44 protein-coding genes and 7 tRNA genes are annotated in these 43,913 nt (G+C 50.7%); 39 read left to right on the top strand and 12 right to left on the bottom strand.

Translation table 11 applies throughout. From position 1 onward, the window contains the following. Positions 1 to 37: 37 nt before the first annotated feature. From GQS10_RS07830 to GQS10_RS07800, 7 genes are all read left to right on the top strand, one after another. A tRNA-Trp gene (locus GQS10_RS07830) sits at positions 38 to 111 on the top strand. Between the two features lie 13 nt (positions 112 to 124). Then, positions 125 to 200: transfer RNA gene (locus GQS10_RS07825), tRNA-His, on the top strand. 32 nt (positions 201 to 232) lie between these two features. Further along, a tRNA-Gln gene (locus GQS10_RS07820) sits at positions 233 to 307 on the top strand. 6 nt (positions 308 to 313) lie between these two features. Beyond that, positions 314 to 388 (top strand) — tRNA-Gly (locus tag GQS10_RS07815). A 6-nt stretch (positions 389 to 394) separates the two neighbouring features. Further along, positions 395 to 468: transfer RNA gene (locus tag GQS10_RS07810), tRNA-Cys, on the top strand. An 18-nt stretch (positions 469 to 486) separates the two neighbouring features. Next, positions 487 to 575: transfer RNA gene (locus GQS10_RS07805), tRNA-Leu, on the top strand. Positions 576 to 597: 22 nt separating this feature from the next. Next, positions 598 to 680, top strand: a tRNA-Leu gene (locus tag GQS10_RS07800). 129 nt (positions 681 to 809) lie between these two features. Here GQS10_RS07800 and mobA read toward each other — a convergent pair. Genes mobA through GQS10_RS07785 form a run of 3 tightly spaced genes read right to left on the bottom strand, consistent with a single transcriptional unit; the run spans position 810 to position 3,120 of the window. Next, positions 810 to 1,424 (bottom strand): molybdenum cofactor guanylyltransferase, encoded by a 615-nt coding sequence (mobA, locus tag GQS10_RS07795; RefSeq protein ID WP_166240735.1) that lies wholly within the window; start codon positions 1,422 to 1,424, stop codon positions 810 to 812. Continuing rightward, positions 1,421 to 2,437, bottom strand: coding sequence for an anthranilate phosphoribosyltransferase (locus GQS10_RS07790; RefSeq protein WP_207952180.1), 1,017 nt, complete (start codon positions 2,435 to 2,437; stop codon positions 1,421 to 1,423). Before GQS10_RS07790 ends, mobA begins: the two co-directional genes overlap by 4 nt. Then, positions 2,434 to 3,120: an ANTAR domain-containing response regulator gene (locus GQS10_RS07785; protein ID WP_166240733.1), complete on the bottom strand. Its 687-nt coding sequence runs from the start codon at positions 3,118 to 3,120 to the stop codon at positions 2,434 to 2,436. The genes GQS10_RS07790 and GQS10_RS07785 overlap by 4 nt, the downstream gene beginning before the upstream one ends. Positions 3,121 to 3,416: 296 nt before the next feature. Between GQS10_RS07785 and GQS10_RS07780 the strand changes: the two genes are divergently transcribed. Beyond that, the gene (locus GQS10_RS07780) at positions 3,417 to 4,646 is read left to right on the top strand and encodes a nitrate/nitrite transporter (protein WP_166240731.1); all 1,230 of its coding nucleotides are present in this window, start codon (positions 3,417 to 3,419) and stop codon (positions 4,644 to 4,646) included. A gap of 277 nt (positions 4,647 to 4,923) precedes the next feature. Continuing rightward, entirely contained in the window at positions 4,924 to 5,826 is a 903-nt protein-coding gene (locus tag GQS10_RS07775) for a YitT family protein (protein WP_166240729.1), read from the top strand. A gap of 93 nt (positions 5,827 to 5,919) precedes the next feature. Here the strand turns inward: GQS10_RS07775 and GQS10_RS07770 are convergent, their stop codons facing one another. Then, positions 5,920 to 6,903, bottom strand: a complete 984-nt coding sequence (locus GQS10_RS07770; protein ID WP_243735023.1) for a C40 family peptidase — start codon at positions 6,901 to 6,903, stop codon at positions 5,920 to 5,922. 166 nt (positions 6,904 to 7,069) lie between these two features. On the opposite strand from GQS10_RS07770, the gene GQS10_RS07765 reads away from it, so the two are divergent. From GQS10_RS07765 to GQS10_RS07720, 10 genes are all read left to right on the top strand, one after another. Next, complete coding sequence (locus tag GQS10_RS07765) at positions 7,070 to 8,278, top strand: GNAT family N-acetyltransferase (RefSeq protein WP_166240727.1); 1,209 nt, start codon at positions 7,070 to 7,072, stop codon at positions 8,276 to 8,278. 225 nt (positions 8,279 to 8,503) lie between these two features. Next, the gene (locus tag GQS10_RS07760) at positions 8,504 to 8,806 is read left to right on the top strand and encodes a LiaF transmembrane domain-containing protein (RefSeq protein ID WP_166240725.1); all 303 of its coding nucleotides are present in this window, start codon (positions 8,504 to 8,506) and stop codon (positions 8,804 to 8,806) included. Between the two features lie 12 nt (positions 8,807 to 8,818). Next, the gene (locus GQS10_RS07755; RefSeq protein WP_166240723.1) at positions 8,819 to 9,490 is read left to right on the top strand and encodes a PspA/IM30 family protein; all 672 of its coding nucleotides are present in this window, start codon (positions 8,819 to 8,821) and stop codon (positions 9,488 to 9,490) included. Next, entirely contained in the window at positions 9,487 to 9,981 is a 495-nt protein-coding gene (locus tag GQS10_RS07750; protein ID WP_166240721.1) for a PspC domain-containing protein, read from the top strand. The genes GQS10_RS07755 and GQS10_RS07750 overlap by 4 nt, the downstream gene beginning before the upstream one ends. A 109-nt stretch (positions 9,982 to 10,090) precedes the next feature. Continuing rightward, positions 10,091 to 10,771, top strand: coding sequence for a PspA/IM30 family protein (locus GQS10_RS07745; protein ID WP_166240719.1), 681 nt, complete (start codon positions 10,091 to 10,093; stop codon positions 10,769 to 10,771). Positions 10,772 to 10,925: 154 nt separating this feature from the next. Further along, on the top strand, positions 10,926 to 11,225 hold the full coding sequence (locus tag GQS10_RS07740; RefSeq protein WP_166240717.1) for a LiaF transmembrane domain-containing protein: 300 nt from the start codon (positions 10,926 to 10,928) through the stop codon (positions 11,223 to 11,225). Between the two features lie 3 nt (positions 11,226 to 11,228). Further along, positions 11,229 to 11,786, top strand: a complete 558-nt coding sequence (locus GQS10_RS07735) for a PspC domain-containing protein (protein ID WP_166240715.1) — start codon at positions 11,229 to 11,231, stop codon at positions 11,784 to 11,786. An 89-nt stretch (positions 11,787 to 11,875) separates the two neighbouring features. Further along, a complete protein-coding gene (gene liaF, locus GQS10_RS07730; protein ID WP_166240713.1) occupies positions 11,876 to 12,526 on the top strand; it encodes a cell wall-active antibiotics response protein LiaF in 651 nt (216 codons plus the stop codon). 14 nt (positions 12,527 to 12,540) lie between these two features. Continuing rightward, positions 12,541 to 13,602: a sensor histidine kinase gene (locus GQS10_RS07725; protein ID WP_341805025.1), complete on the top strand. Its 1,062-nt coding sequence runs from the start codon at positions 12,541 to 12,543 to the stop codon at positions 13,600 to 13,602. Beyond that, positions 13,592 to 14,248: a response regulator gene (locus tag GQS10_RS07720; RefSeq protein WP_166240712.1), complete on the top strand. Its 657-nt coding sequence runs from the start codon at positions 13,592 to 13,594 to the stop codon at positions 14,246 to 14,248. The genes GQS10_RS07725 and GQS10_RS07720 overlap by 11 nt, the downstream gene beginning before the upstream one ends. Here the strand turns inward: GQS10_RS07720 and GQS10_RS07715 are convergent. Beyond that, positions 14,245 to 15,570: a hypothetical protein gene (locus GQS10_RS07715; RefSeq protein WP_166240710.1), complete on the bottom strand. Its 1,326-nt coding sequence runs from the start codon at positions 15,568 to 15,570 to the stop codon at positions 14,245 to 14,247. The genes GQS10_RS07720 and GQS10_RS07715 overlap by 4 nt on opposite strands. Positions 15,571 to 15,792: 222 nt before the next feature. Between GQS10_RS07715 and GQS10_RS07710 the strand changes: the two genes are divergently transcribed. Further along, positions 15,793 to 16,248: a GNAT family N-acetyltransferase gene (locus GQS10_RS07710; RefSeq protein WP_166240708.1), complete on the top strand. Its 456-nt coding sequence runs from the start codon at positions 15,793 to 15,795 to the stop codon at positions 16,246 to 16,248. Here GQS10_RS07710 and GQS10_RS07705 read toward each other — a convergent pair. Next, complete coding sequence (locus tag GQS10_RS07705) at positions 16,241 to 16,621, bottom strand: LSm family protein (protein ID WP_166240706.1); 381 nt, start codon at positions 16,619 to 16,621, stop codon at positions 16,241 to 16,243. The two genes, GQS10_RS07710 and GQS10_RS07705, sit on opposite strands and share 8 nt — an antisense overlap. A 200-nt stretch (positions 16,622 to 16,821) precedes the next feature. On the opposite strand from GQS10_RS07705, the gene zwf reads away from it, so the two are divergent. The 9 genes from zwf to GQS10_RS07660 all read left to right on the top strand — a co-directional run bounded on the left by zwf (position 16,822) and on the right by GQS10_RS07660 (position 26,560). Next, positions 16,822 to 18,393 (top strand): glucose-6-phosphate dehydrogenase, encoded by a 1,572-nt coding sequence (zwf, locus tag GQS10_RS07700; RefSeq protein ID WP_166240704.1) that lies wholly within the window; start codon positions 16,822 to 16,824, stop codon positions 18,391 to 18,393. Position 18,394: 1 nt separating this feature from the next. Continuing rightward, positions 18,395 to 19,036 carry a cyclase family protein gene (locus GQS10_RS07695; protein WP_166240702.1) on the top strand — a complete coding sequence of 214 codons (642 nt, stop codon included), beginning with the start codon at positions 18,395 to 18,397 and terminating at the stop codon, positions 19,034 to 19,036. A 3-nt stretch (positions 19,037 to 19,039) separates the two neighbouring features. Then, entirely contained in the window at positions 19,040 to 20,104 is a 1,065-nt protein-coding gene (locus GQS10_RS07690; RefSeq protein WP_166240700.1) for a metallophosphoesterase family protein, read from the top strand. Between the two features lie 80 nt (positions 20,105 to 20,184). Continuing rightward, positions 20,185 to 21,768, top strand: coding sequence for a peptide chain release factor 3 (locus tag GQS10_RS07685; RefSeq protein ID WP_166240698.1), 1,584 nt, complete (start codon positions 20,185 to 20,187; stop codon positions 21,766 to 21,768). A 92-nt stretch (positions 21,769 to 21,860) separates the two neighbouring features. Further along, entirely contained in the window at positions 21,861 to 22,295 is a 435-nt protein-coding gene (locus GQS10_RS07680; protein ID WP_166240696.1) for a LytTR family DNA-binding domain-containing protein, read from the top strand. A gap of 94 nt (positions 22,296 to 22,389) precedes the next feature. Continuing rightward, the gene (locus GQS10_RS07675) at positions 22,390 to 23,424 is read left to right on the top strand and encodes a substrate-binding domain-containing protein (RefSeq protein WP_166240781.1); all 1,035 of its coding nucleotides are present in this window, start codon (positions 22,390 to 22,392) and stop codon (positions 23,422 to 23,424) included. Positions 23,425 to 23,484: 60 nt separating this feature from the next. Beyond that, positions 23,485 to 24,651: a Gfo/Idh/MocA family protein gene (locus GQS10_RS07670; protein WP_166240694.1), complete on the top strand. Its 1,167-nt coding sequence runs from the start codon at positions 23,485 to 23,487 to the stop codon at positions 24,649 to 24,651. Between the two features lie 52 nt (positions 24,652 to 24,703). Next, positions 24,704 to 25,432, top strand: coding sequence for a ThuA domain-containing protein (locus tag GQS10_RS07665; protein ID WP_166240692.1), 729 nt, complete (start codon positions 24,704 to 24,706; stop codon positions 25,430 to 25,432). A gap of 15 nt (positions 25,433 to 25,447) precedes the next feature. Then, complete coding sequence (locus GQS10_RS07660; RefSeq protein WP_166240690.1) at positions 25,448 to 26,560, top strand: Gfo/Idh/MocA family protein; 1,113 nt, start codon at positions 25,448 to 25,450, stop codon at positions 26,558 to 26,560. A 116-nt stretch (positions 26,561 to 26,676) separates the two neighbouring features. On the opposite strand, the gene sspI is transcribed toward GQS10_RS07660, so the two are convergent. Beyond that, complete coding sequence (gene sspI / locus GQS10_RS07655) at positions 26,677 to 26,949, bottom strand: small acid-soluble spore protein SspI (protein WP_207952179.1); 273 nt, start codon at positions 26,947 to 26,949, stop codon at positions 26,677 to 26,679. Positions 26,950 to 27,070: 121 nt separating this feature from the next. On the opposite strand from sspI, the gene GQS10_RS07650 reads away from it, so the two are divergent. Further along, a complete protein-coding gene (locus tag GQS10_RS07650; protein ID WP_166240688.1) occupies positions 27,071 to 27,733 on the top strand; it encodes a potassium channel family protein in 663 nt (220 codons plus the stop codon). Between the two features lie 3 nt (positions 27,734 to 27,736). Beyond that, positions 27,737 to 28,534: a TrmH family RNA methyltransferase gene (locus tag GQS10_RS07645; RefSeq protein ID WP_166240686.1), complete on the top strand. Its 798-nt coding sequence runs from the start codon at positions 27,737 to 27,739 to the stop codon at positions 28,532 to 28,534. 106 nt (positions 28,535 to 28,640) lie between these two features. Here the strand turns inward: GQS10_RS07645 and GQS10_RS07640 are convergent, their stop codons facing one another. Then, positions 28,641 to 29,006 (bottom strand): cupin domain-containing protein, encoded by a 366-nt coding sequence (locus tag GQS10_RS07640; protein ID WP_166240684.1) that lies wholly within the window; start codon positions 29,004 to 29,006, stop codon positions 28,641 to 28,643. Between the two features lie 142 nt (positions 29,007 to 29,148). Here GQS10_RS07640 and GQS10_RS07635 point away from each other — a divergent pair, with 142 nt between their 5' ends. Then, positions 29,149 to 29,595 (top strand): class I SAM-dependent methyltransferase, encoded by a 447-nt coding sequence (locus GQS10_RS07635; protein WP_341805024.1) that lies wholly within the window; start codon positions 29,149 to 29,151, stop codon positions 29,593 to 29,595. A 251-nt stretch (positions 29,596 to 29,846) separates the two neighbouring features. Here GQS10_RS07635 and GQS10_RS07630 read toward each other — a convergent pair whose 3' ends face one another. Continuing rightward, positions 29,847 to 30,383 carry a hypothetical protein gene (locus GQS10_RS07630; RefSeq protein WP_166240682.1) on the bottom strand — a complete coding sequence of 179 codons (537 nt, stop codon included), beginning with the start codon at positions 30,381 to 30,383 and terminating at the stop codon, positions 29,847 to 29,849. 100 nt (positions 30,384 to 30,483) lie between these two features. Here GQS10_RS07630 and GQS10_RS07625 point away from each other — a divergent pair, with 100 nt between their 5' ends. Continuing rightward, positions 30,484 to 31,083 carry a TetR/AcrR family transcriptional regulator gene (locus tag GQS10_RS07625; protein ID WP_166240680.1) on the top strand — a complete coding sequence of 200 codons (600 nt, stop codon included), beginning with the start codon at positions 30,484 to 30,486 and terminating at the stop codon, positions 31,081 to 31,083. Between the two features lie 54 nt (positions 31,084 to 31,137). Here the strand turns inward: GQS10_RS07625 and GQS10_RS07620 are convergent, their stop codons facing one another. Then, on the bottom strand, positions 31,138 to 32,154 hold the full coding sequence (locus GQS10_RS07620; RefSeq protein WP_166240678.1) for a LacI family DNA-binding transcriptional regulator: 1,017 nt from the start codon (positions 32,152 to 32,154) through the stop codon (positions 31,138 to 31,140). 332 nt (positions 32,155 to 32,486) lie between these two features. Between GQS10_RS07620 and GQS10_RS07615 the strand changes: the two genes are divergently transcribed. Genes GQS10_RS07615 through GQS10_RS07605 form a run of 3 tightly spaced genes read left to right on the top strand, consistent with a single transcriptional unit; the run spans position 32,487 to position 37,396 of the window. Next, positions 32,487 to 33,698 (top strand): hypothetical protein, encoded by a 1,212-nt coding sequence (locus tag GQS10_RS07615; protein ID WP_166240676.1) that lies wholly within the window; start codon positions 32,487 to 32,489, stop codon positions 33,696 to 33,698. A 27-nt stretch (positions 33,699 to 33,725) separates the two neighbouring features. After that, the gene (locus tag GQS10_RS07610; protein WP_207952178.1) at positions 33,726 to 36,461 is read left to right on the top strand and encodes a GH36-type glycosyl hydrolase domain-containing protein; all 2,736 of its coding nucleotides are present in this window, start codon (positions 33,726 to 33,728) and stop codon (positions 36,459 to 36,461) included. Next, positions 36,458 to 37,396: a hypothetical protein gene (locus GQS10_RS07605; RefSeq protein WP_166240675.1), complete on the top strand. Its 939-nt coding sequence runs from the start codon at positions 36,458 to 36,460 to the stop codon at positions 37,394 to 37,396. The genes GQS10_RS07610 and GQS10_RS07605 overlap by 4 nt, the downstream gene beginning before the upstream one ends. Before the next feature lie 231 nt (positions 37,397 to 37,627). Here GQS10_RS07605 and tatA read toward each other — a convergent pair whose 3' ends face one another. Then, positions 37,628 to 37,831 carry a twin-arginine translocase TatA/TatE family subunit gene (gene tatA / locus GQS10_RS07600; RefSeq protein WP_166240673.1) on the bottom strand — a complete coding sequence of 68 codons (204 nt, stop codon included), beginning with the start codon at positions 37,829 to 37,831 and terminating at the stop codon, positions 37,628 to 37,630. A 69-nt stretch (positions 37,832 to 37,900) separates the two neighbouring features. Beyond that, a complete protein-coding gene (locus tag GQS10_RS07595) occupies positions 37,901 to 39,562 on the bottom strand; it encodes a PhoX family protein (protein WP_166240775.1) in 1,662 nt (553 codons plus the stop codon). A 265-nt stretch (positions 39,563 to 39,827) separates the two neighbouring features. Here GQS10_RS07595 and glpK point away from each other — a divergent pair, with 265 nt between their 5' ends. From glpK to GQS10_RS07580, 3 genes are all read left to right on the top strand, one after another. Further along, entirely contained in the window at positions 39,828 to 41,333 is a 1,506-nt protein-coding gene (gene glpK / locus GQS10_RS07590; RefSeq protein ID WP_166240671.1) for a glycerol kinase GlpK, read from the top strand. Then, positions 41,330 to 41,875 (top strand): glycerol-3-phosphate responsive antiterminator, encoded by a 546-nt coding sequence (locus tag GQS10_RS07585; protein WP_166240669.1) that lies wholly within the window; start codon positions 41,330 to 41,332, stop codon positions 41,873 to 41,875. The genes glpK and GQS10_RS07585 overlap by 4 nt, the downstream gene beginning before the upstream one ends. Positions 41,876 to 42,133: 258 nt before the next feature. Continuing rightward, entirely contained in the window at positions 42,134 to 43,810 is a 1,677-nt protein-coding gene (locus tag GQS10_RS07580) for a glycerol-3-phosphate dehydrogenase/oxidase (RefSeq protein WP_166240773.1), read from the top strand. Positions 43,811 to 43,913 lie beyond the last annotated feature (103 nt).

Below are 43,913 nucleotides of genomic sequence, written 5' to 3'. Positions count from 1 at the left end.
TCGGTGGTTCGAATCCATCACCCTCCACCATTTAAATAGGGGCATAGTTTAAAGGTAGAACAGCGGTCTCCAAAACCGTTAGTGTGGGTTCAATTCCTGCTGCCCCTGCCAGTTGAATAATGCGGCGGTCGTGGCGAAGGGGTTAACGCACCGGATTGTGGCTCCGGCATTCGTGGGTTCAAGTCCCATCGATCGCCCCATTAATTACCTACCTTCTAAAATTACATAATAGTGGGGATTAGCCAAGCGGTAAGGCAACGGACTTTGACTCCGTCATGCTCAGGTTCGAATCCTGAATCCCCAGCCATTATGCGCGGAAGTGGCTCAGAGGTAGAGCATCGCCTTGCCAAGGCGAGGGTCGCGGGTTCGAATCCCGTCTTCCGCTCCATACTAAGGCGCCATAGCCAAGTGGTAAGGCAGAGCTCTGCAAAAGCTTTACCCCCAGTTCGAGTCTGGGTGGCGCCTCCACTATTTTTTTGTAAACAAGCCGGGGTGGCGGAATCGGCAGACGCACAGGACTTAAAATCCTGGGGTGGGTGACCACCGTGCGGGTTCAAGTCCCGCCCTCGGCACCATTGCTTTACAAACTTTATACTTGCCGGTGTGGCGGAATGGCAGACGCGACGGACTCAAAATCCGTTTCTCGAGAGGGAGTGGGGGTTCAAGTCCCTTCACCGGCATTACAATAAGACGATTTACTTCATGTAAATCGTCTTTTTCCTTTTTAGTTTAGTTTTATGTTATTTTTTAAAAAGAACTGGGCGATAGTTCATGCGTTCTTACTAAGCAGTAATGGTTTGCATACTGGTTTACTGATCCGAGGGCTTTCGGATGATATCCTGCAGGAGCTCTTGATACTCTAATTGTGTATTTACGTTTCGGAATGCTGCTGGGTCCAATGTTTCTGGATCAAGATACAATGCATTCAGACGATTCAAAAACGCATGCATGCTGTATTGACGCTGTTGTAATTGTTCGTATGCTATTTCTGCGGTGCGGGAATGATACAATGCATGAAATGGTTCATTTTTTACTCCAATTAGATCTGGATTCTTCGCAGTAAGCTGTATCATTTCTTTCACCAGCTTTACTGACAAGTTAGGCATATCGCATGCAATAACTAGGGCGTAGTCATCAGAAAGCTCTGATAAGGAGCTGTATACACCTGCTAACGGACCCTCACCGATGATATCACTACTGAATACGACCTCGGTAATTTCCGATAAGAAGGAATACTCCTTCACTCGTTCTGATGAGGCCCCGACCGATATAATAATCTTTCCGTTAATGGCTTTTCGCAGCTGTTTTAGAATGTGGGCAATGATAGGATCTCCATTAGGTGCAATGGGGAGAAGCGCTTTGTTTGTACCCATTCTACTGCTCATACCGCCCGCAAGAATGATACCATGGATATTCGTTGTCATTTTAGGGCTTCCATCCATTGTTCAAAGTGATGAAAGGCCTTTTTGCTTTCTAGACTTCTTCTTGCAGCCTCGATGCCTTCTTCAATGGAGCTAACCGCATTGACCAGCTGGAGTCTTACCGCGGCGTTTAAGAGAACCATATGATATTGGTTCGAATCAGCTTCCATTCGAAGAACAGCTGCTGTTTGTTTCGCCTGCTCCTCAGCGCTCCATTCAATCTCTTGCTCATCGGCCTGTAATTGATACAGCTCAGGGTCGATGATGATAAGTTCGTATTCTCCATTTTCAACAAAGTAACAGCGGGTTCTCTTTTCTGCCGAAAGATCTTCGGACCCTTCGCACCCTTGAACGATTACAGCACGCTTTACGCCAATTGAAGTCATTAGCTGTGCCGTTTTCTCGAAGACGGTCCCGTGGAACACGCCCATAGCCATATAAGGAGCTTCAGAATAACGGATAAGCTTCTCAGCTGTATTGAAGACGGTACGTAAGCCCAATTCTTCGCGAATACCGCGCAATTGGGCAAGTGCCGGGCACCATTGCTCCGCTGAAGCGAAAAGCACACCTGAGCGCTCCGCGGCTTTTATGAAAACGTCTGGAGACAGCCTAGGAGCATGAATGCCAAGTCTATCGAGCACATCAATGAGGGTAACGCCCCATTTTGGAGGCAGGGAAGGGCTCGCATGAAGCGTGGTCGGAACTCCGCAAGCTGCAAGGACAAATGCAGTGGATAGGGTGGAAATAAACGACCTGCTGCGGCCATCGTAAGGTCCTGCACAATCGATGGACTCGGCGATAGGATGGCGAAGTGCACGTTCGCGCAAGGCATCCACGAAAGCTGCAATTTCATCGGTCGATTCCATCTTGATTCGCTCCGATACCAAAAAAGCTCCGTTTTGTGCTGCAGTAGATTGTCCGGATATTATATATTCAGCAGCTTGCCTGGCTTCACTATAGGTCAGATCGCGGGCTCCTCTTTTGCCGCGCGCGACTTCCTTTAACAGTGTAATCATTTTGATCGGTCTCCTCCATCCTGTTCTCTGAGCAAATCATACACTTTCACGATGGAGACGGCAACGTCGACTAGGCGCTTGCGATCATTCATCGCCTGTTTGCGCAGAAATTCATAAGCTTCCACTTCATTAATCTTTTTAATTTCACAAAGAATACCTTTAGCACGGTCAATCCATTTACGTTCCTCTAAACGGGCTAGAAGCTGCTCTCGTTCTTTTTTCCATTGCGTACGCGCTAAATAATGCTGAGAAGCGACCAACAACGAGTAATGCAGCTGTGGTACCGTCATGCTAGGGACAAGCATGCCATCGATGTCGGTGTGAATTTTACAACTGTGGGCTACATTCAATTCTTCGCACCACCATAGAATAGGGAGTTCTTTTAGCTTCATCAGGGAAGAAATCCAGGGATCCAGCTTTTCCGTCGGAACGCAAAGAAGCACAGCATCACAATGTCTAATTTGGTCCTCGCAGGATGTAACATCTGTTGCATGCTTAAAGCGTAACCCGGCTTCTGTAAGAAGCTGCTCTGGTGATATCGGTTTTGTCTCTGCTCCCTTGGGGAGTATCATTCTTTCCTTTGTAGGACCAAGATTGTCCATAGTGTGCTTAGGCTCATTCTCTTGAGGATACAATGGCGGCACAGTTGGAGCATGGCGAATAATTAATAAATGCTGCAGCATATCAAACCACCTGCCGTATGGCATTTTATATAACATAAATATATCACTAAACGACGTTTAATGAACATAAAAAGTTTTTGTGTAAAGTTTATTGACATGAATGCAGTGGAGTAGTTATAATCAAAGCAATCACAAAGACGTGAGGAACACGAAAAATATTCTTGCAAATACAATGGGGTGTTTGCAGTCTGGCAATGGGGCCAACGATTAATCCTGGAGGATGGGATAACGTTGGCTTTTTGTGGTTTCCGGCAGTATAAGAGATAAAATCGGATTTACAAGGGAGAGGATCGCGTATGGAAAAACAAAGCTTTCTTAAAGTAGGGCATAAGCCGTCATTGTTCACATCTTTCCTGTATTTTGACATCAGCTTTATGATTTGGGTCTTGCTTGGTCCGTTGTCCGTCATCATTGCAAATGAACATAATTTAGACGCGGCACAGAAAGCGAATTTAGTAGCCCTTCCGGTACTAGGCGGGTCGATCCTTCGTCTAGTGCTCGGATGGATGACTGACTTTATCGGCCCGAAGCGCACCGGCCAGATCGGAATGATCGTTACCATGGTGCCGCTTATTTGGGGCTGGCAGTTTGCTACGACACTGAATGAACTGTACGTTGTTGCTCTTCTCTTAGGCGTAGCAGGAGCGAGCTTTGCCGCCGCGCTGCCGCTTGCAAGCCGCTGGTATCCTCCACAGTATCAAGGGTTAGCGATGGGAATTGCCGGTGCGGGAAATAGCGGTACCATTTTTACAACTTTGTTTGCGAATCGTATCGCGCAGCATTATGGTGATTGGCATATTGTGTTCGGGTTCGCGCTCATCCCAATCGTAATCACTTTTATCGTATTCAGTTTACTGGCGAAAGACAGCCCGGAGCAGCCGGCTCCAAAGAAATTTGCTGATTACGCCGCCGTATTGGGGCAAAAGGACACCTGGTTTTTCTGTATCCTCTATAGTGTGACCTTCGGCGGCTTTGTCGGTATGACCAGCTATTTGACTATTTTCTTTAATACGCAATACGGTTTGTCACCTGTTCAAGCCGCTGATTTCACAACCATTTGCGTTATTGCAGGAAGCTTTTTCCGTCCGGTCGGGGGCTGGCTGGCAGATAAAATCGGCGGGGTTCGGATGCTTGTTATTCTCTATGGGGTCGTCGCGGTCATGATGGCAGGGGTATCCACGCTTCCTTCGTTAAATATCGTTACAGCGCTTCTTTTCATCGGAATGATGGGTTTAGGAATGGGCAACGGCTCCGTGTTTCAGCTCGTACCACAGCGCTTTCAGAAGGAAATCGGCGTCATTACCGGGATCGTTGGCGCAGCAGGCGGATTGGGCGGTTATTTCCTTCCGAAAATTCTTGGAAACTTGAAGCTGTCTACCGGTTCGTTTACACCTGGTTTCCTGGTACTGAGTGCGATTGCCGTGGCGTGTATTTTGCTGGTTGCCATCATTCAAGTACAATGGAAAAAGTCATGGATAGGCGCAGGCGGTAAAGCGAAGATTGATTTGGCCAATATCGATGCTTAAATGTAGAAATAACTAATGAGATTTATTATTAATGTTATGAAAAATAGATAAGAATGCATAGGAAAAGGGCCGGTATTCCACAATGGGGATATCGGTCATTCCTGTTTTCTAGGGAGTGAAGTTTCTTGAGGGTAAGCAGAAAAATTGGAGCTGGAGGGTACCGGGTCCAGGTTCCGATCGCAAACAGTATAAAGAGGCCTAGGATATAGCAAGGTTGCCCTCAAGCTCTCCCTTCCTATACAATATAGGAATGCAAACATAAAAAAGGGGGGGTTGGATGACACCAAAGACATCTGTGAAGCCAAAAGGGAAAAAAGGTGTTCAGCATCGGAAAACGACACTGGTCAAGCTGCTGAAAAGAGGCATCACTATTTTCATAGGTGCTTCCCTTGTTTCGATCGGGCTTGAGCTGTTTCTGGTCCCAAATCAAATTATCGATGGCGGAGTTGTCGGTTTATCGATTATCAGCTCCCATCTGTCCGGGTTACCATTAGGATTATTTCTCTTCGTGCTGAATCTTCCGTTTTTGTTTATCGGATATAAGCAGATTGGAAAAACGTTTGCTCTCTCCACGTTATTCGGAGTTGTTGTAATGTCGGTGGGCACCTCGCTGCTTCACTCGGTGGATGCAATTACGCTTGATCCGCTGCTTGCTGCGGTGTTTGGGGGGATCACGCTTGGAATTGGCATCGGTCTAGTGATTCGCTCCGGCGGATCGCTGGACGGGACAGAGATCGTGGCAATTTTGGCGAACCGGGCAACACCATTCTCCGTTGGAGAAGTCGTTATGTTTCTCAACGTCTTTATTTTAGGCAGCGCGGGCTTTGTGTTCGGTTGGGAAAGTGCGATGTACTCTCTCATTGCGTACTATATTGCCTTTAAAATGATGGATTTAACGATCGAGGGCTTGGATGAATCGAAATCGGTGTGGATTATTAGCGATCACTCCAGAACAATCGGCGATGCACTGCTGGATCGTTTGGGCAGGGGTGTTACTTATCTGCATGGAGAGGGCGGCTTCACTGGAGGACGTAAAAATGTAGTTTTCTGCGTTATTACAAGGCTGGAAGAGGCGAAGCTGAAGTCCATTGTGGAGGAGCTTGATCCTCAAGCGTTTTTGGCTATTGGCAATATCCACGATGTGAAGGGCGGACGCTTTAAGAAAAAAGCGATTCACTAATCACGGCTGCCTCCCACACCTGATGACAATGACAGGAACTGTATAATGAGAATGGCTGTACCCGCAGAGGAGTACAGCCATTTTTATTGAATATTATTTAATTACGCTGCCACCAAACAAGAACCGATGAACCCAGTGGCTGTCAAGTGTATCGATGATGACACCGCCAGACTTATTGGAATATGTATTCAACATTTTCCCGTTACCAAGATACATAGCTACGTGGGTAATTCGCTGCGATGATTTATTAATTTCTTCGTAATTGCTTCCGTCGATTCCTTTGTAAGCCATGAAGAAAATGAGATCCCCGCGCTTAAGCTGGCTGATGCTTTTTACAACAGTGCCGTTATCCTTAATAAAATCGCCTTGTGAACGGGAGTTCGTAGGGATCACAATGTCGGCGCCCTCTTTATAAATGTGGCGGACCAAATCGGAGCAATCGAAGGTTTTCGTTGTGTTCCGATTAGAACCAAATTCGTAAGGCGTGCCTAAGTAGTTCATACCGGCTTGTACGACCTTATCGATTAACGCGGATTTGCTTTGCGAAGCAGCTGCAGAAACTGAAACATAGTCAGATTCAATGTATTTCTCATTGGAGGAAACGTAGCCGATTTCACCGTTTTGATCCTTAATCTTATACCAATAGTTATTAACCTCATCAATAATTTCGATATCTTCTCCGCTCTTCAGATAGCGAATGCGGTCGTAATCGGTAGAAGGACCTTTACGGAAGGATACACTGCGTACAACTTCACCATTCGCATCGATCTCGACTTCCGGCTCCTCCAGCTTTAAGTATTTCTCACTAGTGGAAACATAGCCGGTTACGCCTTTGTGGTCTTTAATTTTGTACCAATAAGAATTGACCTTGTCTACGATGGTAACCGTTTCCGATTTGGAGAGCATTCTAATTTTATCTCCGGAGGTCGACGGCTCGGTTCGGAAGTTCACTCCGCTGATCACTTGGGCGGATGTGGCAGCCTGTGCTTCTGTCGTGGATGCGACAAAAGCTGTTCCAGCGAACAAGGTCGCACTAAGTGTGAGCAATAATGTTTTTCTTGTACCGTTTCTTTTCATGTTTACCCTCCTGCTGTAGAATGGATTTGGATGTAGGGTGTGCCATTACAGTTACCTGCTGGCAACGCTATTATATCACAGCCAATTATGGTAGAAGTGTTGAAAGTTATGCCAATTTCCTTATTTCCATGGTAATTTTATAAATAAGAGGAGGAATTGTTTTCAGATGGGGGAAATACGAAACCTGCGTTATGAAGAATTGGATGACTTGTACCGTTTGCACCAATTTTCGTTTCAATATGTATTGAGTAAAGAGGATTTGGCGGCACGCAGGGCGAACGCGAAAACGGAATGGCTTTGGGGAAATTTTGAAGGGAATACGTTAACCTCTGCCGCTGTGACGATCCCTTTGCAAGTCTTTATAAGAGGGCAGGCACACCGGATGAGCGGCGTTGCAGGTGTGGCCACCTGGCCGGAGTACCGGCGCACGGGTAAGGTGGAAGCGCTGCTGGTGCACTGCCTGAAGATGATGAAGGAGCGGGGAGAAGCGGTATCCATGCTTGCGCCCTTTTCCTTCCCGTTCTATCGTAAGTTTGGTTGGGAAATGATGACGGAGTTGAAGCATTATACGATTTCCGGCGAGCAGCTTTCTCCTGTTCTTCGTTGGAAATGTGCCGGATCCTATGAGCGTGTGGACGCCGCGAAAGAATGGCCGCTGCTTAACCGGATGTATGGAGAGTTTGCTAGGCGCTATAACGGCATGCTGGTGAGGGATGAGCATTGGTGGAAGACATCGGTGCTGCGCAGAAAAACAGGGCATACGGTTGTATACCGCAGTGAAGCAGGGACACCTGCCGGGTACTTGATTTATAGCGTGGAAAAGAAAACGATGTCCGTAAAAGAGCTGGTTTGGCTGGATGAAGAGGCTAGAACGGCGTTATGGCGTTTTATCGCAAACCACGATTCGATGGTAAATGAAGTGAAAGCAACGGTTCCGGCTTCCGACCGGCTGCCGTTCTTACTAAGTGATCCGCGTATTAAACAGGAAATCGAGCCTTATTTCATGTTTCGGGTGGTGGACGTAGAGTCCTTTGCAGGTCAGCTGGCTTTTGCTTCAAATTATGAAGGGAAGCTGGGGCTTACGATTGAGGATCCGTATGCACCATGGAATGTGGGCTCATATGTGTGGCAGGTAAAGGATGGGCGCGCGATACTACTGGAACGAGGAGCAGCGGATGACCAGCGTATTCGTGCAAGCCATGCCGAGGCGGCTTGGCTGGAGTGCGGCATTCAGGAATTCAGCGCCATTGCATTGGGAGCGGAAAAGCCGGCGTTGCTGCATCAAACCGGCAGACTCGGTGCTTCAGATGAAGCGGTAAAGGCTTGGAGCGAAGCGCTTCCGGCTGAGGAAACGTTCTTGCTGGATTTCTTTTAATAACGGTATCTTTCGGTTCGGAAAAGACTGTTTTTTATAGGCGTGTACTGCGCTTAGAAGACAGTCTTTTTTTGCATTCTAGGGGCTTGTCCTACACTGCGGTCTGAATGATCCCTAGCCTTAGGTCCAGTGCGAAAAACCGTCGACGGTCCGTTTTGGCAAGGCTTCAGATCGCCTAAGATATAAACATAAGCAAGACGAACACGAAAGGTGGTGAGAGCGGGAATGAAATGGAATAAAAGCACGGGTCTTGGCGTGCTGCTGATTGGCTTGGGCGGGATCATTGTTCTCGACCGATTCGGGCTTAAGATCGGCACAATTATGGAATGGCTGTTTCCCTTCGTGTTCGTTGCGCTTGGTTACGCAGCGGTACGCAAAGGTCGGGGGCTGCTCGGATGGCCGCTGATTGCAGTCGGATTGCTGATGCTGACCCAAGCGATGTCATGGTTTATCGGCTTCGCGGTAGCAGCGGGATTTATTGCCGGAGGTTTCTACTTACTTAAAAAATCAAATTCGCAACGGGTTTAAGGAGGGGTACCGATGAGTGTGATGAAACGAATGAGAGATATCAGCGTCGCCTCGCTGAATGAAATGCTGGAAGGGGCGGAGGATCCGGTAAAAATGATCGACCGCTTCCTGGCCGCACAGCGGGAGCGAATGGAAGCAAGCGATCGCTTATACCGTCAAGCAATGGTGCATGCGGAATCACTTCGCAGCCAATGGATGGCGGCGGAAGCGCAGAAGCAGAAGCGGGAAGGGCAAGCAGAGCTTGCGATGAAAGCGGGGGAGGAAGCTCTTGCAAGACTGGCGCTTTCCGAGAAAATGATGTACGAGGAACGCGAGGAGCAGTATCGGGAGCTTTATACGAATGCACAAAGCTCCATCGCCGAGCTTGAGGAGCAGCTTCGTCAAATGCGGGTAGATTACGACGAGGTTTACTCCAAGCGGCAGTACTATGCTGCGCGTATGGAATCGATTCGGCTGCAAATGCGCATGAACGAGAGAGCTGCCTACGGAAGAGGAATTAACGGCCGTGTGTTTGACCGGCTTGAGGATCGGCTGTCGGGCTTGGAGCATGAGGCGAAAGCGCTGCAGGATGTGCGCAGGCTCACCGAGCAGGCGATGTACCGCGCGGGTACGGCAGTCGGAGCTGCATTGGAGCGGGAGATGGAAGCATTGAAGCGTAAGCTGGAGAAGGAGGAGCAACGATGAAGCTGTATCGTTCACAAAAGGACCGCAAGTTGTTCGGACTATGCGGAGGACTTGCGGAGGTAATGGGAATCGACAGTACGTGGATTCGCCTGCTGGTTATCGTTACGGCGGTATTAACCGGGGGGGCCGTAATATTCCTGTATTTTCTGGCTTGCATGGTCATCCCAAAGGAGCCCATGCATCCGGCAGGAATTCCACCATTCGATCACCCGCATTACGGTGACAAAAACTACGGTGGGGCGAATATGAATTATGGCTACAACTCCGGCCCTTATTACGGAGGCCAACAGGGCTATGCTGCTCCAAGCTGGAATGCTGGCCATGCCCCTCAATATCATTCCGGGCCGTCAGCGGCACCGAATGGAGGACATGCGGCACCTGCTTCCAACCTGGATGAAATGTTCAGCGGTATGGAAGTGAAGGCGATGCGCAAGGAAATCGAAGAGCTGCGCGCAAAGCTGGAGAAGTTTGAGACAGCTGCCAAAGAGTAAGCGAGGCGTCCATTCAATTACAACCAATTTCAATTTAATGATAAACAATACCAATTCGAATGAAACATATAACAAAATTCAAATTCAAAATTAAAGGAGAATGAAAACAATGGGAGTATTTCAACGAATTAAGGATATGACAAAAGCATCGGTGCATGAGCTGTTGGATCGTGTAGAGGATCCGGTTGTAATGCTGAATCAATACATCCGCGATATGGAAGAGGAGATTGCTCAGGCGGAAGTAACGGTTGCTAGACAAATGGCGAGCGAGAGAAAGCTGCAGGAGCGCGTTCAAGATGCACGCAAGCACGCGGCGGAACGCGAGGCGCGGGCGGCTGCGGCATTGAAGGAAGGCAGCGAAGCTGGAGCAAGAGCGCTGCTTGAAGAGAAATTGACGTATGAGCAGCGCGCGGCGGAATTAAGTGAAATGCATGAAGGCGCAAAGGCTCAGGCGGAATCTCTGTTGGCTCAGCTTCATGAAATGAAGGATGAGTATTACAAGCTCCGCAATAAACGCAACGAGCTTGCTGCACGCGCAGAGGCGGCGAAAGCGAAGAAGCAGCTGGCGCAGACGGCCGTTTCCAATTCGATCGACGGAGGACGCGCATCCCGCGGATTCCACCGTATGGAAGAGAAAATTATGCAGCTGGAGATCGAGGCGGATCTGGCACGCAAACCGGCTAACTATAGTGCGTACGCTGCAACTAATGCCGCAGCAGATCCGGTGAAGCAGCAGCGGGTGGAAGAAAGTCTCGAGCAATTGAAGCAAAAGCTCCAAGCCGCCGAGTAATGGCGCGAAGAAACGGCGCGTGGGCGCCGTTTCTTCTTTTTTCAACAGGAGTCCCCGACCTAGGTCTAGTTTGCATACCGCCGAGAGTCCGTTTTGCCGGCACGAGCAGCGGTTTACAATAAGAGCATGACAAATTGTGAAAAGGGTGATACAAATGAAGTTGAATAAAAATACATTTATCGCAGCCGCGTTTATCGTATTAGGAATACTGATGCTGCTGGGCAAGCTAGGTTTTGGCGTAGGCTGGCTGATGTCTTATGTTGTTCCGATAGCTATGGTGTTTTTAGGGTACATCGGCCTGCGAAATGGCAAGACGGTGATCGGGACGTTTATTCTTGCCATTGGGCTGATCGTTCTATTAGGGAAGCTCGCAGGTGTATTGTGGTTTTTGGTGCCGATTGTGCTGATCGGAATTGGTTTTACGATGCTGAATCCAAGAAGGGGAATCCACTAAAAGATGAAGACCTTATATCGCTCGCAGCGTGACAAAAAAATATTCGGCTTGTGCGGCGGCCTTGCGGAAGCGATGAACGTCGATGCCACGCTGCTGCGATTGGTTGCGGTCGCAACCGCATTCTTTTCGAGTGGAGCTTTCGTTCTGCTATATATTGTGGCCGGCCTCGTTGTGCCGAAAGAGCCGGTATTTGAAGAAACTCATTCAACGCTGCCAACGATCTCCGGACAGGGAGCAGCTGCTATGGGTAGTGCCACCAGGGAGGCATATGGAGCGGGGCTCAAACAGGAAGCCCCTCCTGCCAGGGCAGAAGAAGTGTTCAATTTGGGCCATTCCTGGTCTACCGGCAGCCATAGGACAACGGAGCAGCCGGGGGAAATCGCCAAGATGGCTGAAGCAGGCGGCGGAGGGGAGCAGCCTGCCGCAAATACGAAAGAAACGACTCAGGAGCACGAGGTTAAGGCGTTGTGGAAAGAGCTTGAGACCCTGCGGGAAAAGCTCGCGAAATACGAGGCGCAGCAGGGGAATACGAAAGAACGAAACGACGCAAAGGACGAATAAAAAGCTGGGCATTTTCCCTCGGTTGAGGTAATCTTTACAATGGAACTTTAAAGCGGTTATATACGGGCATATAGCGGGAGGTGACGGACATGGATAATCGCAATCGCAATACGGCGCTTGTGCTCATTGTATCGGGATTTTATTTATTAGCTGGGCATTTGATCGGATTTATGTCCGTCACTGCCCTTATTATTATTTTGATGGGCGTATATAAACTGCGTTATGATGCGGATAAAAAAAGTTATGTTTTACTGGCCATAGGCTTCTTCATCTTGATTGGCCAAAGCGGTGCGTTTTCGGTAGCCTTGATCTTAATTCTTTGCGGCCTTTACTTTATAAAATCGAAGGGTCGGGAAGAGCGCAGCCAATCGCATCATCGGCAGGGGCTTGTTGAAAGCTTGCGCTGGGACCGGGATGCCTGGGTGCTGAAATCGATGAGCATGTGGTTTGCTGTATCGGAAGTTCGCATGGATTTTTCGCTTGCGATGCCTGAGGAGAAGGAAACGACGGTAATTATCCAAGGCGTTGTAGGGGATATCGATATTATTGTGCCTGAGGATTTCGGCATTCAGGTAGAGTCCTCGATCATGCTCGGCCAAACCCAAGTCGGGGGACGCAAGGAATCGGGCATTATGAATAAATTTATGTGGAAGTCTCCCCATTATGAAACGAGCGCCCATAAAGTTCGTTTAATATTATCATACGGGCTTGCCGATGTGGATATTAAAGTGCTTGGGTAAAGGAGGATGAGCGGGTGTCCGGGAAAAAACTGACGAACATGGTATGGCGAAGCATGGCCGAGTCCATCGCGCTGTGCTTGCTGCTGTTCGGAATCGTTATGTATTTCCTGTTCAGCTCCGGTTTCATCCGTCCTTTCGAATCGTGGGCGGAGGGGCTGCGAATCAGTCTCATTTTGGTCGGTGCTGTTGTTACGGCCGGAGGGGCATTCGGGTACTGGCAAAGCAGTCAAATTGTCCGAAGGCTGGAGAGACTGAGGGAATCGATGCTGCTGCTTGAAAAAGGAAATTTAAACCGGCCGGTGCCATCCTTGGGCGAGGATGAAATCGGCCGTTTGGGCGAACAGCTGGAACGAATCAGCCGCAAGTGGGAGGGGCAGGTAGGCTCGCTGCAGCGGCTTTCGACGAATAATGCGGAGCTGGCCGAGAAGGCGCGGTATACTGCGATTATGGAAGAAAGACAGCGTCTTGCCAGAGAGCTGCACGATGCGGTGTCGCAGCAGCTGTTTGCGATATCGATGACGGCTACGGCGGTGGGACGGATTTTTGACCGCGATGTGGAAAAGGCAAGGCGGCAAATTACGCTTATTGAGGAAATGTCCTCGGTTGCGCAATCCGAAATGCGCGCACTGCTGCTGCATTTGCGGCCAGTCCACTTGGAAGGAAAGTCGCTGGCGGACGGACTTGGCGAGCTGCTCCAGGAGCTGAAGGTGAAGACACCGATTGATATTACTTGGGAGATGGACAAGGAGATTCAGCTTCCGCGCGGAATTGAGGATCATCTGTTTCGAATCGTACAGGAGGCGCTGTCCAATGCGCTTCGCCACTCTCGGGCTACAACGCTTGAAGTGCGGCTTCAGCGCCGGCCGGACAGCATTAAGCTGTCGATCAAGGATAACGGCGTCGGCTTTGAAATGGAGCTGAAAAAGCATACCTCGTACGGTCTCGTTTCTATGCAGGAGCGTGTGAATGAAATTGGCGGAGCGATTGAATTTGTAACGGCACCGGGCAAAGGAACGAGAATTGATATCCGGGTGCCTTTAATGGACAAACAGGAGGGACTGGCCTATGTCGAGTGAGGAAGCCAATATTAGAGTGTTGCTGGTCGACGATCATGAGATGGTGAGAATCGGGCTGGCAGCCGTTCTTTCAACCGAAGACGGCATTGAAGTTGTCGGGGAAGCGGGCAATGGCCATGATGGAATTCGGCTCGCACAGGAGTACAAGCCGGATGTCGTACTGATGGATCTCGTCATGGAAGGAATGGACGGAATTGAAACGACCCGCCGTCTGCTGCAGCTTTATCCGGATTGCAAAGTGATCGTGCTGACGAGTTTTTTGGATGATGAAAAAATGTATCCGGTCATCGAAGCGGGCGCCTTTAGCTATTTACTGAAAACTTCCCGTGCTTCGGAAATTGCTCATGCCATCCGTGCAGCTGCCCGGGGACAATCTGTGCTGGAGTCGCAGGTGGCTTCCAAAATGATGAACCGGTTTCGTCAGCCCCGTCAGGAGGCGGCGCCCCATGAGGAGCTAACCGAACGGGAGATGGAGGTCCTCAAGCTTATCGCAAAAGGACGTTCCAATCAGGAGGTTGCCGACGAGCTTTACATTGGAATTAAAACGGTCAAGTTTCATGTGACGAATATATTAGCAAAGCTAGGCGTGGACGACCGGACGCAAGCGGCGATTTATGCGGTCAAGCACGGGCTTGCCGACGATTAAAATTTATGGTTGAAATACAATCCGTGCAGGGGCATGAGCCAGCGGTAATCCATGTCCGGACTGTAGCCGATATAACGCTGCAGATGGGTTCCGAAGCCGTTAAGCAAAGCCTCTGCGGGCAGCGAGCGAATCCACTCCATGGCCTCGCACAGGCCGGACGCCCACGCGTTGACCGATTGAACGATTTCCTCGTGTAACAGGCTGTCCATTCCACCGGTTAAGCCCTCGAGTACGAATTTTTCCTCCAGAATCAAACGGCCGTTACCTGTCCGGTAGATGCCGCAGCGTTCTGCGGCGGGCGAATGGGCGGAATACAGCAACGGCTGCATAGCGCGCGCATGAACTGCGTTTCCCGCTGCCGCTGCCGCCTGCATCCATTCGTTATAGCAGCCTACCGTTTGCCGGAGAGCCTCCACAACCTTCAACGAATCCAAAACGACTCTCATATCTACTCTCAAATCTACTAGATCCTGCGGCCGTGCGCCGATTTCGATCTCCACTTTTCCCGGTTCAAGCTCAATACGACGGGAGGCTGAAGCCTCGATCAAACCGCCGTTAATCCGATACTCTGTATTTGTGGCTGGCTGTACCGCATGGTTCACTCCTGAAACGCTCACCACATTCCCTGTAATATCTTGAAATGTATAAGCTTCTGCAGAGCCTGTTTCCATGCCGGTTATCGTAAGCCGGGTTGTTCGATGGTCGGCGTCTTCATGTAGATTGGCATACAAGCCTATACGGGCACGATTGATCGTTTCCCTCAGCTTGGAAAGTACAATTCTACTTTCCTCTTCCGGGAAGATGTATATCGAGAATGTGTAGGCTTGCCCTCGATATGATACAGCAAAAGAGTTCCAGCCTGCGGCAAATGCGCCTTTATCACTGATAGGAAGCTCGCGTCCTTGATTTAGCTGCGGGGAGGCCAATGTCAGCAATTCTAGGACATAAGCCTGTTGTGCTGCACCTCGGCAAATTTTTCGAGAAATCACGGAGTCATGGTTTGTCTCGATTGTTCGCTCCGAAAATACGGAAAAAGGACTCGAAATGGTAAGCGTATCCGCAATACGGTAAAGCCGGTTCATATGATCGGTAATCATGGAAATGTGACGGGCGGTTTCCTCTGCCAGGGATTCATCGGATGGTCTGGCGAAAGCATGGCTGTAGGGCAGGGGAGGAGGCGTGTAAACGGACTTGTTGGTTTGAGGAGGATGGTACGAGCGATTGTGCAGAAAACGATTGGCATAAACGCTTGTAATCGGATCGGGATACCGGATGGCCTCAATCGGGGTGACGAGGTTTGTTCGTTGTCGGTTGGTTCGCATGTTATTCCCGCCCTTCCTCTTTGTAGTTCTATTTCTATTATACAACGGAGACCACACGGCAGGAAACGGCAGGGGTATGCCGTAGAAAACGCACGCAACTGAAGCTATAGGCAAATGAAGCAGTGAAAATGCTTGCATATCTGGTGCATCCGTCCAAGCCGGAAGGCTCTTCGTGCATATAATGGCAGGAACGACGAAGAGAGAAACGGGGAGGGACGAAGAATGATACGCAAACGTCTGGCATCTGTTGACGATCCCGTCATCTACGACTTGATTCAGAAAGAACTGCTGCCGCATACCCAGCGTTTTTTTCCGGATATGCAGTTAACCCGCAAGGAATTGAAAAAGCGGCTGGCATATTCTGATGTATATATGTACACAAGGGTAGACAATGGCAGGACGGTAGCCTTTATGTCCATTCATGAAATTCCGGGTCAGCGTATGTTTATCGATATGCTGGCCGTAGAGAAGGGCAATCAAGGGCACGGAATCGGACGGAAACTGATGAAAAAGGCGGAGGCAGCGGCTGTTCGAAAAGGCTGCAAAGAAATCCACCTGTTTGTCAATGAGGATAACTATGCAGCCATTTCCTTTTACGAGAAATTAGGCTTTCAAAGAGTGCAGTATGATGGAAGAAGGCATATTTTTATTATGCTGAAAGCAACAGGCCTTAAATAAAGAGCAAAAATAAAAGTGAGATTGCAGCAAAATCTAAAGCCAGCTCAGGTCCATAAAACGGATCTGGATAATAGGGGTACGCGGGAACCGGCGATACGAGCGGCTCAGGAGGAAGTGCGGAAATGCTTGCTGTGAGCTGCTTCGCTTTGGTTCTCGTTTTTCGTTTTGCTTTTGTTTTGGCTTTGCTGTTATTTTTTGATTTTCCGCTAAATCCTTCAACGGCGGCTTCTTCTTGACCGTTAAGTATCAGCTTTCCATCTCTTACGGCTGTAAGTGTGCCGAGGTAACGCATGCCGTCGTTTAAGACCACGCATACCTGCCGGCCGATATGGGGCAGGCACGTTTCTTCACAAACGGGATGAATTGGATGCATGGAAACACCTCCAAAATTGATATATGAACAGCGTATTCAGGCAGGAGCGGAATGGGCATGGCGCTCGCCTAGGGGCGGCCGCCTATTTTTTTGCGTAAAGATTGATATTGCGGTTCGCATGATAAACCACATTATGCTAAACTATGGGGTGGAGAGATATAGAGAAAACCCAAATCCCATACGAAAGAATGATGCCACGTATGAATACAGCAAACCATACAACTCTTAACAGTTCGGACAGGGCTGTCTATTTTATTTTTGGTGCAACGGGTGATCTGGCGCAGCGGAAGCTGTTCCCGGCGATCTACAGCATGTATAGGGAAGGCAAGCTGGGACAAAACTTTGCTGTCGTAGGTCTGGCAAGAAGACCACGCACAAGAGAGCAGTTCCGGGAGGATGTACAAGCTTCGATTGAGGAGTTTTGCCGCTTTAAGCCGGATAACAACGAGGAATGGAACGCATTTGCGGAGCATTTTGAATACATGTCATTGGATGTAAGCAGCGTTCCCGGCTTTGTGGAGCTTTGTAAGCTGGCGGAGCAGCTGGATGAGCGGTTCGAAACGGGCGGCAACCGGCTTTTCTATTTGGCGCTGGCACCGGAGCATTTCGGCATTGTCGCACACAATTTGAAAAACGGCGGTCTTCTGGAAGGAGACGGATGGCGCCGACTCGTAATTGAGAAGCCGTTCGGATACGATCTGTCTTCGGCGGAGAAGCTGAACAGTGAGCTTTGCGAAGTATTCAAAGAGGAACAAATTTATCGGATCGACCACTATTTAGGCAAGGAAATGGTGCAGAATATCGGCATTATCCGTTTTGCCAACGCGTTTTTTGAACCGCTTTGGAATAACAAGCATATCGCCAATGTGCAGATCACGCTTGGCGAAACCGTCGGCGTAGAGGATCGCGGCGGTTACTATGACCGTTCCGGTGCGCTGCGCGATATGGGTCAAAACCATATGCTGCAGATGATCACGATGATTGCGATGGAGCCGCCGAGCCGGTTGAACCCGGAGGATATCCGTGATGAGAAGGTGAAGGTGCTGCGCTCCTTAAGAAAGTACCGCTCCACGGAAGAGGTTCGCGGACACGTCGTGCGCGGCCAATACGCGGAAGGTACACTGAACGGCAAGCCGGTTCCGGGCTACCGGGAAGAGGATAAAGTGGCACCGGATTCGACGACGGAGACGTATTTCGCTGCTAAGGTGTTTGTAGACAACTTCCGCTGGGCGGGTGTGCCGTTTTACATTCGTACGGGAAAGCGTCTGCCTGCCAAAGCAACGGAAGTCGTCGTTGAATTCAAGAAGGTGCCGGATAACGTCTACTTGACGGAGAAGCATGATCTCGAGCCGAACCTGCTTGTATTCCGGGTTCAGCCGATGGAGGGCGTATATATCCGTTTTAACGGAAAATCAACCGGCAGCAGCGAAGGCATTGTACCGGTAGCGATGGACTTCGCTCATTCGAGCGGAGTGGGCATCAATACACCGGAGGCTTATGAGCGTCTGCTGTATGATGCGGCGCGCGGCGATTCGACCTATTTTACCCGTTGGGACGAGGTAAAGCTGGCGTGGTCCTTTGTCGATAAGATCGCCGAGGCGTGGAAGGAAGACACTTCGGATATTCGCTCTTATGCGGCGGGATCTTGGGGGCCTGTCGCTTCTCATGAGCTGCTTGCAAAGGATGGCTTTAAGTGGTGGCCGGTGAACGGCCAGCGTGAAGGCGAGGGAGAAATTCGCCTGACGAACCGCGTAGATGGACAGGAGGGCTAATATGCTGAACGGAAAACGGTTATACGATATTTCCATGCCGATTCACGAAGGGATGCAGGTTTGGAAGGATAAAGCCGACAAGCGCCCCGAGTTTCGGAATATGAACAACCATGATGTTGGCCAGTCGCATGAAACCCGCATGCTGCTGGACGCGCACTGCGGTACGCATTTGGATGCCCCTCTTCATATGGTGAAAGGCGGAGCGACGATTGATGCCATTCCGTTAACCGACTTGATCGGGACAGCGCGAGTACTCGATGTAACGGATGCTGAAGAGAGCATTGGAGCGGAGCATCTTGAGCGGTATGACCTTCAGGAAGGCGAATGGGTACTGCTGAAAACTCGAAATTCGCTCAATGAAAGCAATAATTTTGATTTGAACTTTGTGTTTTTGAATGCGGAAGGCGCACGGTACGCAGCCGACCGTAAGATTCGCGGCGTCGGCACGGATGCGCTTGGCATCGAGAGAGCGCAGCCGGAATATCCGACGCATCGGACACTTATGAATAACGGAGTTTTGATTTTAGAGGGACTGCGTCTGGCGGAAGTACCGGAAGGAACGTATACACTTGTGCTTGCGCCATTAAAGCTGCAGGGGATTGAAGCGGCACCGGCAAGAGCGTTTTTGCTGGGAGAAGAATAGAACATGAACAGGCGGCATTTTATTCGTTGGTTAGCTGCCGCATTGTTCGCAGCGGCCGGTGGAACGGCCGCTTGGTATCGGAGCCTTGGCGGCAGCGACCGTCCGGGCTCTGTTTCGCCTGAGGGGGCAGCACCTACAGTACAGCAGCCAGCGGACAATCCGGCGGATAGCGCGGCGAAGGACCCTAATGCGCCGCTGCTCAGCTTTTTTATTCTAAGCGATCTCCATGTTCGCTATGACTTGGAGCAGCCCGGACTAAATTTACGGAAGACGCTGACCGATATAACAAGTGAAGCGTTTCAGCCAGGGCTCATTGCCCTTACCGGCGATTTGACCGAGTTTGGCAGAGTAAAGGATTACAAAGAGCTGCGCAGTATTTTCGACGAGTTTAAGCTCCCGCCCGTACACGCAAACATGGGCAACCATGATTATTATCCGGTGTGGATTGACCGCAGCGGAGAATGGGTGAACGGAGACGCAATGCCGAATGGGCGCACCGATGCGCAGTCGAGAAAGCTGTTTCTTGACTTCTTCGGTTATGAAAAGCCTTATAATGATGTTTGGATCAACGGCTCGCACATCATCCTGCTTTCGCAGGAAGCTTATTTGCAGGAAAAACCGGAGGTCGGAGAAGGGGCTTGGTACTCCGATGAACAGCTTGCCTGGCTTAAGGAAAAGCTTGCCGAGCATAAGAATGGAGAGCCGGCTTTTATTATGATTCACCAGCCGCTGCCTGCACAGGGGCAAGACGGAGGCTCGCATCGTCTCATTCGTGCGAAGGAGTTCCGTGAAATTTTGAAGCCGTATAAGAACGTCTTCGTTTTTTCCGGCCATCAGCATCGGGATTTCCTGGACGGCACAGCCGGCCATTATATGAAGGAAACTTTCCACTGGTTCCACAACTCTTCCGTTGGAAAAGTGATGAACCGCACGTATCGCCAAACCCGGCCGGAGGCGGCGCAGGGATTGTACGTAGAAGTATTCCGCGATCACGTCATGCTGCGGGCAAGAGAGTTCAGCACGCTGGAGTGGATTCCGCAGGCAGAATGGAAAGTTTCGTTGGTTTAACTTAAAATACCATAACTAAAGGTGTTGTCCATTTTTTCGTCAGCGTTTATTATGGAACATAGAGCAGTCGGAGGAAAAATATGAGTTCAAAACAACAAAACGAAATGGTTCAAGAAGTGGCAAAGCGCCGCACCTTTGCAATCATTTCCCACCCGGATGCCGGGAAAACGACGTTAACCGAAAAGCTGCTGTTGTTTGGCGGAGCCATTCGTCTAGCAGGTACGGTTAAAGGCCGGAAAGTCGGCAAATTTGCGACTTCCGACTGGATGGAAATCGAAAAGCAGCGCGGGATCTCGGTCACATCCAGCGTTATGCAGTTTGACTATAATGGTCACCGGATTAATATTTTGGATACCCCGGGTCACCAGGATTTCAGTGAGGACACGTATCGTACGTTAACCGCTGCAGACTGCGCGGTCATGCTGATCGACTCCGCTAAGGGTGTCGAGGCGCAGACCAAAAAGCTGTTTCAGGTATGCAGCATGCGCGGTATTCCGATCATTACGTTTATTAACAAGCTGGACCGTGAGGGCCGCAATCCGTTCGAGCTGATGGAAGAGCTTGAGGCGGTGCTGGGAATCCGTTCGTGTCCGTTAAACTGGCCGATCGGGATGGGCCGTGATTTATGCGGTGTGTATGACCGTCAGAAAACACGGGTCGAAAAGTTCCAGGGCGATAGCCACGATGTGATTGAGCTGGAGGAAGTGAGCGGCTACGACGATCCGATTATCGAAAAAATGGCCGGGGAGCATTTGGCTGCACAGCTTCGCGAAGAGCTGGAGCTGCTGGATGTTGCAGGCGATCCTTTCGACTTTGAAAAGGTGCGTAAAGGTGAGCTGACACCGGTGTTCTTTGGCAGTGCCATCAACAACTTCGGTGTACAGACGTTTCTGGACAGCTTCCTAGAGCTCGCGCCGCAGCCGCAGCCTCGTAAGAGCACGGAGGGCGAAGTGGCACCGGAGCAGGAGGATTTCAGCGGTTATATTTTCAAGATTCAAGCGAATATGAATCCGGCGCACCGTGACCGCATTGCGTTTCTGCGAATTGTATCCGGCAAATTCCAGCGCGGGATGTCCGTTAAGCATGTACGCGTCGGCAAGGAGATTAAGCTTTCTCAGCCGCAGCAGTTTTTGGCACAGGATCGGGATATCGTAGAGGAAGCTTACGCTGGAGATATTATCGGCTTGTTCGACCCAGGGATTTTCCGGATCGGCGATTCGCTCTCTCAAAAGAACGATCTTATTTTTGATGAGCTGCCTACCTTCTCTCCAGAAATTTTTGCGAAAGTAACCGTAAAGAATGCGCTGAAGCACAAGCAGTACCAGAAGGGGATCGATCAGCTGACGGAAGAGGGAACCATTCAGGTTTTCCGTACCATTGGCTTCGAAGATATTATTTTGGGTGTAGTTGGACAGCTCCAATTCGAGGTTTTCGAGTATCGTATGAAAAACGAGTATGGAGTGGACGTGCAGCTTCACCGCCAGCCGTTCCAATTTGCCCGCTGGATTGTCGATGAAAAGCTCGATCCTAGCAAATTCCGCATAAATTCGACATTAGTGAAAGATAAAAAGGATAATTACGTCGCTTTGTTTGAAAACGAGTATGCGATGCGTACAGCGATGGAAAAAAATCCTTCGGCAAAATTTTTGGAAAACGCGCCGTGATTGATATTTTCCTCTTTCAATTATGGATATATATGGTATACTAGAAGTAGTATACTAAAACCCACCAGAAATGAGTTGATTCTGTTATGCAAATGACTGTTCTCAAACTGGGGAACCATGGGGCGAATACGGTAGAATGCATCGATTTAGAAGATGTAGATTACATTGAAATCGAAGGCAGAAAAATCATTTTCCATGCGAAAGACGAAAAATATCAACATATTTCGACATTGTCCGAGCTGGAAGAACACTTATTTAAGCATGGATTTGATCTGCTGGACAAGACTAACTTGGTCAACCTGAAGCGAGTGAAGCATTATGACGAGTCGCAGGGAAAGGTTTTCTTTGAAGAGCAGCCTACGGCGAAAAGCAAGTATGCGACGGTTGCACTGATCAAGCAGAAGCAGATTCGCCGTTACTTAGGTCAACCTCTTGTTAAGGAATCCAGGGAGTCGCTTCCTGCGGTATTGGGATTGCTTCATAAGGACGAACTGAAAAAACGCCTCATCGCAGACTACTCCGGTTAACTCCACGAACCGGAGTATTTTTTTGTTGACGAACCGAATTTTTTTGTGTAAAAATGTACACGTGTACATAATGATGAAATGACAGCAGGGTGGGATTGTTACGTCGAAACGAAAGCAAGTAGCTGAACAGGCCGGAGTATCGGAAGCAACGGTTTCAAGGGTGATGAACGGAATAGGTCCGATCAAGGAGGAGACGAAACGCAAGGTGCTTGAAGCAGCGGAAGCGCTGGGGTATTTCCCGAATGCGATCGCCAAGAGTTTTGTTACGCAGCGAAGCGGAAACATCGGGGTTTCGCTTCCTTCGGTGCCGAATGTCAGGCTTTTTTCAACCTATTATTTTTCTGAAATCTTGTCGGGTATTGGATTTGAGGTGCAAAAGCATGGCTACGGCCTTCTTCTGCAGTTTCGCGAATGGGAAGGGAAACCGGATTTCGCCCTGCCGTTTCATACGCGGAAAATCGATGCTTCTTTGATTCTCGGGGTACGTATGGGAGGTGCCGAGGAAGAAGCGGCAGCCGAGCTGGAACGTGAGGGGATGCCGTTCTGCCTGATTGGGTCGCGCGGCTCAAGTCCTTCGTTCAGTGCGGTGGACGCCGACCATTGCGAAGGAACGGGGAAGGCGGTCCGTCATTTGGTGGAGCAGGGCTTTCGCAGGCTGGCGTTTGTGAACGGACCGTTGGTTTACTCCAACAGCGTGGACCGGCAGCAGGGCTTTGAGGCGGAGATTAAGCGCCAGGGCTTGGATGTAGCGGATGTGCTTTACTTGGAAGGCAACTACAGCCGCAGCAGCGGATTGGAATTGGCAGCGCAGCTGTATGCGCAGCGGGACCGTTTTGACGCGATTGTCGCGGGGAATGATCGGATGGGGATCGGTATTGTACAGGGACTGAAGGAGCGCGGAATGCTGGCGGGTAACGATTACGGCATCGTCGGCTGCGACGATTCGGATGCCTCTAAAATTTTAGAGCCGCCTCTGACGACGGTACGTGTACCGTTTTTTGAGATGGGGCGTGCTGCCGCATCACGAATACTTGAGGGGCTTAAATCGGGGGAGGCTCGCCTGGAGCCGTTTCACGAGACACTGCCGACTGAGCTAATTATTCGCGAATCGTCTCTTAAAGCAAGGTAGCTTCGTGTTCACCTTCTAAGGCTTTTAGTATCGCTATTACTAGTAGACGGAGGAATTCGAATGGAGAAGGTACGTGTAGGCATGATTGGCTACAAGTTTATGGGGAAGGCGCACAGTCATGCGTATTTGGATTTGCCGATGTTTTTCCCGGATGCGCCGCGGCCGGTCATGCAGGCGATCTGCGGCCGGAATGAGCAGGGCGTGCAGCGGGCCGCACAGCAGTTCGGCTGGCAGCATGCCGTGACGGATTGGCGCGAGCTGGTGCAGCGCGAGGATATCGACTTGGTGGACATTAACGCGCCGAGCGACGCACATAAGGAAATCGCTCTCGCTGCGGCGGCGGCCGGAAAGCATTTGTTCTGCGAGAAGCCGCTTGCGCTCACGCTTGAGGACTCTCGGGAAATGCTGCGGGCGGCGGAGTCTGCCGGGGTGAAGCATATGGTCGGCTTCAACTACCGGTTCGCTCCTGCAGTGCAGCTTGCCAAGAGGCTGGTTGAGGAAGGGCGACTCGGGACGATCTATCATTTTCGCGCGTGGTTCCTTCAGGATTGGATCGTCGATCCTTCCTTCCCGCTGGTGTGGAGATTGCAGAAGGAGGTTGCCGGTTCAGGCTCACATGGCGACTTGGGAGCGCATCTGATTGATCTGGCGCATTTCCTTGTGGGAGATATGGAAGAGGTTATCGGGATGAGCGAGACGTTCATTAAGGAGAGACCTTTGCCTTCATCGATGACAGGGTTAAGCGCGCAGGGCAGCGAAGGCGGGCCGATGGGGCAGGTGACGGTGGATGATGCCACGTTGTTTATGGCGCGGTTTGCCGGAGGTGCGCTTGGGAGCTTTGAGGCGACACGGTTTGCAGCGGGGCATCGCTGCACGAATTCCTTTGAAATTAACGGCAGCAAAGGCAGTGTAAAGTTTGATTTCGAGCGGATGAACGAGCTGCAGGTGTATTTTACCGACGATGCTCTGGATGTGCAGGGCTTCCGCCGCGTGCTGGCGACAGACCCGGCGCATGCGTATGCCGAGGCTTGGTGGCCGCCGGGGCATACGATTGGCTACGAGCACACGTTTATCCATGAGGTGCACGAATTGATGCAGGCGATTCGCGAGGACCGGCAGCCGGTGCCGAATTTCGCGGATGGCGTAAAATGCCAGGCGGTGCTGGAAGCCGTTGAGCGGTCGGTGGAGCAGCGCAGATGGGTAGCGCTGAACGAGATGGATCAATAGCAGACGGGTGCTGCTGAGTTAGATGGATCAAAAATAGAGGAGGGCTTTCGCGATGAAAAAAGCGTTGATCGTATGGGGCGGTTGGCTTGGACATCAGCCGCAGGAGGTATCGGAGCTGTTCCGGGCAATGCTCGAGCAGGACGGGTTTGAAGTTGAGGTTTCGGACTCTCTGGAAGCGTTTGCCGATAAGGAAAAGCTGATGGCACTTGATTTGATTGTTCCAAATTGGACAATGGGACAAATCGAAAAGCAGCTGGTGCAAAATGTACTGGAAGCGGTGCAGTCCGGTGTCGGGATTGCCGGCTGCCATGGCGGAATGTGCGATGCCTTCCGCAGCAATGTCGACTGGCAATTTATGACCGGCGGCAATTGGGTGGCGCATCCGGGCAACGATGGCGTGGAATACACCGTGAATATAAAGCAGAGCTCCAGCACGTTATTGGACGGTATTAAGGATTTTTCAGTGATAAGCGAGCAGTATTATTTGCATGTCGACCCCGCCGTTGAGGTGCTGGCTACGACGCGCTTCCCGGTTGTCGATGGGCCGCATGCATCCAATAAAGCGGTGGATATGCCGGTTGTATGGACGAAGCGCTGGGGCGAGGGCAGGGTGTTTTACTGCTCGCTGGGACATCAAGCGGATATTATTGCCATCCCTGAAGTAACGCTGATGATGCGTCGCGGCTTTGGCTGGGCGGCAGAAGGAAAGGCATTGGCGGGGCAGAGGGGACGTCAAGGGATGACAGCGGGCTCCTATACCGGAATGGGCGACAGTAATTAACGGGGGATGGATCGGATGAAACAGGCGGCGGAAGCGAAACACGTGAAGATCGGCATTATCGGCTGCGGAAACATTAGCGCGATTTACTGCAAAAATTTAACCTCTCTGCCGGGGATCGAAGTAACGGCCTGCGCGGACTTGGATGTGGAAAAGGCGCGCAGCCGCGCAGTGGAATATGGGATCCCGAAGGCTTGCAGCGTGGAAGAGCTGCTGGCCGATCCAGAGGTTCAGATTGTTGTCAATTTAACGATCCCTGCGGCTCATGCCGACGTTTGTCTGCAGGCTTTGGAAGCCGGAAAGCATGTATATGTAGAAAAGCCTCTGGCAGTTTCTCTTGAGGATGGCAAGAGGATTATGGAGACGGCGGAGCGTAGAAGGCTGTTGGTCGGCTCGGCGCCCGATACATTTTTGGGCGGAGGTATTCAGACCTGCAAAGCATTAATCGAAGCGGGGGAAATCGGCGAGCCGCTTTCCTGCGTCGCTTTCATGATGTCGCGCGGGCATGAGCATTGGCATCCTGCGCCGGAATTTTATTATCAAGCAGGCGGCGGACCGATGTTCGATATGGGGCCGTATTATTTAACGGCTTTAATTGCTTTGATTGGCCCGATTGCAGAGGTAAGCGGCATGACCCGGGTGTCGTTTCCAGAGCGAACCATTACAAGCGAACCGAAGCGGGGACAAAAGATTCAAGTGGACGTACCTACGCATGTGACCGGTTTGCTGCGTTTTGAGGGAGGGGCGGTCGGGACAATCATTACGTCCTTTGATATTCCCGGAGGGGCGCAGCTGCCGCGAATCGAAATTTACGGTTCGGAAGGAAGCTTATCGGTTCCGGACCCGAATACGTTCGGGGGTCCTGTTCTGCTGCGTAAAAAGGGGCAAACGGAGTGGACGGAAATTGCTGTGGAACGGCCTTTTACGGAAAATTCGAGGGGACTGGGCGTTTGGGATATGGCAAGGTCGCTTCAGGATGGCTCGAAACACCGTGCCAGCGGGGCGCTAGCGCTTCATGTGCTCGAGGCCATGCATGCGTTTCATTTCAGTTCAGATCGCGGAGCTGTGTATACCATGACAACGAAGGCGCCGGAGCTTTTGGGGGACGCTTTTTCAAAGGCAAGTATGTAATTTCTCCACCGTGAATCAAAAAAACGAACTCCTTTGACGGGGTTCGTTTTTATTATTGATTGCGCTCTTGACAATGAGAACATACGGCTGTTGTTAGTATTCTACTTTTGGAACTACTATTTGATGGGGCTCGGTCTTTTTGGTGCTGCCTTTGCGGCCGGTTTTGCTTGAGCCAGTTCGACATGCGGGAGATTCGTTTTTAAGATGGAGGTCAGCTCCTGCTGAAGCTCTGCATCGCTGTTTTTCCAGATGATCTCGAATAAAACGCCCAATCCCGGAAGCGTGCGCTCATCCTGATCGACGGAATCCTGAATAACCTCTAACAATTCCTGATCGGATTTGTCTTGAACACGCTGATAAATCGCCTGCCGCAAGTTTAATGTGATCATAAACAACCTCCGCTGGTCATGTTTTGGGGAAATGCTCTTTCTAATATGTGCATCCGAATATGCTATAATACAGGATAAATCCGTTATTTTCGGCAAAGCCTTATAGAGAGGACGCGGTTGCATGGTTAGAAAACAATATGCGGTAATCGGGATGGGGCGTTTTGGCTCGAGTATTGCACAATCCTTATATGGCATGGGCTTTGAGGTATTGGCGATCGATTCCGATGAGCACCGGATTCAAGAGATTTCGGACAAGGTTACGCATGCCGTAACAGCAGATAGTACGGACGAGGATGCGCTTAGAGCACTGGGCCTGCGAAATTTTGACGTAGTGGTTGTAGCCATCGGTCAAGATATTCAAGCGAGTATCCTAACGACGCTGATTTTGAAGGAGCTTGGCGTGCCGATGCTTATCGTTAAGGCGCAAAGTGATCTTCATGGAAAGGTGCTTAACCGGATCGGCGCGGATAAAGTCGTTTTCCCGGAGCGGGATATGGGACTGCGCGTTGCTCATCATTTAATATCCCCCAATATTTTGGATTATATTGAGCTTTCTCCGGAATACAGCATTGTGGAAATTCGTGCGACGGGTGCGATGCTTGGCAGTAACCTGCGTGAAATGGACATCCGGGCAAAATATATGTGCAACGTCATGGCAATTAAAAGCAATAACGTGATGAACATCGCTCCGCATGCGGAGGATCGGATCAAAGACGGCGACGTGCTGGTCGTGGTCGGACGGAATGAAGATTTGCGAAAATTCGAAATGGCGCATACGGAGTAGAGGATGAAGGAAATTGTATCCCCGCAAAATGAGCGGGTAAAAAAATGGTCTGCTTTATTAACGAAAAAAGGCCGCGACCAATCGGGGTTATTTGTTGCGGAAGGCGTTCACCTTGTGCGGGAAGCGCTTGTGTCCGGGGCTGAGGTAGAGTCGATTTTGGTGCGGCAGTATACCGACATCCCGCAGGAGATAGCGGAGGAGGTTGCAGCGTATGAGGAGGCTGGCGGCGAGCTGGTGTCCGTGTCGGACGCCGTGCTTGCCAAGTGCTCCGATACGGAGCATCCGCAGCCGGTGCTTGCCATCGTACGCAAGCCGCAGGAGGTGGAGCTCGGCGCCGTTCTCGGCCGCGAGGATGCACTGATCGTCGTGTCCGACGGGGTGCAGGACCCCGGCAACCTGGGCACGATCATCCGTTCCGCCGATGCGGCGGGAGCGAGCGCGGTGCTGCTGGGCGAAGGCACGGTGGACGCGTACAATCCGAAGACGGTGCGCTCCGCGATGGGGTCGCTGTTCCACCTGCCGGTAATCGCCTGCCGTCTGGAGGAGGCTGTGGACGCGGCGAAAGAACGCGGCGTGCAGATTGTCGTAACGGAGCTTGAGGCGACGAAGACGATCTATGAGGCCGATTTTTGTGGGCCGACATGGATCGTGCTTGGCAACGAAGCGCGCGGCGTATCTGCGGCGATGCGGGAAGCAGCTACCGAATCGGTCATTATCCCGATGAAGGGACGCGCGGAATCGCTGAATGTGGCGATGGCGTCGACGGTGCTGTTGTTTGAGGCGATGCGGCAGCGGTTGTGAAGCGTATGGGAGTTAGCAATCATCATTGAAAATGAACCCGATAATGGGCACAATATACACAAGCTTAGGTGACTAGGAAGTCTTCGAGAATACCGACGATTACTTCCTAGTCCTTTTTTGTAGAATGTAAATCCGCTTCATAAACAAGGATGCGAAGTTCAGCCTCACTTGTATTTACCAGTCCGTGACTCCACCCCGGTTTATTCAACAACACATCCCCTGGCTTCACATCTCGCGGAGCATCGTTTACTGTCATCTGGCCTGTTCCCTCAAGAATTACATATACTTCTTCGTTATTCCCATGCTGATGATAACCGATAGAAGTGCCGGGAGGAAGCGCCATATAGTACAGAAACTTAAGCGGTGTATCGAAATCGCTGTCATCGTAAAGCTTCACACTGTGCACGTTCCCTATACCTTTATGGCTGCTGCCTGTTTTCATTTCAGCATCGAGAAAATTCCTTACGATCATGGTAGTTCCCCTCCTTGTTATGTTCTATTGTAGCAAAGAGAGCTCGATAGGAGTAAATGTTTTCAGCTCGATGAAAGTAAGCATAAAAGGATACCAAGTCTAAGTTTTAAGCGGACTCCGCAGGCTAATAGGAGGGATAATAGTGGGAAACACTCATAAATTTGAAATGATAGCTAATGTATATGACACTCCTGAAAGAATCCAAATCGCAAGGGTATCATCCGATGCCATCCGAAATTATTTAGTTGACGCTAAAAGTAAAAAAGCGATTGATTTTGGGTGCGGAACTGGTCTTGTCGGTATGAACTTGATAAACGATTTTCATTCCATCCTTTTTCTGGATACGTCACAAAACATGATTAATCAAATCCAGCAAAAAATAACGGATTTAAATATTCAAAATGCAAATACCATATGCTTCGATTTTGAAAAGGAAAGCTTGTCCGATTTACAGGCTGATTATATTTTTATGGCTCAGGTGCTGCTCCATATTGATGAGGTTGAACTCGTTTTAACAAGATTATTTGATGTTCTCTGTGAAGGGGGACATCTACTGATCGTAGATTTTAATAAAAAAATGAAAATATAGTCTCCGATATTGTTCATAACGGATTTCATCCAGAAGAGCTAACCGATATGATGACTAAAATAGGGTATAGGGATATTCGATTCAAAACCTTTTATACGGGAAGTAAAATATTCATGGGACACGATGCTTCTATGTTTATTCTTGATTCAAAAAAAGGCCACCGGTAAACGGTGGCGTAAAACTTGCTGTACTGTGCAAAGCAAACGCAGAATGATTTGCTTTTCGTGCGTTCGGAAGGCTGCAAAACCAAACTACGTTCTTGCCTTCGTCTCGCGCGGCCAAAGCGTATAGCTGAAGCTGATCAGGAAGTCGATTCCAAGAATAAGGGACCAGAGCCTCAGCGTTTGTGACAGAACCTCGGTCCGGCTTGGATCGTTCACCAGCCAGACCATGCCGTAAAGAATGGAGCATCCGATGGCCCAGGACAATAAATGAAGGAACCATCCGGTTCGCTCATGATGAGCATGCTCCTTGCCGGTTAAGCGTACAGGTGCAGGGCCGCCGGCGAATCGGTGAGCGAAACGAGTGTCCGCCCAGCGGATCATGCGGTGTCCAAATCCGATGGATGCACCGATGTACACGGCGGCTAGAGCATGGGCGAATGTGGCCTCCGCTCCATTCCGCAAGTGAATCACGATTACGACTAAAAGAATGACGTCTATCAGAGGGGTGCAGAGCAGCACAATAGCGCTGGCTCGTTCCTTTTTAACGATATAGCGAAGGGTCAAACCGCCAAGGACAAATAACCAAAAGGCAATTTCACATCCGATGATAAAAGCCGTAATCATTGCTGCTCCACTCCTTATTAATACGTCTGTATTATTTAAAGACCGTTGTTATTATAGCACAATTGTTTTAAATAACAAACCGGCCTGATATAATGGATGTATGCCAAAAATCGTTGATCATTCAAAAAGGAAAGTAGAAATCGCCGAAGCTGCTTGGCGAGTGATAAGACAGGAAGGCCTGCCGGGGGTCACGGTGCGCAGGGTAGCGGACGAAGCCGGCTTATCGCTTGGAGCTTTGCGCCATTATTTTGATTCGCAGGATGAATTAGTCGCATTCGCGATGCGGCTTATTTCCGAACGTGTCGCAGAGAGAATTCAAAATATTCAATTCAGCGGAGACCTGCGCCGTGATCTGGAACAGGTCATCGGGGAAATTATGCCGCTTGACGAAGAGCGCAGATTGGAAGCGGAGGTATGGCTTGCATTTGCGGGCAGAGCGATGTTTGATCCTATCGCTCGCGAACTTTCCGCCAAGGCTCATGACGAGCTTCATGCAGGTTTCCGCCGGATGATTGAGCTTCTCGCCGCCCGTAAAGGGAAAGCGGAAGAGCTGCAGATTGAGCTGGAGGCGAAACGGCTCCATGCGCTCGTGGATGGATTGGTTCTTCATCATATTTCATTCCCTGAGCGGGTCGAAAGGGAATGGCTCGTGAGTGTTGTAGCGCACCATCTAGACCGGATTACAGGGGAAGATGGATAAAAATATGTATAAAAAGGAGTGCCCAACCGTCGGGCACTCCTTATTTATTGCGCGCTATTTCGCGCCGCACGACTTTCGAATGACCAGCTCCGGTTCGACGAATACGGAGCTCATGTTCATTTGATTACTGATTAAATCGTAGAGCATCAACGCGGCTAGTTTTCCGATTTTTTCCTTGTCCTGCTTCACCGTCGTTAAAGGAGGAGTGGTATATTTCGCGGCGTCAATATTATCGCAGCCGATGATGGCCACATCCTCGGGCACCCGGATGTCACTTTCATGCAGCGCACGAATCGCCCCGATGGCGAGCAGGTCGGAGCCGGCAAAAACCGCCCGCGGCAGGGGGCCGTTCTTCATCATTTGCTTCATCGCCCGGTAGCCGCTTTCCTCGTAGAAATCCTCCCCGTGCACAAACCAGTCAGGATTCACCGGAAGCCCCCAATCCTGGAGAGACTTAATGAGCCCTTGTTCACGCAAGGAAGAAATCTCAGAATGGGTCGTACTGCCAATAAAGCCGATATCCCGATAGCCTTGAAGATAGAAATGCTCAATGACCTTCGTCGAAATTTTTTCGTTATCGGACATGATATAGCCGGAGTTTTTGCCCGTCATTCTGAGGTCGACTCCAATACATGGGATCGGGCTTTGATCAAGCTCTTGTATGGTGCTCTCGAGCTCTTGTCCGGAAATGACAATACAGCCGTCAACCTGAAAATGTCGGCATCTCGCTAAATAATCCTCTCCGACAGGGTGGAACTTTTCGTTTGAGAAGAACAGTAAATCGTAGCCCAGAATCCCCATCTGCTTCTTAAAGGCATTGAGTACCTCCACAAAGAAAGGGTGGGTGAAGTCGATATTCAGCTTTCCTGCGAAAATAACCCCGATCAGATTGGATTTCTTCGTTGCCAACGTTTTGGCCGAGTTGCTGGGGATATATCCGGTTTCCGCCATAATGTCCAGCACCTTTTGACGGGTTTCTTCCGAGATCTCAGAGTAATTATTAATAATTTTTGAGACGGTCGAAACGGAAACGCCCGCTAGCTTCGCCACAGTTTTAATATTTACAGACATAAGTGACACCTCGTTTTAATAAAAACCTGTCCATTTCGCATAGTAACGAAAAATTGTTTTCATAGTTTAGTAGGAAATCCATGTGTTTCGCGAAAGTTTCGTTGTTAAATCTATCATATCTTCTTAGGGGCGCTGCTGTCAATTCGAAATGAAATCCCCGACAGATGCTTGATAATTGTTGAAAATAAACGGATTGCACAATTTTTTTAGGAAGGTATTTACAAAAGGTAAATTCTGTATCATAATAAAAACCAAAGAAAACGGTTTCGCTATTTCAAAATGGATAAAGCGAAAGTTTTCGTTAAAATGGTACATATGGGGGTATCAGAGTTATGAAGAAAACAGCAGTTTTGTCTGTTTTAACAGCACTGGCACTAACATCGGCAGCCTGCGGCGGCGGGAGCGGAAATAGCGGAACTGGAAATACCGGAGCCGGCGAACAGCCCGCTGATAAAGGATCAGGCAATAAGAAGGTAATAAGGGATGCGATGTCGACGGCAAGAGAAGCGTACCGGGAACGAACAGCATACGGCTTTGAAGGTGCGCTGCGGGACCTTGGCCGTGCGTATGTTCATGAATGCTTACAAGCGTTTATGCGGAAAGTTGACCAGGGCGTGGAGCGGGCGCTAGAGCTGGGCAACGGCGTTTTCCCTACGTACTTCTATTATGAGGTAACAAAACATGAGGTGTTGACCGACGAGCAGGGGCTGCCCAAAAGGAATGAAAAGGGACAGCAGCTTGTGCGCGCGCTGGAGTTCCGCAGGGTAGATCTGCCTTATTTTTTGGAGGGGCCGACCCGGGCTATGAAAATATTGCCGACGCGGGATGAGAAGCGGCAGCTGTACGAAGGGCTAAAGCAGACCGGAATATACGACGCCAAATTAAAGATGTATAAGGTCAATGCCTCCTTGGCCGGACAGCCGAACGAGATCGGCAGAGCCCGTGCTTTTACCCCCGGTTGGCTGGAAAATGAGTCCGTCTTCTTACATATGGCCTATAAATATTTACTGGAGCTGTTAAAAGCCGGCTTGTACGAGCCATTTTTTGAGGAAATGCAGCGGGCGATGGTTCCGTTCTTCGACCCGCAGGTGTATGGACGCAGCATATTGGAAAATAGCTCGTTCATCGCAAGCAGTGCGAATCCGGACGAGAGCTTACATGGCACAGGGTTTGTCGCCAGACTTAGCGGCTCGACGGCGGAATTCTTATCGATGTGGAATTGGATGATGTGGGGACCGGCGCCTTTTCAATGGGAAAAGGGGGAGCTGCTGCTGCGGTTCCGACCTGCGCTGCCTTCGTTTCTGTTTGATTCGGCGAATCACATTCGGGCGACCTTCTTGGGAAGCTGCCAAGTGACATATTACAACCCGGAACGGGCTCCGACCTATGGTGAGAAAGCTGCTTTAATCAAAGAAATGTCTGTGCACTTCCGAAAAGGCGGGGCAGAGCTGATCCAGGGCGATACGCTTCCTTCAGCCATTGCGAAGGCGGTACGGAATCATGAAGTAAACAGGATTGATGTGAAGCTAGTACAATCCGTTTGATCGGATCGGGAAGAAAGGATGAACGAAATGCAGCAGATAAAGAAAAAGCAAGGCTGGACATTCGTTGGAGAGAATGCTGATTTTACGATGGAGCAGCCGCACGAAACAAGCTATTTGTATTTTCCGCTAACGAATGAAGCAGGGATGATGTCGGCGATCACCCCGACTTTGCACGGAAGCTCGACATCGGGTCATTATACGTTTTTTATGCCGCCGGTATCGATTGAAGATCTGCACAATTCCCGATCCTCACGCAATTTTTGGCTTCATATCGAGGGCAAGGGAGCATGGGCCTGCAGCGGGAACTCTGCGAAGCAAACGGCTGAGCGCTTCCAAGGCGATACGGAGCAGGTGACCTTGGATGCCGGTTTTCTATGGCATAAAATCACGAGGGTAAACCCTTCCATCGGAATTCAGGCGGAGATCGTAAGCTTTGTGCCGATGACAAGCGATAAAGTTGAGCTTATGAAGGTGACGGTAACGAATACGGGGAAGCAAATGCTGACGCTTACTCCTACTGCGGCGATTCCGTTATACGGACGTTCCGCCGATGAGCTTCGCGACCACAGGCATGTGACCTCGCTGCTGCATCGCATATATACGAGCACCTATGGTATGGAGGTGCAGCCTGCATTATCGTTTGACGAGCGCGGTCACCGGGTGAATCACGTGACCTATAGCGTGCTCGGTGCTGCAGGGGAGGGCCGGCCGCCGATTGGCTTTATTCCGATTGCCGAGGATTATATCGGTGAAGGCGGAAGCTTTGACTGGCCGCAAGCGGTTGTTGCGAATGAAGGGGAGCTTACTTCCGCGGGGGTAGAGCTGGAAGGGTACGAGGCGGTAGGGGCGCTGCGGTTCGAGCCCGTATCGCTAAAGCCGGGCGAGTCGGCAGCTTATACTATCGCGATGATCATATCGGATGATCGTCTGGAAGAAGAAAGAGTTACAGAGCAGTATCTTGCCGCGGGTCGTTTTGACGAGCTGCTGGAGGAAAACAAACGAATTTGGAGCGATAAGCTGAGCAGCCTGCAATTTCAATCCGGGAATCGACAGCATGACCAATGGATGAAATGGGTGACCATTCAGCCGATATTCCGCCGTTTATACGGAAATTCGTTCCTGCCTTATCATGATTACGGACGCGGAGGGCGTGGCTGGCGAGACCTGTGGCAGGATTGTCTTGCTTTGCTTTTTATGGAGCCTGCCGAGGTGAGACATCTGCTGCTTAACAATTTTGCCGGTGTTCGCATTGACGGCAGCAATGCCACGATCATCGGGGCGAAGCCGGGCGAATTCGTGGCCGACCGGAACAACATCCCGCGTGTATGGATGGACCATGGGGCTTGGCCGTTCTTAACGACGATGCTGTACTTGCATCAAAGCGGAGATGTGGAGCTTCTGCTTGAGAAGCAGACGTATTTTAAGGATTCACATGCCAAGCGCTGCAAAGAGAAGGACCTAACCTGGAAACCGGAGGACGGCCAAGCGCTGAAGACGGCAGACGGACGAATTTACGAGGGGACGATTCTCGAGCATTTGCTTCTGCAAAACCTAGTGCCCTTCTTCCATGTCGGGGAACACAACAATATGAAGCTTGAAGGGGCCGACTGGAATGACGGTCTGGATCTAGCTCCCGACCGCGGCGAGAGTGTTGCCTTCACTGCATTTTATGGCAATAATATGAGGCAGTTAGCGGAGTTGCTGCGAAATGTACAGGAGAGTCTCGGCGTAAACCAAATCGAGCTGGCGGAAGAAATCGTGATTTTATTGGATACACTGCGTACGGCTTCCGATTACGATTCAGTAAGTGATAAGCGTGCGCTGCTGGAGAAATATTACGAAGCTTGCATTCGATCGGTAAGCGGACGCAAGGTATTGCTGCCGGTTGAAGACGTGAGCCGCGATTTGCAGCGAAAGGCCGATTGGGTCGCGGAGCATTTGCGGAAACACGAATGGATTCGCAGCGGCGAAGGCTACGAATGGTTCAACGGCTATTACAATAACAGCGGGGAGCGCGTGGAAGGGGATCATCCGAACGGCGTCCGAATGACCTTAACCGGTCAAGTGTTTACGGTGATGGGCGGAGTGGCAACGCGGGAACAGGTCGAAAAGATCGTAGCGTCCGTGAACCGCTACTTGAGGGACCCGCGTATCGGCTACCGGTTGAATTCGAACTTCGGCGGAATCCAACAAAATCTCGGCCGCGCGTTCGGGTTTGCTTTCGGGCATAAAGAGAACGGTGCAATGTTCAGCCACATGACGGTCATGTATGCAAATGCCTTGTATAAGCAGGGCTTCGTTAAGGAAGGACATGAGGTGCTGTCCTCGATTTATGAGCTCAGCACCGACTTTGAACGAAGCAGAATGTACCCGGGCATACCGGAGTATATCAATGAAAAAGGCAGGGGCATGTACCCATACCTTACCGGCTCGGCTAGCTGGCTGCTGCTGACCCAGCTGACAGAGGTGTACGGCGTTAAGGGCTCTTTGGGAGATTTGCTGCTTGAACCGAAGCTCGTAAGGAGCCAGTTTGACGAAAAGCAGCAGTCCGCAGTCACGACGCTGTTTGCAGGCAAGCTGCTGAAGATTACGTACCGAAATCCAGCGGCTAAGGAGTACGGGGAATACCGGATCGGATCGGTATTTTTAAATGGCGAGGAAATCACCGGGGAAGCGGGTCAGTCGAAACGCAGTATTTCCCGGGAGAAGCTGCTTGCTTTGGCCGGGGATGAAGTACACCACATTGAGGTGATATTGTCGTGATCCGAACCTTGGAGAACGCGTTTCTTGGTTTGGACATCGCGGACATTACCAGCTACCAAGGTGCACGTTTCGATAAAACGGGGTTCATTACCCAAGTTCGGCTAAAACACGCTGACGGCTTTCACACCTTTTGTACCTTTGAAAAGACCGACCCGGACCGGATTTGGTCCGGGGGAGCCGGTCTGTGCAACGAATTCGGCCTTTTTGCGGCGATTGGGTACGAGGAGGCGCAAATCGGCGAATTATTCCCCAAAATCGGCGTCGGATTATTAACGAAGCCGGATGAGAGTCCTTACGATTTCAGCAGAGCTTACGAAATACGACCGTTTGAGATGGACTGTGATCAGGGCGAGGACTACGTTCAATACGTGGTCCATCCTATGGAATGCCGGGGATACGCCGTTCGAATGAGCAAGCGGATTTCCCTGGAGCAGTCCCAGATTATCGTGGATTACGAGCTGGAGAACGTAGGGAGCAAAGCGATCGCGACATCGGAGTATGTCCACAACTTCTTAAGCATCAACCACCAGCCTATCGGACCGGATTACCGCTTGAAGTTTAATGTTCCTATGGAACTGAAGCAGATGGAGGAAGCGTACAGCCCACGTGTTCTTGAGGTTGGCCCGGAGGAGATTCGGTGGAAAAGCTCCCCTGAACAACCGTTTTATTGTCAATTCAAACGGTTGCAGCAGCCGGAACAGGAAGCGGGACAGGGACAAGGCCAGGAGCCTGTACGCTGGGAGCTGCTCTATTTGCCTGAACAAATCGGCGTGTGGGAGCAGTGTCATTCCCCTGTCTCAACGATTGCCTTGTGGGGGGCGGCTCATGTGGTTTCACCCGAGCTGTTTATCGATTTACAGCTGGAGCCGGGACAACGTGCGGCATGGACCCGGCGCTTTGGATTTTTTCAGCAAAGCCAGAGCCAGCGTACATAAGGGAGGATTTTGTGCTGCAAGTAATAGCTTGGTCCCGAGCCTATCTTGTTTCTTCGCACACATTAGCTTTCGAATGAACATACCAACCGAAAACGGTTTCGTTAACATCGAGCATAAAAATTTTGATGCCTGCTTGAACTATAGCTTTAGAAGGCAGCAGCAGAATAGGAAAAAACCACGCAACAAGAAATGCGTGGTTGAAGCAATACTCGATTTATTCTTGAAGTAACTTTATTTCTTTTCCGTAGAGAGCTGGCCTTCGGGCTTGCTCTCGTTTTTATCTCCATCGATCAGTCCGCGGGTTGCGGATTTAAATTCGCTGAGGGTGCGGCCGAATGCCCGGCCCAGCTCGGGAAGCTTCGACGGACCAAAAATAATGAGGGCAATGACCAAGATTAAGAGAAGACCCGGGATTCCGATATTACCGAATGGCATACTATGTCTACTCCTTTTTTAAACGCGGCCCCGCCTCCGAGGAAAGCAGGGCCGCATCGTGCTGTGAATTTAACCGAATTTGAAGCCGCTAATCGCGACGACGCCGCAGCGGGCCTTTTTGTCGCCCGGACGATGCGGCCATGTGCTTGTCGGGTTGTTCAGATCCTCAGTCATTTCGCCAGGGTGCTGGACGGACAGGAACAAGGTGCGCTCATCCGGCGTGAAGAACGGGCCGGTTAATTCTGCGTCTTTTGGTCCGGATGCAAACTGTTGGGCTTCACCCATGCTCGGTCCTGTGGTCGGAATGACGAACAGGCCGTTGTTCATGAATGATTTGTATACACCCTTGTTATGGCTCGACGTGGAAATATCGGTTACGACCCACAGATTACCGTTGGAGTCGAAGGCCAGGTTGTCCGGCGAGGAGAACCCGGATTGGCGGCCGCCTGCCGCAAAAATTTCAAAGTCAAAGCCGGACGAGCCGAGGTCGTTGTCATTTTCAAAAATCCGAGTAATATGGCCATGAATATTGCCATGCGCATCATTGTTCGTGTGGCAGATAAACACGGTGTTGTCAAAAGGAGAAATTTCGATATCCTCCGGACGGTCTGTCGGTGTTCCGCCTAAGATGAGCGCAGCCTCGTGGCAGTTGGTCACAACATCGCCTTGACTCTTGAACTTGGCCAGCAGCTCGTCACGAGTGCTTTTTACACCGCTTGGCGCTTTAAACTTTTCGTTTGCGAGCGCTTTGGAGAGCGCTTCAAAGGTTACTGGAACCCATTCGCCCTTTTTAAAGTTGGCAACATAAAGCGTACCTTCCTCGAGCAGGGCGGAGTTGCCGCGGCCTTTAGCCGGATCGTACTTGCCCTTGGAAACAAATTTATACACGCAAGCGTCCTTCTTGTCGTCACCCATATATACGACGACGCGCTTATCAGCGGTCAAACCCATTGCGGTATTTTCGTGATTGAAGCGTCCCAGAGCGGTGTGCTTCTTGAGGTAGCTGCCGTCGAAAGGATCCACTTCGATGACCCAGCCATAATGCGTCAGAGGAAGATTGTTCTCCTCTGCGGTGTCGCTGAAGTTTTCCTCACAGGACAGCACCGTGTTCCAGAATGTAACGCCGCCGGAGCAATTCGCAAAGGTCCCTTGCGCCGTCGTTGCGTTTTGAAGAGCAGGAATTCCTCTAGCCGGACCGGTAATTTCAAAGGTTGAGAAGCCGGTGATGCGTCGCGCATATTTAGAAGTCGTGTCGAGCTTCCAAACGCCGTCCTGATCCTGGAACACCTCGGTCACCGACATGCCTTGATAATATAGATCCTTGTCTTTCTGCTCCTTGGTCTTGCCGCTGTCAGCAATCGGCCCCAAGGCAAAAATATTTGTATATTCATGGTTGGTTACAAGCAGGCCGCGGGTACTCGAGCCGTCAATCGGGAAGAAAGCATTGTAGTCTGCTCCTTGACCGAACTTTTCACCGGCTTGGTTAATTACATCATCAAAGGCTGCAACGACGTCATAGCGGTAGCCTTCCGGAAGTACGAGCTTGTCTTCTTTCGAGGGCGAGATCGGTTGGAAGTATCCGCTTACTTTATTGGTTTTAAAGCCAAACATGTGGTCGGCGGAAGGCGACATTGCGGAGGCTTTGCCCTCAAGCACGCCAAGACCGGAGGATGCTGCGGCTAATGCGGCGGCTCCAGTTCCAAGGTAAGACAAAAAGGTGCGGCGATCCATTCTCTTTTCCAAAACTCTCACTCCCATAGGAAAAAATGTTTTCTTGGGACAAGCTTAGGCGGAAAATGTTATCGCTGTATTAAGGATATATTTGGAATTTGTAAATAAAAATTTCATTTAAAGAATGAGTCTCAAATATAAGCTATTATAAAAGAAATCGAGACGACCTGGGGACCGCTTCCCTTTTTTCTGTAAATTGAGTAAGCTTTTCTAAAGTCTCATGGTTCATTCATACGAATAGATAAAAGCTATGGAGGTTGATGGGATGGAAAAAAGCTATGTGCTTGCTTTGGATCAAGGAACGACGAGCTCGCGGGCGATCTTATTCGATCATGGAGGGAAGATCGTCGGCACCGCGCAAAAGGAATTTACGCAACTGTATCCGCAGCCCGGCTGGGTGGAGCATGATGCGATGGAAATATGGGGGACGCAGAGCGGGGTTGCACGCGAGGTGCTGGAGCGAACGGGCGTAAGACCGCAGGAAATTGCGGCCCTTGGCATTACCAACCAGCGGGAAACGGCCGTTGTATGGGATAAACAAACGGGAAAGCCGATTCATCCGGCGATCGTATGGCAGGATCGGCGTACCGCCGGGATTTGCGATGAGCTGAAGGCGAAGGGGCTTGAGCCGTATATTCGGGAAACGACGGGCCTTGTTGTAGACGCTTACTTTTCGGGAACGAAGGTGAAGTGGATCCTCGACCATGTCGAGGGGGCAAGAGAAAGGGCGCAGCGCGGTGAGCTGCTGTTCGGTACGATCGATACGTGGCTCATCTGGAACTTAACACGTGGAAAAATGCATGTCACGGATTATTCGAACGCTTCCCGTACGATGCTCTACAATATTCATGAGCTATGCTGGGACGAAAAGCTGCTTCAGGAGCTGGACATCCCCGAAGCGATGCTGCCAATGGTCCGGCCCTCAGTCGGAGCCTTTGGGGTGACGGATCCGCAAACGTTCGGCGGAGCGGGGATCCCTATTGCGGGCGTTGCGGGTGATCAGCATGCGGCCCTCTTCGGGCAAAGGTGCTTTGCGTCCGGCATGGTGAAAAATACATACGGTACCGGCTGTTTTTTGCTGATGAATACAGGGACGAAAGCCGTCCAATCCAAATCGGGACTGCTGACCACCATTGCGTGGGGAATGGACGGGCGAGTCGAATATGCTCTCGAGGGCAGCATCTTTATTGCGGGAGCCGCCATTCAATGGCTTCGGGACGGGCTCAAGCTGATCGATTCGGCGGGAGATTCGGAATTTTATGCTTCGAAAGTAGAGGATACGGACGGAGTGTATGTGGTTCCGGCCTTTGCAGGGCTGGGGGCGCCGTATTGGGATATGTACGCGCGCGGCGCGATATTCGGCCTTACCCGTGGTACGAGCAAGGAGCATCTAATCCAAGCGACGCTGCATTCTTTAGCATATCAAACGAAAGACGTAATCGGCGCAATGGAGCAGGACTCGGGCCTGAAGCTGCAGGCGCTGCGTGTGGATGGAGGAGCTACGGCGAATCGGCTGCTGATGCAATTTCAAGCCGATCTGCTCGGCGTAGAGGTGCAGCGTCCGCATGTGACGGAAACGACGGCGCTTGGCGCCGCTTATATGGCCGGGATCAGCGTCGGCTTCTGGGATAAGGCGGAGCTTGGCAGCAGAACGGCGGAGCTCACGTTGTTTGAACCGAAGATGGAGCAGGCAACCCGCGATAAGCTGTACAAGGGGTGGAAAAAAGCCGTTAAGCGGACGATGCAATGGGAAAAGGATGAGGATGAATGATAAAGGCGCAAACGATCATCCCCGGAGTACGGAGCTTAAAAGAGCTGGAATCTGCGCTGCAGTCGCAGGAAAACATCATTTTCCTGCTGGAGGGGGAGCTGATTCAGCTTCAGGGGGTTGTCGAGTCGGTGAAAAGAGCAGGCAAAAAAATATTTTTGCATCTGGACATGGTCAAGGGAATCAAAGAAGATGAGGCCTCGATTCATTTTTTGTCCAAGGTGATTAAGATCGACGGCGTCATCAGCACACGTTCGTCCAGTCTGCTCAATGCCAAAAAATACGGCCTCGCCGCCATTCAGCGCGGATTTTTGATCGACTCCCACTCTACCCAGACGATTATCAATACGGCAAAGCATGTCAAACCGGATTATATTGAAATTTTACCGAGCTACTCCCATCCGCAAATCCGGGTGATAAAAGAGGAAACGGGATTGGACATCATTCTCGGCGGCTTCATTGAAAGCAAACAGGATTGCGAGCTGCTGTTCAATGCCGGAGCAATTGCGGTTTCCACAAGTAAGCCAGCGCTTTGGAAGCAGTGACCGTTATGGCGCAGTCTGCGCTTTCCCTGGCCGGTATCCGATTATCGCAGTTAGAGTACCGGTCCGCCGTTGACAATGCACCGCATTCATAGTAGGGTAAAAGGTAAGTAAATACTCATGTGACGGAGACGAAGAGACCACACCATTACGATCCTTAGTTCACTAGGGATGTGTTTGGTGTGTTTTTTTGTTCCCAAAAAAAGAAAAAATTTTATTCAGGGTTCGGACGATGGGAGGAAAGCATCAATGAGTGAAACTATGGAGACGAAATCATTTTCCAGTGTAAAAAGAACAGATCTATTCCACAGCTTGGACGGAAGCCAGGTTGATTTGCTTGTCGTCGGCGGGGGGATTACCGGCAGCGGAATCGCGCTCGACGCGGCCAGCCGGGGGATGAAGGTTGTGCTGGTCGATATGCAGGATTTTGCTGCGGGGACGTCAAGCCGTTCCACCAAGCTCGTACACGGCGGGCTTCGCTACCTGAAAAACCTCGAGGTGAAGATGGTTGCCGAGGTCGGAAAAGAACGAGCCATTGTATACGAAAACGGTCCGCATGTCACAACGCCGGAGTGGATGCTGCTGCCGATATATAAAAACGGTACGTTCGGGACGTTTTCGACCGCGGCGGGTTTGCTGCTTTACGATTATTTAGCAGGTGTAAAGCGGAGTGAACGGCGAACGATGCTCCGCCGCGAAGAGACGCTGCGCAAGGAGCCGCTGCTTCAGCAGGAAGGTCTCAAGGGCGGCGGCTACTACGTAGAATACCGCACGGATGACGCCAGGCTGACGATTGAGGTGCTGAAAAAGGCGGTCGAGCTCGGCGCAACGGCGATGAATTATGCGAAGGTGGAGCAGCTGCTGTACCACGAAGGCAGGGTGGCGGGAGCCCGCATTGTAGATCAACTGTCCGGGCGTCAGGCGGAGGTGTTTGCGAAGAAGGTGGTGAATGCCGCCGGCCCTTGGGTTGATTCGCTTCGGGAGCTTGATCGTTCCAAGCAGGGAAAGCAGCTCCGGCTAACGAAAGGTGTTCATATCGTGATCGACCAAAGCCGCTTTCCGCTGAAGCAGGCAATCTATTTTGATACGCCGGATAAAAGGATGGTGTTCGCCATTCCGCGCGGCGGTAAGGCTTATGTCGGGACGACAGACACCTTTTACGACGGGGATACGGCTCATCCGAAGATGTCGGCACAGGACCGGCAGTATTTGATTAAGGCCGTAAACGATATGTTTCCAAGTGTGCGGCTCACGGAAGTGGACATTGAATCGAGCTGGGCAGGCGTCCGGCCGCTTATTTATGAGGAAGGCAAGGACCCGTCGGAAATTTCCCGAAAGGATGAAATTTGGCAGTCCGCTTCGGGGCTTCTTACGATTGCCGGAGGAAAGCTCACAGGCTATCGCAAGATGGCGGAGCTGGTAGTGGATAAAGTCTCGGAGCAGCTGCGTCAGGAGCTGGGGACGGTTTATCTGCCCTGCCGAACCCGAACGCTGCCGATTTCGGGCGGTGATGTCGGCGGGGGAGCGGGCTTTTCCAAGTATGTGCAGCAGGTAGAAGGTGCCGGGACAGCAGGTTTGGAGAATAGCGCGGTTCGGCGTTTGGCGCAAATGTACGGCTCCAACAGCTCCAAGGTGTTGAAAACAGCGAATTCGGCGGGTTCAATGAGAGCAGAGCAGGTTGGTTTGCCTCTGGAGCTTTATTCGATGCTTCTCTATTCTATAGAAGAGGAGATGACGGTGAAGCCGGTTGATTTCTGGATTCGCCGTACGGGAGCGTTGTATTTTCAGATAGATCAAGTGAGGCAGTATAAAGATCAGGTGCACAAGTGCATGAAGGATGCTTTGGGCTGGGATGAGGCGACTTCCGAGGCCTATATGGCTGAGCTGGAGCGGGAGCTGCATGACGCAGTGGTGCCGCAGGATGGGATAACCGGATAACACGATTCGCCGTTTGTTTTTGGGAGCCTCCCACATTGGGGGGCTTCTTTTTTTGACAGGCTGTCTTTTATATGGCATATTTTCTTAATGGCAAAGGAGAACC

It is taken from the genome of Paenibacillus turpanensis (assembly GCF_011421635.1).
In the GTDB taxonomy this organism is placed as follows: Bacteria; Bacillota; Bacilli; order Paenibacillales; family YIM-B00363; genus Paenibacillus_AK; species Paenibacillus_AK turpanensis.
The sequence above is the reverse complement of the archived record's forward strand: the minus strand, read 5'-3'. Positions and strand labels throughout refer to the sequence as shown.

What these genes read in the sequence shown, in the direction of transcription:
- mobA (WP_166240735.1), bottom strand. Translation starts at nt 1,424, where the DNA reads ATGACAACGAATATCCATGGTATCATTCTTGCGGGCGGTATGAGCAGT.
- GQS10_RS07790 (WP_207952180.1), bottom strand. Translation starts at nt 2,437, where the DNA reads ATGATTACACTGTTAAAGGAAGTCGCGCGCGGCAAAAGAGGAGCCCGC.
- GQS10_RS07785 (WP_166240733.1), bottom strand. Translation starts at nt 3,120, where the DNA reads ATGCTGCAGCATTTATTAATTATTCGCCATGCTCCAACTGTGCCGCCA.
- GQS10_RS07780 (WP_166240731.1), top strand. Translation starts at nt 3,417, where the DNA reads ATGGAAAAACAAAGCTTTCTTAAAGTAGGGCATAAGCCGTCATTGTTC.
- GQS10_RS07775 (WP_166240729.1), top strand. Translation starts at nt 4,924, where the DNA reads ATGACACCAAAGACATCTGTGAAGCCAAAAGGGAAAAAAGGTGTTCAG.
- GQS10_RS07770 (WP_243735023.1), bottom strand. Translation starts at nt 6,903, where the DNA reads ATGAAAAGAAACGGTACAAGAAAAACATTATTGCTCACACTTAGTGCG.
- GQS10_RS07765 (WP_166240727.1), top strand. Translation starts at nt 7,070, where the DNA reads ATGGGGGAAATACGAAACCTGCGTTATGAAGAATTGGATGACTTGTAC.
- GQS10_RS07760 (WP_166240725.1), top strand. Translation starts at nt 8,504, where the DNA reads ATGAAATGGAATAAAAGCACGGGTCTTGGCGTGCTGCTGATTGGCTTG.
- GQS10_RS07755 (WP_166240723.1), top strand. Translation starts at nt 8,819, where the DNA reads ATGAGTGTGATGAAACGAATGAGAGATATCAGCGTCGCCTCGCTGAAT.
- GQS10_RS07750 (WP_166240721.1), top strand. Translation starts at nt 9,487, where the DNA reads ATGAAGCTGTATCGTTCACAAAAGGACCGCAAGTTGTTCGGACTATGC.
- GQS10_RS07745 (WP_166240719.1), top strand. Translation starts at nt 10,091, where the DNA reads ATGGGAGTATTTCAACGAATTAAGGATATGACAAAAGCATCGGTGCAT.
- GQS10_RS07740 (WP_166240717.1), top strand. Translation starts at nt 10,926, where the DNA reads ATGAAGTTGAATAAAAATACATTTATCGCAGCCGCGTTTATCGTATTA.
- GQS10_RS07735 (WP_166240715.1), top strand. Translation starts at nt 11,229, where the DNA reads ATGAAGACCTTATATCGCTCGCAGCGTGACAAAAAAATATTCGGCTTG.
- liaF (WP_166240713.1), top strand. Translation starts at nt 11,876, where the DNA reads ATGGATAATCGCAATCGCAATACGGCGCTTGTGCTCATTGTATCGGGA.
- GQS10_RS07720 (WP_166240712.1), top strand. Translation starts at nt 13,592, where the DNA reads ATGTCGAGTGAGGAAGCCAATATTAGAGTGTTGCTGGTCGACGATCAT.
- GQS10_RS07715 (WP_166240710.1), bottom strand. Translation starts at nt 15,570, where the DNA reads ATGCGAACCAACCGACAACGAACAAACCTCGTCACCCCGATTGAGGCC.
- GQS10_RS07710 (WP_166240708.1), top strand. Translation starts at nt 15,793, where the DNA reads ATGATACGCAAACGTCTGGCATCTGTTGACGATCCCGTCATCTACGAC.
- GQS10_RS07705 (WP_166240706.1), bottom strand. Translation starts at nt 16,621, where the DNA reads ATGCATCCAATTCATCCCGTTTGTGAAGAAACGTGCCTGCCCCATATC.
- zwf (WP_166240704.1), top strand. Translation starts at nt 16,822, where the DNA reads ATGAATACAGCAAACCATACAACTCTTAACAGTTCGGACAGGGCTGTC.
- GQS10_RS07695 (WP_166240702.1), top strand. Translation starts at nt 18,395, where the DNA reads ATGCTGAACGGAAAACGGTTATACGATATTTCCATGCCGATTCACGAA.
- GQS10_RS07690 (WP_166240700.1), top strand. Translation starts at nt 19,040, where the DNA reads ATGAACAGGCGGCATTTTATTCGTTGGTTAGCTGCCGCATTGTTCGCA.
- GQS10_RS07685 (WP_166240698.1), top strand. Translation starts at nt 20,185, where the DNA reads ATGAGTTCAAAACAACAAAACGAAATGGTTCAAGAAGTGGCAAAGCGC.
- GQS10_RS07680 (WP_166240696.1), top strand. Translation starts at nt 21,861, where the DNA reads ATGACTGTTCTCAAACTGGGGAACCATGGGGCGAATACGGTAGAATGC.
- GQS10_RS07670 (WP_166240694.1), top strand. Translation starts at nt 23,485, where the DNA reads ATGGAGAAGGTACGTGTAGGCATGATTGGCTACAAGTTTATGGGGAAG.
- GQS10_RS07665 (WP_166240692.1), top strand. Translation starts at nt 24,704, where the DNA reads ATGAAAAAAGCGTTGATCGTATGGGGCGGTTGGCTTGGACATCAGCCG.
- GQS10_RS07660 (WP_166240690.1), top strand. Translation starts at nt 25,448, where the DNA reads ATGAAACAGGCGGCGGAAGCGAAACACGTGAAGATCGGCATTATCGGC.
- sspI (WP_207952179.1), bottom strand. Translation starts at nt 26,949, where the DNA reads ATGATCACATTAAACTTGCGGCAGGCGATTTATCAGCGTGTTCAAGAC.
- GQS10_RS07650 (WP_166240688.1), top strand. Translation starts at nt 27,071, where the DNA reads ATGGTTAGAAAACAATATGCGGTAATCGGGATGGGGCGTTTTGGCTCG.
- GQS10_RS07645 (WP_166240686.1), top strand. Translation starts at nt 27,737, where the DNA reads ATGAAGGAAATTGTATCCCCGCAAAATGAGCGGGTAAAAAAATGGTCT.
- GQS10_RS07640 (WP_166240684.1), bottom strand. Translation starts at nt 29,006, where the DNA reads ATGATCGTAAGGAATTTTCTCGATGCTGAAATGAAAACAGGCAGCAGC.
- GQS10_RS07630 (WP_166240682.1), bottom strand. Translation starts at nt 30,383, where the DNA reads ATGATTACGGCTTTTATCATCGGATGTGAAATTGCCTTTTGGTTATTT.
- GQS10_RS07625 (WP_166240680.1), top strand. Translation starts at nt 30,484, where the DNA reads ATGCCAAAAATCGTTGATCATTCAAAAAGGAAAGTAGAAATCGCCGAA.
- GQS10_RS07620 (WP_166240678.1), bottom strand. Translation starts at nt 32,154, where the DNA reads ATGTCTGTAAATATTAAAACTGTGGCGAAGCTAGCGGGCGTTTCCGTT.
- GQS10_RS07615 (WP_166240676.1), top strand. Translation starts at nt 32,487, where the DNA reads ATGAAGAAAACAGCAGTTTTGTCTGTTTTAACAGCACTGGCACTAACA.
- GQS10_RS07610 (WP_207952178.1), top strand. Translation starts at nt 33,726, where the DNA reads ATGCAGCAGATAAAGAAAAAGCAAGGCTGGACATTCGTTGGAGAGAAT.
- tatA (WP_166240673.1), bottom strand. Translation starts at nt 37,831, where the DNA reads ATGCCATTCGGTAATATCGGAATCCCGGGTCTTCTCTTAATCTTGGTC.
- GQS10_RS07595 (WP_166240775.1), bottom strand. Translation starts at nt 39,562, where the DNA reads ATGGATCGCCGCACCTTTTTGTCTTACCTTGGAACTGGAGCCGCCGCA.
- glpK (WP_166240671.1), top strand. Translation starts at nt 39,828, where the DNA reads ATGGAAAAAAGCTATGTGCTTGCTTTGGATCAAGGAACGACGAGCTCG.
- GQS10_RS07585 (WP_166240669.1), top strand. Translation starts at nt 41,330, where the DNA reads ATGATAAAGGCGCAAACGATCATCCCCGGAGTACGGAGCTTAAAAGAG.
- GQS10_RS07580 (WP_166240773.1), top strand. Translation starts at nt 42,134, where the DNA reads ATGGAGACGAAATCATTTTCCAGTGTAAAAAGAACAGATCTATTCCAC.